This window comes from Pseudomonas sp. QC2, from assembly GCF_002859085.1.
GTDB lineage: Bacteria > Pseudomonadota > Gammaproteobacteria > Pseudomonadales > Pseudomonadaceae > Aquipseudomonas > Aquipseudomonas petroselini.
In genome coordinates, this window is the sequence record NZ_PKKS01000021.1 from 57,672 (window position 1) to 114,431 (window position 56,760).

At 59.6% G+C, this 56,760-nt stretch carries 53 protein-coding genes, 1 tRNA gene and 1 pseudogene; 11 read left to right on the forward strand and 44 right to left on the reverse strand.

Annotated elements, in window-relative coordinates; translation table 11 throughout:
• Positions 1-172: 172 nt before the first annotated feature.
• The 3 genes from QCBJ_RS19375 to QCBJ_RS19390 all read right to left on the reverse strand — a co-directional run bounded on the left by QCBJ_RS19375 (position 173) and on the right by QCBJ_RS19390 (position 1,952).
• Positions 173-415, reverse strand: coding sequence for a hypothetical protein (locus tag QCBJ_RS19375; protein ID WP_102061364.1), 243 nt, complete (start codon positions 413-415; stop codon positions 173-175).
• A gap of 117 nt (positions 416-532) precedes the next feature.
• Positions 533-979 carry a GNAT family N-acetyltransferase gene (locus tag QCBJ_RS19380; protein WP_102061365.1) on the reverse strand — a complete coding sequence of 149 codons (447 nt, stop codon included), beginning with the start codon at positions 977-979 and terminating at the stop codon, positions 533-535.
• A gap of 388 nt (positions 980-1,367) precedes the next feature.
• Entirely contained in the window at positions 1,368-1,952 is a 585-nt protein-coding gene (locus tag QCBJ_RS19390; protein WP_256581528.1) for a hypothetical protein, read from the reverse strand.
• Between the two features lie 50 nt (positions 1,953-2,002).
• On the opposite strand from QCBJ_RS19390, the gene QCBJ_RS19395 reads away from it, so the two are divergent.
• Entirely contained in the window at positions 2,003-2,470 is a 468-nt protein-coding gene (locus QCBJ_RS19395; protein WP_093547030.1) for a DUF1203 domain-containing protein, read from the forward strand.
• A gap of 327 nt (positions 2,471-2,797) precedes the next feature.
• Here the strand turns inward: QCBJ_RS19395 and QCBJ_RS19400 are convergent, their stop codons facing one another.
• The 7 genes from QCBJ_RS19400 to QCBJ_RS19430 form a co-directional block, all read right to left on the reverse strand.
• On the reverse strand, positions 2,798-3,073 hold the full coding sequence (locus tag QCBJ_RS19400; RefSeq protein WP_102061367.1) for a hypothetical protein: 276 nt from the start codon (positions 3,071-3,073) through the stop codon (positions 2,798-2,800).
• Between the two features lie 305 nt (positions 3,074-3,378).
• Entirely contained in the window at positions 3,379-3,804 is a 426-nt protein-coding gene (locus QCBJ_RS19405) for a putative quinol monooxygenase (RefSeq protein ID WP_046036167.1), read from the reverse strand.
• The gene (locus QCBJ_RS19410) at positions 3,801-4,865 is read right to left on the reverse strand and encodes a ferritin-like protein (RefSeq protein ID WP_102061368.1); all 1,065 of its coding nucleotides are present in this window, start codon (positions 4,863-4,865) and stop codon (positions 3,801-3,803) included. Before QCBJ_RS19410 ends, QCBJ_RS19405 begins: the two co-directional genes overlap by 4 nt.
• Before the next feature lie 19 nt (positions 4,866-4,884).
• Positions 4,885-6,516, reverse strand: a complete 1,632-nt coding sequence (locus QCBJ_RS19415) for a GMC oxidoreductase (protein ID WP_102061369.1) — start codon at positions 6,514-6,516, stop codon at positions 4,885-4,887.
• Complete coding sequence (locus QCBJ_RS19420; protein WP_012724547.1) at positions 6,513-6,992, reverse strand: hypothetical protein; 480 nt, start codon at positions 6,990-6,992, stop codon at positions 6,513-6,515. The genes QCBJ_RS19415 and QCBJ_RS19420 overlap by 4 nt, the downstream gene beginning before the upstream one ends.
• A gap of 97 nt (positions 6,993-7,089) precedes the next feature.
• The gene (locus tag QCBJ_RS19425) at positions 7,090-7,455 is read right to left on the reverse strand and encodes a hypothetical protein (RefSeq protein ID WP_256581529.1); all 366 of its coding nucleotides are present in this window, start codon (positions 7,453-7,455) and stop codon (positions 7,090-7,092) included.
• A gap of 397 nt (positions 7,456-7,852) precedes the next feature.
• Complete coding sequence (locus QCBJ_RS19430) at positions 7,853-9,505, reverse strand: methyl-accepting chemotaxis protein (protein WP_177410672.1); 1,653 nt, start codon at positions 9,503-9,505, stop codon at positions 7,853-7,855.
• Between the two features lie 313 nt (positions 9,506-9,818).
• On the opposite strand from QCBJ_RS19430, the gene QCBJ_RS19435 reads away from it, so the two are divergent.
• Positions 9,819-10,211, forward strand: coding sequence for a hypothetical protein (locus tag QCBJ_RS19435; protein ID WP_256581530.1), 393 nt, complete (start codon positions 9,819-9,821; stop codon positions 10,209-10,211).
• Between the two features lie 60 nt (positions 10,212-10,271).
• Here QCBJ_RS19435 and QCBJ_RS19440 read toward each other — a convergent pair whose 3' ends face one another.
• The 7 genes from QCBJ_RS19440 to QCBJ_RS19470 all read right to left on the reverse strand — a co-directional run bounded on the left by QCBJ_RS19440 (position 10,272) and on the right by QCBJ_RS19470 (position 15,785).
• Positions 10,272-10,697 carry a hypothetical protein gene (locus QCBJ_RS19440; protein ID WP_043205425.1) on the reverse strand — a complete coding sequence of 142 codons (426 nt, stop codon included), beginning with the start codon at positions 10,695-10,697 and terminating at the stop codon, positions 10,272-10,274.
• 77 nt (positions 10,698-10,774) lie between these two features.
• Entirely contained in the window at positions 10,775-11,062 is a 288-nt protein-coding gene (locus QCBJ_RS19445) for a hypothetical protein (RefSeq protein ID WP_043205424.1), read from the reverse strand.
• A 47-nt stretch (positions 11,063-11,109) separates the two neighbouring features.
• Entirely contained in the window at positions 11,110-11,466 is a 357-nt protein-coding gene (locus QCBJ_RS19450; protein ID WP_046036163.1) for a VOC family protein, read from the reverse strand.
• A gap of 168 nt (positions 11,467-11,634) precedes the next feature.
• Positions 11,635-12,087, reverse strand: a complete 453-nt coding sequence (locus QCBJ_RS19455) for a thiol-disulfide oxidoreductase DCC family protein (RefSeq protein ID WP_093546816.1) — start codon at positions 12,085-12,087, stop codon at positions 11,635-11,637.
• Positions 12,088-12,217: 130 nt separating this feature from the next.
• Entirely contained in the window at positions 12,218-13,555 is a 1,338-nt protein-coding gene (locus tag QCBJ_RS19460; RefSeq protein ID WP_012724540.1) for an MFS transporter, read from the reverse strand.
• A gap of 149 nt (positions 13,556-13,704) precedes the next feature.
• Complete coding sequence (locus QCBJ_RS19465) at positions 13,705-14,640, reverse strand: DMT family transporter (RefSeq protein WP_102061371.1); 936 nt, start codon at positions 14,638-14,640, stop codon at positions 13,705-13,707.
• Positions 14,641-14,909: 269 nt separating this feature from the next.
• Positions 14,910-15,785 carry a LysR family transcriptional regulator gene (locus QCBJ_RS19470; RefSeq protein ID WP_064053463.1) on the reverse strand — a complete coding sequence of 292 codons (876 nt, stop codon included), beginning with the start codon at positions 15,783-15,785 and terminating at the stop codon, positions 14,910-14,912.
• A 260-nt stretch (positions 15,786-16,045) separates the two neighbouring features.
• Here QCBJ_RS19470 and QCBJ_RS19475 point away from each other — a divergent pair, with 260 nt between their 5' ends.
• Entirely contained in the window at positions 16,046-16,915 is an 870-nt protein-coding gene (locus QCBJ_RS19475; protein WP_102061372.1) for an NmrA family NAD(P)-binding protein, read from the forward strand.
• A gap of 13 nt (positions 16,916-16,928) precedes the next feature.
• Here QCBJ_RS19475 and QCBJ_RS30565 read toward each other — a convergent pair whose 3' ends face one another.
• The 3 genes from QCBJ_RS30565 to QCBJ_RS19490 all read right to left on the reverse strand — a co-directional run bounded on the left by QCBJ_RS30565 (position 16,929) and on the right by QCBJ_RS19490 (position 21,431).
• On the reverse strand, positions 16,929-18,425 hold the full coding sequence (locus QCBJ_RS30565; protein ID WP_046036159.1) for a methyl-accepting chemotaxis protein: 1,497 nt from the start codon (positions 18,423-18,425) through the stop codon (positions 16,929-16,931).
• A 179-nt stretch (positions 18,426-18,604) separates the two neighbouring features.
• Positions 18,605-20,767: a TonB-dependent siderophore receptor gene (locus tag QCBJ_RS19485; protein ID WP_102061373.1), complete on the reverse strand. Its 2,163-nt coding sequence runs from the start codon at positions 20,765-20,767 to the stop codon at positions 18,605-18,607.
• A 172-nt stretch (positions 20,768-20,939) separates the two neighbouring features.
• Entirely contained in the window at positions 20,940-21,431 is a 492-nt protein-coding gene (locus tag QCBJ_RS19490) for an Lrp/AsnC family transcriptional regulator (RefSeq protein ID WP_012724534.1), read from the reverse strand.
• Between the two features lie 121 nt (positions 21,432-21,552).
• On the opposite strand from QCBJ_RS19490, the gene QCBJ_RS19495 reads away from it, so the two are divergent.
• Positions 21,553-22,587, forward strand: coding sequence for a histone deacetylase family protein (locus QCBJ_RS19495; protein WP_102061374.1), 1,035 nt, complete (start codon positions 21,553-21,555; stop codon positions 22,585-22,587).
• 58 nt (positions 22,588-22,645) lie between these two features.
• Positions 22,646-24,073, forward strand: coding sequence for an amino acid permease (locus QCBJ_RS19500; RefSeq protein ID WP_046036156.1), 1,428 nt, complete (start codon positions 22,646-22,648; stop codon positions 24,071-24,073).
• A 102-nt stretch (positions 24,074-24,175) separates the two neighbouring features.
• Here QCBJ_RS19500 and QCBJ_RS19505 read toward each other — a convergent pair whose 3' ends face one another.
• The 19 genes and pseudogenes from QCBJ_RS19505 to QCBJ_RS19590 form a co-directional block, all read right to left on the reverse strand.
• Positions 24,176-24,937, reverse strand: a complete 762-nt coding sequence (locus QCBJ_RS19505) for a PIG-L deacetylase family protein (protein WP_046036155.1) — start codon at positions 24,935-24,937, stop codon at positions 24,176-24,178.
• Between the two features lie 177 nt (positions 24,938-25,114).
• On the reverse strand, positions 25,115-25,774 hold the full coding sequence (locus tag QCBJ_RS19510) for a glycosyltransferase family 2 protein (RefSeq protein WP_012724530.1): 660 nt from the start codon (positions 25,772-25,774) through the stop codon (positions 25,115-25,117).
• Positions 25,771-26,370 carry an SAM-dependent methyltransferase gene (locus QCBJ_RS19515; protein ID WP_012724529.1) on the reverse strand — a complete coding sequence of 200 codons (600 nt, stop codon included), beginning with the start codon at positions 26,368-26,370 and terminating at the stop codon, positions 25,771-25,773. The genes QCBJ_RS19510 and QCBJ_RS19515 overlap by 4 nt, the downstream gene beginning before the upstream one ends.
• The gene (locus QCBJ_RS19520) at positions 26,367-27,125 is read right to left on the reverse strand and encodes a PIG-L deacetylase family protein (protein WP_102061375.1); all 759 of its coding nucleotides are present in this window, start codon (positions 27,123-27,125) and stop codon (positions 26,367-26,369) included. Before QCBJ_RS19520 ends, QCBJ_RS19515 begins: the two co-directional genes overlap by 4 nt.
• Complete coding sequence (locus QCBJ_RS19525; protein ID WP_093546836.1) at positions 27,122-28,120, reverse strand: acyl-CoA dehydrogenase family protein; 999 nt, start codon at positions 28,118-28,120, stop codon at positions 27,122-27,124. The genes QCBJ_RS19520 and QCBJ_RS19525 overlap by 4 nt, the downstream gene beginning before the upstream one ends.
• Position 28,121: 1 nt before the next feature.
• The gene (gene glgX, locus QCBJ_RS19530; RefSeq protein WP_012724526.1) at positions 28,122-30,281 is read right to left on the reverse strand and encodes a glycogen debranching protein GlgX; all 2,160 of its coding nucleotides are present in this window, start codon (positions 30,279-30,281) and stop codon (positions 28,122-28,124) included.
• Positions 30,282-30,400: 119 nt separating this feature from the next.
• A complete protein-coding gene (locus QCBJ_RS19535) occupies positions 30,401-30,673 on the reverse strand; it encodes a DUF2934 domain-containing protein (protein WP_102061376.1) in 273 nt (90 codons plus the stop codon).
• Between the two features lie 23 nt (positions 30,674-30,696).
• A complete protein-coding gene (locus tag QCBJ_RS19540) occupies positions 30,697-33,447 on the reverse strand; it encodes a malto-oligosyltrehalose synthase (protein WP_102061377.1) in 2,751 nt (916 codons plus the stop codon).
• The gene (malQ, locus tag QCBJ_RS19545; RefSeq protein WP_102061378.1) at positions 33,444-35,528 is read right to left on the reverse strand and encodes a 4-alpha-glucanotransferase; all 2,085 of its coding nucleotides are present in this window, start codon (positions 35,526-35,528) and stop codon (positions 33,444-33,446) included. The genes QCBJ_RS19540 and malQ overlap by 4 nt, the downstream gene beginning before the upstream one ends.
• Complete coding sequence (treZ, locus tag QCBJ_RS19550; protein ID WP_102061379.1) at positions 35,525-37,270, reverse strand: malto-oligosyltrehalose trehalohydrolase; 1,746 nt, start codon at positions 37,268-37,270, stop codon at positions 35,525-35,527. The genes malQ and treZ overlap by 4 nt, the downstream gene beginning before the upstream one ends.
• Positions 37,271-37,290: 20 nt before the next feature.
• Positions 37,291-38,844: a glycogen synthase GlgA gene (gene glgA / locus QCBJ_RS19555; RefSeq protein ID WP_080567197.1), complete on the reverse strand. Its 1,554-nt coding sequence runs from the start codon at positions 38,842-38,844 to the stop codon at positions 37,291-37,293.
• A 504-nt stretch (positions 38,845-39,348) separates the two neighbouring features.
• Positions 39,349-40,302, reverse strand: a complete 954-nt coding sequence (locus QCBJ_RS19560; RefSeq protein ID WP_012724521.1) for a D-2-hydroxyacid dehydrogenase family protein — start codon at positions 40,300-40,302, stop codon at positions 39,349-39,351.
• A 26-nt stretch (positions 40,303-40,328) separates the two neighbouring features.
• A complete protein-coding gene (locus tag QCBJ_RS19565) occupies positions 40,329-41,330 on the reverse strand; it encodes an alpha/beta fold hydrolase (RefSeq protein ID WP_102061380.1) in 1,002 nt (333 codons plus the stop codon).
• A gap of 44 nt (positions 41,331-41,374) precedes the next feature.
• On the reverse strand, positions 41,375-41,818 hold the full coding sequence (locus QCBJ_RS19570; protein ID WP_102061381.1) for a YqaA family protein: 444 nt from the start codon (positions 41,816-41,818) through the stop codon (positions 41,375-41,377).
• The gene (locus tag QCBJ_RS19575; protein ID WP_102061382.1) at positions 41,815-42,261 is read right to left on the reverse strand and encodes a DUF411 domain-containing protein; all 447 of its coding nucleotides are present in this window, start codon (positions 42,259-42,261) and stop codon (positions 41,815-41,817) included. Before QCBJ_RS19575 ends, QCBJ_RS19570 begins: the two co-directional genes overlap by 4 nt.
• Positions 42,262-42,372: 111 nt before the next feature.
• Positions 42,373-42,831, reverse strand: coding sequence for an SRPBCC family protein (locus QCBJ_RS19580; protein ID WP_012724517.1), 459 nt, complete (start codon positions 42,829-42,831; stop codon positions 42,373-42,375).
• Between the two features lie 90 nt (positions 42,832-42,921).
• On the reverse strand, positions 42,922-43,767 hold the full coding sequence (locus QCBJ_RS30785) for a methyl-accepting chemotaxis protein (protein WP_371914036.1): 846 nt from the start codon (positions 43,765-43,767) through the stop codon (positions 42,922-42,924).
• Between the two features lie 15 nt (positions 43,768-43,782).
• A pseudogene (locus tag QCBJ_RS30790) lies at positions 43,783-44,916 on the reverse strand (cache and HAMP domain-containing protein); the annotation flags it as partial.
• A 300-nt stretch (positions 44,917-45,216) separates the two neighbouring features.
• Positions 45,217-46,212, reverse strand: coding sequence for an aldo/keto reductase (locus QCBJ_RS19590; RefSeq protein ID WP_102061384.1), 996 nt, complete (start codon positions 46,210-46,212; stop codon positions 45,217-45,219).
• A 118-nt stretch (positions 46,213-46,330) separates the two neighbouring features.
• On the opposite strand from QCBJ_RS19590, the gene QCBJ_RS19595 reads away from it, so the two are divergent.
• On the forward strand, positions 46,331-47,257 hold the full coding sequence (locus tag QCBJ_RS19595) for a LysR family transcriptional regulator (protein ID WP_102061385.1): 927 nt from the start codon (positions 46,331-46,333) through the stop codon (positions 47,255-47,257).
• A gap of 122 nt (positions 47,258-47,379) precedes the next feature.
• Positions 47,380-47,568 (forward strand): hypothetical protein, encoded by a 189-nt coding sequence (locus tag QCBJ_RS19600; RefSeq protein ID WP_010210250.1) that lies wholly within the window; start codon positions 47,380-47,382, stop codon positions 47,566-47,568.
• A gap of 15 nt (positions 47,569-47,583) precedes the next feature.
• Here the strand turns inward: QCBJ_RS19600 and QCBJ_RS19605 are convergent, their stop codons facing one another.
• Complete coding sequence (locus QCBJ_RS19605; protein WP_012724513.1) at positions 47,584-47,964, reverse strand: hypothetical protein; 381 nt, start codon at positions 47,962-47,964, stop codon at positions 47,584-47,586.
• Positions 47,965-48,201: 237 nt separating this feature from the next.
• Between QCBJ_RS19605 and QCBJ_RS19610 the strand changes: the two genes are divergently transcribed.
• Together QCBJ_RS19610 and QCBJ_RS19615 are read left to right on the forward strand one after the other, a co-directional pair.
• Positions 48,202-50,487, forward strand: coding sequence for an acylase (locus QCBJ_RS19610; protein ID WP_102061386.1), 2,286 nt, complete (start codon positions 48,202-48,204; stop codon positions 50,485-50,487).
• A 212-nt stretch (positions 50,488-50,699) separates the two neighbouring features.
• Positions 50,700-50,773 (forward strand) — tRNA-Cys (locus QCBJ_RS19615).
• Between the two features lie 163 nt (positions 50,774-50,936).
• Here QCBJ_RS19615 and QCBJ_RS19620 read toward each other — a convergent pair.
• From QCBJ_RS19620 to QCBJ_RS19635, 4 genes are all read right to left on the reverse strand, one after another.
• Positions 50,937-51,749, reverse strand: a complete 813-nt coding sequence (locus QCBJ_RS19620; protein ID WP_043205410.1) for an oxidoreductase — start codon at positions 51,747-51,749, stop codon at positions 50,937-50,939.
• Positions 51,750-51,810: 61 nt separating this feature from the next.
• A complete protein-coding gene (locus tag QCBJ_RS19625; RefSeq protein WP_102061387.1) occupies positions 51,811-52,809 on the reverse strand; it encodes an NADP-dependent oxidoreductase in 999 nt (332 codons plus the stop codon).
• Positions 52,810-53,117: 308 nt separating this feature from the next.
• Positions 53,118-53,906, reverse strand: a complete 789-nt coding sequence (locus QCBJ_RS19630; RefSeq protein ID WP_102061388.1) for an SDR family oxidoreductase — start codon at positions 53,904-53,906, stop codon at positions 53,118-53,120.
• Positions 53,907-53,958: 52 nt separating this feature from the next.
• Positions 53,959-55,059, reverse strand: a complete 1,101-nt coding sequence (locus tag QCBJ_RS19635; protein WP_102061389.1) for an alkene reductase — start codon at positions 55,057-55,059, stop codon at positions 53,959-53,961.
• A gap of 166 nt (positions 55,060-55,225) precedes the next feature.
• Between QCBJ_RS19635 and QCBJ_RS19640 the strand changes: the two genes are divergently transcribed.
• Entirely contained in the window at positions 55,226-55,837 is a 612-nt protein-coding gene (locus tag QCBJ_RS19640; protein WP_093545820.1) for a TetR/AcrR family transcriptional regulator, read from the forward strand.
• 356 nt (positions 55,838-56,193) lie between these two features.
• Positions 56,194-56,652, forward strand: coding sequence for a hypothetical protein (locus QCBJ_RS19645; RefSeq protein WP_102061390.1), 459 nt, complete (start codon positions 56,194-56,196; stop codon positions 56,650-56,652).
• Positions 56,653-56,760: the final 108 nt, after the last annotated feature.

The following is a 56,760-nucleotide window of genomic DNA, read 5'->3' on the forward strand; positions in this document are numbered from 1 at the left end:
CGGTTGACTGCTTCACCAAGGAAACTGTCGGTTGCGAGCGGCGGCCCTTGGGCGATAGCTGCCTGTCACCTCCGACTGCGATCGGCCATGAGCGGCCTTTCACCTGTCCACAGAAAGACACTCAACTTACCCAGCTGTAGAGACAAAATTGAAAAGGACACAGACTTAAAAACTACTTAAACCTATCTGGAATGTACTCTTGCCTTTCAACTAATTTTAGCGCACTCAACATATCTTCCAAGAAGTGAGTTAGCTCCTCTTTAGATTCGCAAACTGTTAGAGAAGCTATTTCCGAATCGCAAAGGCGCTCTTTGATAATGCGCATGCAATCTGCATAAATCATTAGCTCCCCTTCAGATAGGCGCAAATCAAACAACGTTACACTGGCAATACACTCTTTTTTTAGAACATCCATTACTCCCCCTTTAACATAGTCAGAAAAATCTAGATTGAAATGCCTTAAGCTCGTTTGAATCGCCCCTGATTTTCTAGAGGCATCCAGGTGGTTCCTTCTGAGCCGAAAGCTGCCTGATCAGGCATTGACCAACTCCATGATGTGGGTGGCATGGACATCTTCTGTTCGACTGAAGCCGCAGCGCAAATAAAACGCGTCGCCTCCAGAAGTATCGGTGGAAAGACGCACCTTCTGAAAGTGAAGAGCGGCGTGTGCAACCAACGCGTTTACCAGCGCCTGACCGACGTGTTGATGCCTTGCCGCAGGTGCAACGTACACTCGCCGCAGCCTTGCGGTATCGGGCTTGTTATAGGGATCAACTGTTAGCCCTCCGATTCCTATCACTTGCTGGTTCGAATACGCTGCCATGAGACATTCACCGGGTGCGTTGAAGCGATTCGTTCCAGAATGCCACTCCGAAATCAGGCGCGTAAGAAACCGGAAACCTTCTGCAACGGCCTCTTTCTCCAAAGTAAGAACTTCCGCCGGCAGGTGCGTAATCTGTTGAATCTCGGTTAGTTTCATTCATCGTCCCTGATTCGGTGTGAATCCTTTTGGCTGATCGAGGATGCATCGGGCGCATGCTATGAGCGATGCAAGTGGCAGCGCAGCTACCGACCTTTCGCTGACCTTCAAAATCACACGATTTTGGCTTAAAAATCAGTCGCTAAAAGGCTGCGCTCCGGCGCGCTTGTACTGTTCGTTCCACCAGACGACAAGTTCAGCATGTTGTTCATGAGTGATCCAGGCCACGTTCGTTTTGTCTGTTGGATCGCCCTCGCAAACCAACGGCTTCTCGGTAGGCTTTCATCGCAGCCAAGCTTTCATCCTGCGTGAGGACGATGAGGTAATCGTCGTTTTGCCAACCTTCGTTCATAAAATAATGACCCACTTTCAGTCGCTGCTAGGCGTCTTATCTGAGCGTAAAAACCAGAACCGTCAAATTTCCCACTATACCGAGGACCACCCACGCAAACGCTACCAGTGCCTTGAAGACCTTCCGCGAGGGGCTGAAAACAACGCTAAGCAATGCCCCGATGAGGATGCCTGGAAAGCTGAATAAGTAGAAAAGCCACCCCATGGAGTCTGTGACCCAGAGGTGGAAAAGGAACAAGTACAGCCCCATGGCAGTCGCCATTCCTCCAAGCGATTCTCGTGACGCTTTGCACAACAACGCGATGCAAAGCACTGCCACTTGCGGTAACCAGGTGCATGCAAAGTTCTCCAAGAAGAAGGGGCCTTTTCCGGTTGTGTAGACGGCAACGGCAAGGCCCAATCCGACGCCGATGGTTGCCGGCGGAATACGACTGAACTGTGTAGGGTTATTTTCCATCGATCTCATTCCCTGTGACCTTTTTGATGCGGATGGTTCGTGAAAATCCGCAGCCTTTTTACAGTGAAATCCCGCCAAATCAAGCGACATTCGAAATGCCAGCTTTTTACCCAACAACCGGTCGCGGCAGCTTGAATAAAGCAGCAAGAATCGGATAGTAAGCACTGTACGAATTCCAGTCTGATAGCACTCCAAACCAAAATAGGAGTTCGACCATGGCGTTCCGTATAACTGGCCTTTCCCCGGAGCCATTTCAGTCACTGTTTGGGTTGCCCGACCAAGAGCTCGCGTCTCTCGGGATAAAGCGTTACATCGTCGACAGCAACCCAGGCTTTCCTGACCGTATCGAAATGAAGGATGCGGAGCTAGGTCAGAGTGTGCTTTTACTCAACCATGTCTGTCAGCCAGCCAAGACGCCATACCATGCCTCGCACGCGATCTTCATACGGGAGTGGGCCGCGCACGCTTACGACGCAGTCGATCAGGTACCCGAGTCTATGCGGATCCGCCTGTTATCACTTCGCGCTTTCACTGATGATGGGATGATGCTCGACGCCGACGTCGCTGATGGACTAGCAATAGAACCTGTCGTTACCCGGATGTTTGCCAATCCAGAGGTTAGTTACATTCACGTTCACAATGCCAAACAGGGTTGCTACTCCGGGCGAATAGATCGGGCTTAGTTACCGCAGGTGTTTGTGGCTCGTCTTCGATTTTGCTGGTCACCCACTGGGCGGTATTGGCCGATTGCTGTCGCAGGTGACAGGCTGCTATCGGTCAAAAGTGAATCGCCCCTAGTTTCGTAGACACGCCGAGTGACCGCTTTTGGCCGATAGCTGCCTTTCGCGAAGGGCAGCTTTGGGTCTATTCCTGACCTTAGTGAAGGGCCGATGTGGGTCGGAAGCAGTCAGTTGGATGTACCTATGGATACTTGGGGCAATTCACCCTAAAGGGTTCAATGCCGACTCCTTCAATACCGGGCGATGCCTTTGTGGCTTCATTGCGTCGACTCACAGGCCTTCAACGGTTCCCCGGTGCGCAATGCTATAGCCCGCACTCTTCATACATACAAATCGCTGGGCCATCTCTTGGAAGCTGGCCTTGGGATCAACGCCGGAGCCATTCTTTTCACCACACGCCAACATGGACGCAACCACATCCTGGTGACTGGCGCCGGGTTTTTCCCACAAGTCGGCATCGGCCGTGGGCGGCTGAAATGGCTTGCTAAAGCAAGCGGTGAGGAGGGGGCAAATCAACAGCGCAAAAGCTACATTTTTGAGCCACATGATCAATCTCCTTATTTCCTGGTGCAGATGGGCACCAGCGAAGGCTCGCCTTCCGGCCAATAATCTTGCACAGGCTGCGTACCACTCCCATGACAGCGGTGCATGGTCGTGACACCGATGAAGATATTGCACAACTCCTTGAGCAAGCTGCTGCCCTCTGGTATCACGCTGAATCGCCCAAAATTTCGGAGAGACAACTAACCGCTTTTGGCCGTTAGCCGCCACTCTAGTGAGTCCCCTCAAACGAGGCTACGCACAGGGGGTAAGTTGTAGCAAGCGCCCCCCATGCACGCTTGGCAAAATGCTTAAGTCCTGCAAGCGGCGTCGCGGATAACCCCGGAAACGCGAGCCAGCGTCGTATTCAGGGTGGCGGGCCACCCTGGCCGTGCAGGGTCCTGCTTAAAATAGTGGCTGTATTCCTTCAAGAAAGACTGAAACACCGAGCCCTTGACGTGGCGGCTGAAGGCGGATTCATCTTTGTAGATTTCCACGAAGGTCACCTCCGTTTGCTGCGCCAATGGAATGGCTGGTAACGGTGGTTCGATAGGATTGTTGTCAGCGTCCAAGGGGGCGGGGGCTTGCAAGTGAACCATGTACATCCAGGTGTCGGGCTCTTTTTCCCTGACTCTCTCGGCCAAGCCGTCCAGCGCTTGTTTCAGGTCGAGTGGGCATCCATCCAGCAGTTCCCAGCGAGATATCAATGTGATCATCATTGCGTCCTTTTCAGTCATGCCAAAGGTTGAATCCATTCAAAGGAAGGTGCGCCATTTCTTCCCTGGGGATCGTTTGCGATAGGCGTTGCTACCATGGTCAGCGCGGTAGCAGTCATGTCGTGCATGCTGTTCAAAATGGCGGTGTACATTGCGCCCGCGGCGCCATTCAACGCTTCAGCAATTTGATAGAGCATGAGTGAGTAAAGGCGATTGAATTGCTCATTAAGTGCCGACATTGCTGGATCGAGCGCATAATCTGTTGACTTCGGATTGCTCAGGATCGGATAGACCTCGTTGTAGTCCACTTCGAAGGCTTGGCCGGTGGGTGCCTGATGAGGATTGTCGCCAGCCTGGTAGTGGCGACCGAACTGAATTTCCCGAAACCGGAAGAAGTGGGATACCTCATTTGGCTGGCTAAAATACTGTTGGTCATCGTCATATACGTTATGGCGGCTGCCTTCACCTTGAGTGACGATCACTTGAATGGCGCGCCGAGCCGATGCCAAGTCGGTGATGACGATGGGGCTTCCGCCTCCGCCCCAATAGTAGTCGAGTCCCAATTGGTGGTCGACGTTGCCACTAAACACAGCCGTCGGCCCATAGGTCTTGCACAGCGTCTCAAGCTTGTTGGAGAGCGCCTCGTAAAATTCACCGATCGTGTAGCCGGGCACGTCGATCTGCTGGACGGCCGTGAGCTCGGGATGTTCGCCCCAGCCTTCAGGCAGCTCGATCTGGGTAAAGGTTTCGATGTTGGCCGGGCTGAAAGGGCCGAGGTTGGCCTCGAACTCCCTGTCCTTGAAACGCTTGCCGTTGAACGCCAGTGCCAATGGAAATGACGGGACATTGTCAGCCGTGAAACATGCTCTGCCACCGATAGCAGAGAGCAGATTGCCGGCCAGAGACAAATGCAGCATTTCCTCCATCATCACACCGCGCAGGATGTTAGCGGGCACTCGATTTTTTCCGGGCTTGATACTGATCAGGGGGGTCATATAAAGCGGGATGGTGGATAGTTCCAAGGTCATGGCGGTATGCAGCCACTTGCTCAGTTCTTGTTTTTCCTGTTCCAACGTACTCATGTGATGTGCCCTCGCATTGTCATGGGTGTGCCGGAGCTGCCAGGTGTTCGCCCAACCGTAGCGCCAGTGCCGTAAGCGTCAATGTCGGGTTGATTGCGCCAGTGTTTGGGAAGGCTGCGTTGGAGCAGATATAAACGTTGTCGACACCGAAAACCTTGAGGTCTTTATCGATGACACCCTCTTGCTCTGTCCCTGCCATCCGGCAGGTGCAGGCGGAATGATCGGCTCGCCAGGAAATGGAGGGCGGCCCGGCGAGGGTTGCGCCCATCGACTCAAAGATGTTTCCCACATGGGCGCTTATTTGCTGCATCCGTGTGTTGAAGTCCGCGGACTGCGAGTAGTCCACGATGGTTTCCTGCAGGCCCATGCGGTTGCGGATATCCAGATTCGAGACTCTGTTGCTGTATTCACTCGGGATCTCGACCATGCCGTGAATCTGCACTTGGGTTGGACCTTGAACTGCTTTCTCAATGTCCTGGCGCAGCATGCCGTTCTGCATCATTTGGGTGACACTCGACGGCTTGTTGTTGACCAGCGTGGCGAACGAACTCGGCGGGTTTATCAGTATAAATTTACCCGCGGCCTGCTCCTGCGGGCTATCGAAATAACGGCTGCACAATGTTGGGAAGTCCATCTCGGGCTGCAACCGGTTGGGATTGTCTTTGAGAGTGCCGGTGAACACGAAGTAGGGGTGGGTCACGAAATATCGGCCTACCAGGTCATGATCGTTGCCGATACCCAGGGGCCAATATGTCGAGCATGAACGCAGCAGCAGCTTCGGCGACTCGATCGCGCCGCCGGCCACAATTACCGTGTTGGCTTCAACCGTAAGGAACTCGCCGCTCATTTTATTCAGGTAGGTGACACCGCTGGCATGCTGTCGAGACGACATGGTGATTTGCTCCACCACGCAGTTGTCCATGATGCACAGGTTCGGAAAATTGCCCCATGCCGTCATGTCGCCCAAGAAGTTGGGCGCTGCGTAACGCGCACCGAAAGGACAATATTTGCAGGTGCCTGTGGTTTTGCAGGGCGCGTGGCGGGACGTGGTGTTGGTGATGCCATGGCGGGCGATCGGCACATTGGCGCTGCTCATTCCCAAGGCGGTCATGGCCTGGTAGACGGGCTGGTCCTCAAGCGTGTAAGGAAAGGCAGGGAACGGGTAGGGGGCCGAGCGGGGCGGGTCTTGGTCGGTTGAGTCTCCTGAAACGCCAATGTAGCACTCTGCCTGGTTGTAGAAGGGCTCAAGGTCGGTGTAGGTAATCGGCCAGTCGGCACCTTGGCCGGTGTTGCTCTTTAGTCGGAAATCTTCTGCTTTGAGCCGGAAGGACCAGCCTCCCCAATGGATGGTAGAACCTCCATAAGTCATGACCCTGGCGCCCGCCAGTGGGACGACGGTCGCGCCAACACTTAGGTTCTCGCCTGGAGCGTCACGCTGCGGGTAATCCAGGTCATTGTATTTGTAATAGGGCAGCTTCGTGTAAGAGCTGCCCGAAACCATGAAGTCATCCCACAGGGCCTGGTCTTGCATCTTCACCCGGGTGCCAGCTTCAAGGATTAGGATTTCCCGGTTGGGATCGGCTTCCAGCATTCGGTTGGCTATCGCTGCGGCCGCTACGCCAGAGCCTATGATCAAGACGTCGGTATTCATTGTGCGCCCTCCTGCCCGGTCCGGTAGGGGACAGGCTCACCCGGGATGAAGGCGCCGGCAATGTAGCCGGGGTAATTGATAGCCCCTGTGAATGCCTTGAATCCGCCCTGCGAGACTTGGAAAGCAATGAACTCGTTAGATACCTTCTGCCGTACCAGGCTCAACGGCGTCTGTGGCGGCGCTTGGTTGGCTGCTGTGTCGGTGAATAGCATCTTGTAAGCCGCCGCCTCGCCCAAACGTTCGACTAACTCATCCAGCGTCTGGTTGGCTTGAATATAAAAGCTTCTGTACTCGGGGTGCAGTCGGATACGGTTGTCCATGAATACGAACAGCCGTGATTTAAAGTTCTGTGGGTTATCCAGATTGTCCCAGAAATGGCAAATATGTTCGAAGAGGTCGAACATCGCCTCGTATACTTCTGGGGGTAGCGGCTCGGCGCTCAGGTTGGCCGGATGGTTGATCTGTTGCTGGTACATACGTCACTTCCTCCATGGAAAATCGTCGCATAGCCCGCAGCAAGCCATCAGTTGCCTCTCTAACGCCGACGGGCCCCAGTCAGATGGTCGCAGCTTGTCAGGCAGCAGGTTGTGTTACGGTCAGCGTGTAGTTGTAATTATTTTCGCCGACTTGCTGCGGGCTGCTGATTTGGCAAGCCAATCCAGATTCGCGACCTAACGTGATGTACGGCACCCACGAGCCCGGCTCAGAGCCGGAATTGATGACGCAGTTGATCTCGGGATTTTCAGTCAGGTAAAGCGTAAAAAACACGTTGCCGTCGTTGTCCCATAAGCCTGTGCTCACGGGCCCGGCAGTGGCGGGAGTGAATACGGTAATTTGCCCGCCGTAGCTGGCCCCACCGTCATCACTGGCAAAGGACACACCCAACGCAAGGCTGCTGGATAGAGTGAAATTACAGGTGAGGTTTGAGGTGCTGGTCATGATTCGCTCCTTGAATTCAATACGTGGCGTGACCCGATGAAACAGGTGGGTTGGTCCAGTATAGTGGCAATTCGCCAAGCGCCAGTCGAAGTCCAGAATTAATTGGATCCTGTTAAATTACTTGGCTCCGACCCTGTCCGGGTGACGGCGATATCAGTCCCCGCAGGCGGAGCACGCGCGCGCAACGCGCCCTCCGAACCGCAGCGTTCCATTTTGATCAAGTTACGTAGCAGCGTCGCTGAACGCTCTATCTGCTGGGCGTTGTGCTACTTATTACGTGGCCGAGAAGCTATACATGTCGTTCTGATGGATTGGGTTGCGGTGATCTGTAAAAATAATTCTGAGCGTGAATCAATCGAACGCTCCTCACTCCGCAGACGCAATCTTAATAAGCTCGTCAAACCGTAAACTTACCTATTTGCCGCTGTAGCACGGCTCCGAGTTCTGCCAAGTCATTACTTGAACTGGCAGTTCTCTCGCACGACAAAGCTGAATCATCCGCAATATTACGAACTGAAGTAACACTGCGGTTAATTTCTTCTGCCACACAACTTTGTTCCTCACCGGCGGTTGCGATTTGCCTGACCATCTGCTGGATGTTGTCAATCATCCCTACGATGGTTTCAACCGAACTCCCGGTGTTTGAAACTTGTATGACGGTTTCATCAGTCAAACCGCGACAGACTTCCATCATCCCAGCAGCTTCTTCGGCTATTTTTTGCAGATTGGCGGTCAGAGCTCCAATTTCCAGGGTTGCGCCCTGAGTCCGTTTGGCAAGCGTTCTCACCTCATCTGCTACCACCGCAAATCCTCGACCCGCATCACCCGCCCTCGCAGCTTCGATAGCGGCATTCAGCGCCAATAAGTTGGTTTGATCTGCGACTGACGTTATAACTTGCAATACCCCACCTATATTTAGGCTCTCTATTTTGAGTTGTGCCATAGCGGCCGCAGATTTCGATACCTCAGAGGCCAGACGTTTGATTTGGGCTATTGCGTCTTTTGCCATGGTGCCGCCGGTCTGCGCTTGAAGGTTAGCGTTGAGTGCCGCATGGGCTGCTTCTTCGGAGTTGCGCGCAACTTCAAGGGTGGTTGCTACCATTTCGTGGATCGCGGTGGCGACTTGGTCGATTTCAATTCTCTGATTTCCTACGCCGATGCGGGTCTGCTCTGTCGCAGCGGAAAGGTCAACGGCGGCATCAGAAATAACGGCCGATGACGTATTAACTTGACTAATAAGCAGGCTCAGGCGTGACTGCATTTCACCTAAGGAGGACAGCACACTACCGGCCACTGACATTTTCGCTTCAAGAATCGGGCGCAAGTCACCACTGGCAACGCGCTGAGCGATGGTGGACAAGACAGTCGGCTCTGCACCAAGAGCACGTGATAAACCACGAACTATCAGAGTGGTCAGTACGACCCCTATGGTAATTGCCAGTGCGCAGAAGAACATCAGAAAGTTACGAGTGTTTTTATATTCGTTCTGCGAGTCACTGATGCTAGCCTGCGCAAGACTTGAGTTAAAGCTCTTGTAATTAATAACGCTGGTTACAAGTTTCTTTAAAAGTGGCAAGCATTCACTGTTCATCATATCAATAGCCGCTTTATCATTGCCACTCATGGCTAACCGCGTGATCTCTAAAGCGACAGGGCCATAAATTTTCTCAATTTTCTCGATCTCAGCCACTAAACTCCGAGCGTTGTTACCCTCGGCGGATGGAGGTAACACATTGACGCCCGCTACCAGTTCCGACAAAAGTTTTTTAACTTTTTGATGTTCGGTATTTATGGCATCCGCCTCAGCCTGTCGTTCCACTGCAGAGGTGATCAGTACAAGGTTGCGTGCTGAAATAGCACGTTGTTGCGCAGCGAGCAATAAATCGTTCATCAGCCCCATGCGCTTATCCAAACCATCAACATAATTTGAGAAGCGTAGATTTGATTCATTTAAACTAATGACAGAAAATGCAGAGATCATAAACGTAATCACTACCATTAAGCCAAAGCCCAACAGCAATCTTGTCCGCACCGACCATGAATTTAACATGCTGAGTCTCCAAGAGATTTTTAGTATTCTTATGGTGCAGCCAAGAATATGGCGCATTGGGACTATGGGCCGCTGGATGGCAATAGTTCAAGTGTTAAATGGCGTTGTGATACTAAAGTGCTAAATTGCAACTCTAGCAGCCCAATCGAATTGCCTGCACTGTCTGTGCATATCTATTTGAGTGGTTTTTTATTTCTGGCTGGATATTTACTTCAAAGTCATACGCAAAACAAGGAGTGCTCTATACTTAACTCAATTTAATTTTGTCGAGCCCTATAATGAGCTTTATGCTCAAGTTCATGACAGATCGCTTTTGGCCGAAAGCAGTCCATCAGAAAAACTCATATTGATCATCATCGGGCTTGCCCGCCGCTCCTATCACTACGGGCCTGAAACTATCGCGAAGTGCGCACCCGATATCCTCAGGGCCGCCATTCCAAAGGCTGAGTCGTTCTGGAACGCAGCGCGTTCGATCACCGACCTGCGTGGCGCTTTCGAGCTTGTCAGGCAGCATCTGTCGACAGGCGGGCTGGGTTTCTACAACTACACGCAGCATCCGCTTGCCTACGCCTTTGTATTGGCCATGAACGGCAAGCCCGACGCGGCTGAAGAGGAGCTCCGACGCTATCATGCGCGTCTTTCAGAGGCCGCCCAGAGGAAGCTTCGTAAGCTGTTCGTGGAGGCCGGCGGTTATCCTGGTCAGTGATGAGCACGGCCAGGTTCGAGGGTGTCGATGTAAAACAACCGGCCCCGCGCTAGTCGTCGATTAACGCTTCAGGGCCTCACACTGGTTACGTAAGTTGCTGTCTCGAATATTCCCGCAGCTTTGACCGTTGATCGTGGCATTGCAGTAAGCGCGTTGATTGTCGTCACTGATGTTGCCGCAACTTTGCCCGTTCATTTCAGCATTGCAGGTGGCCCGCAGGTTATCGTCGCGGATGTTGCCGCAGCTTTGTCCGTTGATTTTGGCATTGCAATAGGCGCGTTGATTGTCGTCACTAATGTTGCCGCAACTTTGCCCGTTCATTTCAGCATTGCAGGTGGCCCGCAGGTTATCGTCGCGAATGTTGCTGCAGCTTTGTCCGTTGATTTTGGCATTGCAATAGGCGCGTTGATTGTCGTCACTGATGTTGCCGCAACCGGCGTAGGCGTACCCACTCAACATCAATAGCAACGCAAATATGACTCTCATCGTTCTCTCCATAGCGGGCAGGAAATAGCTTGGCCGCTGACTGATCCAAAAAAGATCGTGATGCATCAGTGAGCCGGTCAGGTTTTCAACTGGTTGAATAGCTGTTGCAGAAACACATCACCTGCCGCTGATTCTGAAAGTAAATAGTGCCCAAACCAAATATCCCAGCCAGCGGCGAGGCTAAACTCAGCGCAATGGAAGCTTGGGTGAATTGTCGTGTCAAGGCCGACGACGGGCGATCCCACCTGTCGGAACCCATGGTGTTTGACTAAGGTGTCGACCAGCGAAAGCCAATAAGCGTCAGGCAATTCGTTGAGGCCCAGGGTTAGATGACCATTGGCTGCGGTGTGAAGAGCTGGGTGCATGGCGGACCCTTCAATCGGCTGTCGATATTGATCACGCGTTCCCAAGCCTACTGCTGCACCGTCCAGACCGCCAATTCATACCCATCCAGGTCCGTAAAGTGAAACCGACTTCCACCCGGGAACGTAAACGTCTCGCGGGTGATAACGGCACCCAGGGCTTTGAGTCTCTGTTGCGTATCATCGAGATCATCCGCATACAAAATCACCAGCGGTCCCCCCGGTCTAACGGGCTCCCCGGTGGTGAAGCCTCCGCTCAGGCGGCCGTCGCTGAATTCGGTGTAACTGGGGCCATAGTCGACGAATGTCCAGCCGAATGCGCCGCCGTAGAAGGCTTTGCTACGGGCAATATCGCCCACGTTGAATTCGATGTTGTCGATTTGTCGGTCTTTGCCGCGAATACTCATGCCTGTCTCCTTGGCTGATGTTCGGAGTCGCGAGTGTAACGTAAGCAAACGCCGTCATGAACGTGAGCGTCCGGGTGCGCCCAAAATGCCTATGATGCAGTCGGAAACAGAATCAAGGGAGGAAATACAGTGGCGTTTGATGAGGTGCTTGACCGGCTGCGCAGTGGTTCATAGCCGGCCTTTCAGAAAGCGCTGATCATGATCCGGATGTGGCAACAGGCAGCTGTCGTACTTCCCAAAAAGTCGATAGCGATTGCGCGCCACGCGGTCGTAAGCCCAATCCCGCAGCCCGCGCGGGATAAAACGCAACAGCAGCAATGCACGCCACGTGGCAGGCAGTTGCGCAATGATTTCGAACACCGCGTCTGAACGCACCCAATAGTGACGGTCGCGAATGACCGCCAGGGTGTCGAACTGATCCAGGGGCAAACCCGCCCAGGCCAGCAACGCCTGGCCCTCGGGAGATTGCACTGCCGCCAACCGTACGCGCCGCGGGTGGTCATGGCGAATCAGGAACCTTGCCCAACCGTTGCACAGCTTGCACACGCCGTCGAACAACACCACGGTCTCGCCGGGGTTGAGCAAAGGCGCCGGGGCAGGGCGGGTTTGGCAGACTGGCATCGGCGTGGGTCCAGACGGGTCGGATGGCTGTCGATCATACCTGTGTTCGGGAACTGCTGTGCGGCGGCACTGCTGGCATTTTCTGCGCCTGACCCACCGCTATCGCAGCCTCGCGCCTATAGGTATGAACCTAACGCGACAGCGACAGTGCCGCGCCTTTTTCCTCCGTGCCTACGTCGTGCAGGGAAATCCTCGACGTTTCCGGCAACGCCAAACCCCCCGCCAGTGCGAGCAATGCCACCGCTATCAGATAAAACGCCGGTGACAGGTTGCTGCCCGTGGTGCTGATCAGCCACGTCGCTATCAGCGGCGCGGTACCGCCGAAGATCGTGTACGCCATGTTGTAAGTGATTGCCGAGGCGGTGTACCGCGTGCGTGTCGGGAAGGTCTCCGACAGCAGCGCCGCCGTGACCACGCCGCACAACACGGCGCCCACCGCCAGCAACATGACGCCGACAATGGACGCTGCAAACGAGCCGGAACTGGCCATCAGGAACGATGGGTACACCACCACAATCAACAACACGCACGCGGTCATCACCGTGACCCGACGCCCCACCCGGTCCGAATACAACCCCGCCAGCGGGCAAATCGCCGCAGCGAAGATCAGCGCGATCAGCGACACCAGCAACGCCATCGCCCGACTCAGCCCGCCCGCCACTTGCAGATAGGTCGCGAAGTAGGTGGTGAACATATAAAACGACAGCGCCGTCAGTGACACAAAAGCGCCCAGGCAGCAGATCGCCGCACCATGGTTGCGCAAGGTTTCCTTGAGTGGCGAGTGGGCGACCGCATGCTCCTGCTTCACTGCCTGGAAGGCCGGCGTCTCATCCAGCTTCCAACGCAGGTAAAGCCCCACCAGCCCGAGCGGCGCGGCGATCAGGAACGGCAGGCGCCAGCCCCAGTTGCCCATCGCCTCGGCCGATAACGATGCTTCAAGGGCGTACGCCACCACGGCGGCGGCGGCGAAGGCGGAAAATGTCGACACGGGCACGAAGCTGCCGTACCAGGCGCGCTTGTCACTGGGTGCGTGTTCCATCAGGTACGCACAGGCCCCGGCATATTCGCCCCCGGCGGAGAAGCCTTGGGCGCAACGGATCAGCGACAACAGAATCGGCGCCGCGACACCGATGGCGGCGTAGGTGGGGAGCAGGCCGATCAAGGTGGTGGCGCCGGCCATCAGCAGGATCGTCATGGCCAGGGTACGTTTGCGCCCGATGCGGTCGCCGAGCATGCCGAAGAAAATCCCGCCCAAGGGCCGGAAGGCGAAGGCGACGGCGAACACCGCGAAGGTTTTGAGCAACGCCGCACTGGCGTCGCCGCTGGGGAAGAATTGTTGGGCGATAGTGGTGGCGAGGAAACCGTAGACGGCGAAGTCAAACCACTCGACGAAGTTGCCGATGCCGGCGGCGATGATGACCTTGCGCAGGGTTTGGGGGCTTACCTGTTCGGTGGAGGGGCTCGTCATGGGGAAGGCCTCGGAAGGGGTCGGGGATGCTGGATTATCCGGGGAAGGCGGGTGGGCGGCCGGGCTCAAAAGAGTCGTCCGCATAGCCAGTAGCGACTGGGTGGGAGTGAAGGAGCAGGAATTGGGCCAGGTCAGGCGGGGATTTATCGCTAGCGGGCAGATTTGCGGTAAGTCAGCAGCACAATTCCGGTCACCACGATGACGCCGCCGAGCATCTGCCCGGCGTTGAGCATTTGATCGAGCACGATCCAGCCCATCAACAACGTCGCCAGCGGCTCAATGTTCATGACCGGCGCATTGCGCGGCATGTCCAGGCGTGGGACCGACATGAACAGCACGATAAAACCGGTGCCATACAGCACCACCAACGTCGCGAGCGCCAGCCAGCCGGTACTGCTTGCCGGTGGGTTCAGGCCGCCCGGAAGGGCACCGCTGAGGCCCGCTAGGTTGACGCTGCTGAACACGATGAAGATCGTCAGCAGGCTGCGCACTGAGCCGCGAACCTGGGACAACTTGTGATCGGTGATCCACAGCGCGCAGGCGAACACGAAGGCGGCGCAGAATGCCAGGCTGACGCCGATCAGCCATTGCGGGCCGATCTCGGCACTGCTTGAGAGGCGGCCGGGTACGTCCAGGACAAACACCAGGCCGACCAGAATCAAGCCCATCAGCAAGGCGGTGCGCGCCGTCGGGCGTGGGCCGCCGAATGCCCAGGTGAGCAGGGCGAGCAAGATCGGGAACACGTTGCCCACCAGCAACGCCAGCGCCACCGGCACGCGGGCGACGGCGGAGTAGAGGCACAGGCTTTGGGTGGCGATAAGCAGTCCCAGCAGCACTTGCCAGCGCCATGCCCCGGCCGGCAGGCGCAGGTTTTGGCGTTGCCACAGCACCAGCACGGCCAGCACCAGCAAGGTGCCGCCCGAACGCATCAGAATAGCCAGCAACACACCGGCGCCATCATCGAAGGCTACGCGCGCCGCAATGTGGTTGCCGGCGAAGGCACAGCCCATGCACAGCAGAATCAACACGGCGATGGGGCGGGAGAAGGGGGCGGGTGTGGTTTGCGTGGCGGCAAGGGCAGTCATGAGAGGGCTCGAACAGTGGGCACCATCTTCGAGGATGGCGATTTATTGTTAGGTTGTCGTACAACTAGAGGGTGGGATTTGTAGCGCGTTTGAGGCGAAGGAGCAAGGGCATGCGTTTATATAACGGCTACCACTCTGAGTTTTTGCGGTTCGCCGAGCGTTTTCATTGAAGGGTGATTTTCGGCCCATGGCGAGCATTCACCCCGCTTTCGTCGGTGGTTGTCGTATGTCTACGGGCCAGACCACCCGCCCTCGGCGTTTAATCAGTCCTATCCCCTCAGAACAAGCGACATGTCTGAATAGTGATCACACATGAAGTCGACGAATGCGCGAACCTTCGGCGCCGCAAGCCGCCTGGAGGTGTGTAAGACCCAAAGCGCCGGCTCTACACCCGACACCGTTCCCCACTGAACCAACTCACCGCGGGCAAGCTGATTCCAGGCGATGGACTGTGGGATGAGCGCCGCACCGCCACCGGCGACAGCGGCATCGCGGACCATCAACAGCGAAGAGAACTGCATGGTCGGGACCGGCTCCAAGACCAACTGCCCGCCGTCAAGACGCCAGTGGGTGGGCTGGAAAGTCGACGTCACGATCGCGGGCACGGATCGGATCGCGCCGGGCATCGGCCTGAGCAGTTCAGGCGCCGCCACCACGATCAGCCGGTCCTTGGCGAAGCACCGTCCGACCAGGCTGCTGTCCGGGCTTGGGTTGATTCGAATGGCGACATCAAATTGTTCCTCCACCAGGTCCACCCGTCGATCTTCCGACACCACCTCGATAAACACCTCCGGATAGGCCGCACAGAACTCGGCGCCGATACGCCCCATTGCCAGCTGCGAGAACAGAATCGGGGCCGCGACCCGTAGACGTCCGCGCGGTGTTGAAACGCCTTCGCGTGCGGCGGTCATGGCGTCGGTCACTTCACTCAGCGGGCCTTCAGTTCGAGACATCAGCGCCTCACCGGCTTCGGTGAGTTTCAGGCCACGTGCGCTGCGCTCGATCAGCCTCACGCCCAGTTGTTCTTCAAGGTCGCTGATTCGGCGCGACAAGGTGGCTTTGGAAATACCGCTCGCGCGGCTGGCCTTGCCCAGCCCCGAATGGGTGGCGACGAGGGTGAAATCAATCAGCGCGTTCAGGTTCATGGGTGTTCCATATATGAAACGAGGTGTCTGGATTTTGTGGTCTTCGTTTTGGAAGTGCAACGAATTACTGTCTCGTCATCGGGACACGCCATGAGGCATTTCCAATGAGCAGTCTCCAACGGTGGTGGCGCAGGACGACGTCGTCAGCTTCTCCGACATCCCGATGCACTCGCACGCAATCGCACCGTTTCACGGACGGGCAAGGTTGTTGCGGATTTCACTCGCTGATCCACTCTAAACCCACTGCAGGAGTTACAAACATGAGCATTCTGGTTATTGGCGCCACGGGCACCCTTGGTTCACTGATCACTCAAGGCCTGGCTGGCGCGGGCGCCGAGGTCAAAGCCCTTGTGCGCCAAGCGGGCAAGCGGGAGTTTCCGGCCGGCGTCACTGAAGTTGTCGCAGACCTCACTGATGTCGCGTCGATGCGCATTGCGCTCGCGTCGGTGCGTACCCTGTTCCTGCTCAATGCCGTGACGCCCGACGAGGTCACTCAAGCCCTGATCACGCTGAACCTGGCGCGTGAGGCGGGTATCGAACGCATCGTTTATTTGTCGGTGATTCATGCCGACACATTCACCAATGTTCCGCACTTCACCGGCAAGCATACGGTTGAGCGCATGATCGAGCGCCTCGACATGCCTGTAACGGTCTTGCGTCCGGCTTACTTCATGCAAAACGACCGCCTGGTGCAACAGACCATTCAGGCCTACTCGGTATACCCGATGCCGATCGGCACGGCGGGCGTGTCGATGATTGACGCGCGCGATATCGCTGATGTCGCTGTCGCAGAGCTGTTGCGGCGCGACACAGCGCCCTCGGCGCTGGCTCGTGTAACGCTGGAGTTGGTTGGGCCGCAGGCGCTCACCGGTGCCTCCGTGGCGAAGACCTGGAGTGCGGCGCTAGGCCGCGAGATCGCCTACGGCGGGGATGACTTGGCCGCATTCGAAGCACAGCTGGCTTCGTACGGCCCTAGCTGGCTGGCGTATGACATGCGCCTGATGATGGCGGGTATCCAGACCTTTGGCATGCACGCCGTTGAAGGCACGGTCGAAATGCTTGAGGCCCTCATTGAACACCCGTTGCGCACCTACGAAGACTTCGTGCGCGAGGTCGTTGCCGAGGGTTGAGCCGCGCTAAAAATCATGGATGAAACCGTCGCCCCAGCGCATCCAACCGCACCGCAATCGGCGGCAACCGCTCACTGCTTCTGGCCAGGGTTTCGACATCGTCGGCGGTGTTTTGCGCAATGCTTTGCACCGACTGCAGCCGGCCGACAATCTCCAGGTTTGCCGAGGTTTGCTCGCGTGTGGTGGTCACGATCCGGCCATTCAGGTCGTCGATGTGCGCGATGTCATTGCCCACCGCGCGCAACATTTCGACCGCTACCTGGCTGTCTTCCACGCACCGCTCCACGCCTTGGCGGCTGTCGTGCATGGCTTCGACGGCTTGGCGGCTGCCGTGCTGTAAACCCTCGATGATGGTTTTGATTTCCTGGGTGGACACCGCTGTGCGTTGCGCCAGGCTGCGGACTTCGTCGGCGACCACCGCAAAACCACGGCCTTGCTCGCCGGCACGGGCGGCCTCGATGGCAGCGTTGAGGGCGAGCAGGTTGGTTTGGTTGGCGATGCTGCTGATGACTTCGAGCACAGTGCCGATCTGCTCGGCCTGCACGGCCAGGCCTTGTACCGTCTCATGCGTGCCGTTGAGGCGTGAGGCCAACTGGGTGATTTCCTGCTGGGCACGGCCCACGCTTTCCTGGCCGCGCAGGATCTGTTGGCTGGCCTTGCCGGCGTGATCCACCGCTTGCTCCACGTGCACGGCGATGTGGCCCATGGCGTCTTCCATGCGCTGCATCGAGCCGGTCATCTGGGTGATTTCCGCCAATTGGTGCCGTGCGCCTTTTTCCAGGGTGCCGCTGGCGCTGGCCAGTTCCTGGCCGAGTTGGCCGAGGCCATGGGAGTCACGGGCGACGCCGTCGATCAGGCCGGTAAGCTGCTGCAGGAAGTGGTCGAAACGCTTGGCGAGGGAGACGTGCACCTTGCCCGCGTCACCTTCGGCGGTTTCGACCGTCAGCTGGGAAGTAACCGCCAGCATTTTTTCCAGCATCTCCTGGCTCTCGACCGCTTCGGCCTGGCTGTGCACGGCCAGGTAGAGGAGGGCGACGGTTTCCATCACGACATAGAACGCATGGACAAACACCATGGCCCAGCCGCCGTGATGATCCATCACGAATACCGGGAAGCCTTGATGTTGCAGCGCATGGAACACCACGTGGTGCACGGCGATCGTGGCCGCTGCGACCAGGATCGGCAGCCAGTCGCGATAAAACGTCAGCACGGCCAACAGTGCGAAGATCCCGAAGTGCGCTTCGATCACGCCCTGCGCCTGGTTGATATGCAGCGCCGCCATGACCATCAAGCCCGCGCCGAGGGCGCAACGCATCACACGGGTGCCACCGATGGCGCGGTAGAGCGCGGTCAGCACCACGCTGGTGCCGCCGCCGACGATGGCCGCTTGAATCAAAGTGTCATGCCAGAACGCCAGGCCCAGTGAGAACAGGAACATCAGCCAGATCAGCGCCAGCATGATGCGGTCGGCCTTGCGGTAGTGCTCGAAAAAACGCGTGCGGATGGGCATTCACACTTACTCCATGTGGTCTGGCCGAAACAAAACGAGGGGCAGGGTGGCGCGAATTGGGTGTGCTTGGTTTTTATTGGATTGAGCGATGCCAAACGGTTATCGGCAACAGGAGGAGGGACTTGAGGAGGGAGTTGAGGAGCGGCTACCCGGGTGGGTAGCCGTTTATCGGGTTGCGATCAGAAGCTGTATTTGGCGGTCAGCATCATGTTGCGCGGGTTGCCGTATGCGTCACCGCCATAGCTCACGGAGTTGGCGATGGTCGAGTAGTAACGGCGATCAAAGATATTGTTGGCGTTGACCTGCAGGTCGAGGTGGTCGTTGACCCTGTAGCCGGCCATCAGGTCGGTGACGGCGTAGGCGCCTTGCTTGAGACGGTAGCTGCCGCCATTGGCCAACTCGAGGTCGTTGTACATCCGGCTTTGCCAAGAGAGGTTACCGCCTACGCGGAGTTTTTCCAGGGGACCCTGGAAGCGATAGCTGGTGGTCAGTTTGAACAGGTGCTCGGGGGTGTCGGTGTCGAACTGCTTGTTGACGTTCTGGGGGTTCGCTTCGTCCTTGATGGTGTGTGTACGGGCGTAGGTGTAGCCACCGCCGACCTGCCAATTCTCAGTGAGCGCGCCTTGCAGTTCGAAGTCGATACCCTGGCTGCGGATCTCGCCCGAAGCGTTACTGCAGGAGGCTTGTGGGCAGTTTGCAACGACCACCTCCACGGCACGGTTTTCCTGATCGACGCGGAACAGCGCGACACTCGCATTCAGCGCGCCACCGAGGTATTCGCCCTTGATGCCAACCTCATAGTTCTTGCCGACGATCGGCTTGACCGGGGTACCGGACGTGTCCTTTGCACTCTGCGGCGTGAAGATGTCGCTGTAGCTGACATACACCGAGTGGTGGTCGTCCAGCTCGTAGATCAGGCCTGCGTAGCGGGTGAGGTTGCGGGTGACCTTATAGTCGCCATCGTTGCTGCCATGGGCGTCGTAGTCATACCAATCCAGACGTCCGCCGAGGATCAGCTTCAACGGGTCGGCCAGGCTCAGGCGTGTGGTCAGGTAGACCCCGTCCTGGGTGGTGACGTCGCGGTCGTTGGTGGTATGGACGAAGTCCGGTTTGCCGGCGGTGAGCGGCCAGTTGAGGTTGTACGGGCTGTAGTTGTGGGTGGTCATGTCGTAGATGCGCCGGCTGGCGCCCACCACCAGTTCGTGAGTACGTCCAAACGCTTGGAAGGGGCCGCTGGCAAAGGCGTCGACGCCGGCCTGGTTTTCGTCGTAGGACGCTTGGTAGACCGTGCGAGCCAGGGTGTTGCTGACCCAGCGTGACTGGTAGGAACCCGAGAACAACGCGTTCTGCTCAGCGTAGTTGGCGTTGACCTGCAGGCTCCAGTCGTTGGCCAGGCGTTGACGCAGTTCGGCGAATACCGTGTTGATTTCCTGGTCCTTGTTTTCCCAAGGGGTGCCGGGGTTGTAGGACCGCGAATAGTTCAGGTGATGGCCATCCTGGCCGACCATCGACGCGCCCCAGAAGTAATTGGTTTTGTCTTTCTGATTGGAGAAACCGAGGGTCAGGGTGGTGTCCTCGCTCAGGTCAGCTTCGGTGACGGCATAGAACAGGCCGTGATATTCCTCGGCGTTGTCGATGAAACTGTTGGCGTCCCGGTAAGAGGTGACGACGCGGCCGCGCCATGTGCCGCTGTCATTAAGCGGGCTGGAGGCGTCGAGCTCGCCACGGTAGTCGTCCCAGCTGCCGGCGGCGCCGGTCAGGGTGACTTTCTGCTCGTCCAGCGGGCGCTTGCGGACCAGGTTGATGGCGGCGGAAGGGTTACCCGCGCCGGTCACCAGGCCAGTGGCGCCGCGTACCACTTCGACGCGATCGAACATCGCCAGGTTCGGCTGGGCGCCCACCGAAACGCCGTTATAGCCGGTCGGGATGCCGTCGTACATCAGGTTGTCGACGTCAAAACCGCGTGCAGTGTAGGACTGCCGGCCAGGGCCGTTGGAGAAGTTCAGGAACAACCCCGGCGTGGCCTTGACCACGTCGTTGATGCTGGTCATCGCCTGGTCGTCCATACGCTGGCGCGTAATCACGGTGACGGCCTGCGGGGTTTCACGCATGGTTAATGGCAGTTTGGTCGCGGTTTTCATTGCGCCGGTGGTGTAGGACTGCGTGCCTTCGGTGGTTTGGCCCAGTTGCTCTTCGCCGGAGATTTGCGTTGCACCCAGTTCAAGGGTGGTGGCCGGCGCTTCGGTCTCGGCGGCGAAGGCCGCGTGTGAAGCAGCAAGACAGACCGCCAACGCCATCAAACTGGGTGAAAAACCTTTGCCGCCGTGTTGTTGCACAGACATGGAACTGACTCTCCCCGAATGCCGTCCCTGGCGAATAATAAAGATGTTGATAATTATTCGCATCAGTTTGTCAGATTGAGTCTGTAGGAAAAAGCCTTAGGGGAGAATTAGTTAACGAATTTTTCACATCTGGGTGGCGGCATTTAGCCACACCGCCCCCCCTGTATACCCCTCATTCACGCTTTGAAATGGCCACGCGACTCGTCGCCTTGACCTCCCTCAGCGCCAGGCTCGACTGAATTGACGCAATCCCTAACTGGCGCCGCAACACGCTCTCGACAAACTCGCTGTAGCTGTCCAGATCCTCTGCCAGCACCTGCAACAGGTAATCGGCATCGCCGGTGATCTTATGGCACGACAACACCTGCGGCAGCTCCCTCATCACCGCCTCGAAGGCGTCGGGCGCATGGTCGGTATGGATCGCGAAACGCACATGCACGAAAGCCAGGATATCCAGCCCGAGCATCTTGCGATCCAGGTTGGCCTGGTAGTCCTTGATCACGCCTTCTTCTTCCAGGCGTTTGCGGCGGCGCCAGCAGGGTGTGAGGCTCAGGGATAGCCGCTCACTCAATTGCGCGTTGGAAATACTGGCGTCTGCTTGCAGCAGGGCGAGGATGGCGAGATCGGTGTCATCAAGAACGACCTGTTTGGTTTTATTTTTCATATAGGGCAGTCACAAGGGTAAAAACACCCGATAAAACTACCAGTGGCAGAAGTAAAAGCAAAGAAAGCCCGGCGTCGCCAGAACAAAATAGACCCTGTCTTTTACTGGCGGATGCCCACACATGTTGACTGTATTTAGTGAAGACCACCGTTTGCACCATGGCACCGAACTGAAGGACGGCGTGCTCAAGCCCTCGTTCGAGCAACCAAGCCGTGCCGACACCGTGCGTGACCGCGTCAGGCAGGTTGGCCTGGGCGATATCATCACGCCACGCCGCTTTGACCGGGCCTGTTATGTCGCCGCCCACAGCGAACTCTACGTCACGTTCCTTGAAACCGCCTGGGATGAATGGACCGCCATCGGCCGCAGTCATGACGCATTGCCCCTGGTGTGGCCAGTACGCGACCTGGCCAACCAACGGGTGCCGGACTTCATTGACGGCAAGCTGGGGTTCTTCGCCATGGACGCCGGTTCCCCGATCACCAGCACCACCTGGGAGGCGGTCAAGACCAGCGCGGACATCGCCCTGACCGGCCTGGCGCTGCTCGATGAGGGCCACTACAGCGCCTTCGCCCTGTGTCGCCCACCGGGCCATCACGCGGCCCGCGAATACATGGGCGGTTACTGCTACCTCAACAACGCCGCCATTGCCGCGCAGCACGCCATCACCCAAGGCGCCAAGCGCGTGGCCGTGCTGGATGTGGATTTTCACCATGGCAACGGCACGCAGAATATTTTCTACGACCGTCCGGACGTGATGTTCATCTCCCTGCACGGCGAACCGGCAGTGTCCTACCCGTATTTTTCCGGTGCCCGTGATGAGCGCGGCGCAGGTGCGGGGGAGGGCTTCAACCTGAATTACCCGTTGCCGAAAAACACCACCTGGGCCCACTACCAAACCGCCCTGATCGACGCTTGCGAGCAACTGCGCCGTTTTGCGCCCGAAGTGCTGGTGATCTCCCTTGGCGTCGACACCTTCAAGGACGACCCCATCAGCCATTTCCTTCTCGACAGCCAGGACTTCCTCGGCATGGGCGAAATCATCGCCAGCGTCGGCGTGCCCACGCTGTTCGTGATGGAAGGCGGCTACATGGTCGATGAGATCGGCATCAATGCCGTCAACGTCCTGCACGGTTTCGAAAGCAAATCCCAATAACAACACCCTGTCGTCTTTTCTTCTGCCAAAACTCAAAAACATAACAAGAGGTTTTGTGATGAAAACATCCACGTCCGGGCTTTATGAAAAGCCTGCGTTGCAACGCACCCTGAACAACCGCCATATCCAGTTGATGGCCATGGGCGGTGCGATCGGCACCGGCCTGTTCATGGGCTCCGGCAAGATCATCGCGCTGTCCGGCACCTCGATCATCCTGATCTACATGATCATCGGGCTGTTCGTGTATTTCGTGATGCGCGCCATGGGCGAGCTGCTGCTCTCCAACCTCAACTTCAAGAGCTTCGCCGACTTTGCCGGTGCGTACCTGGGGCCGCGTGCGGCGTTCTTTCTGGGCTGGTCGTACTGGCTGAGCTGGAGCGTGGCCGTGGTGGGGGATGCGGTGGTCGTGGGCGGGTTCTTCCAGTACTGGTTTCCCCATGTGCCGGCCTGGATGCCCGCCGTGGGCATGCTGCTCACGCTGTTCGCGTTGAACGTACTGACGGTCAAGCTGTTTGGCGAAGTGGAGTTCTGGTTCGCGATCATCAAGATCATCGCCGTGGTGACCTTGATCGGCGTCAGTGTGGTGCTGATCGCCAGTTCGTTTGTCTCGCCCACGGGCGTTACCGCATCGCTGACCCATTTGCTGGATAAACAGGCGGCCTTTCCCAATGGCCTGTTCGGCTTTTTTGCCGGGTTCCAGATGGCGATCTTTTCCTTCGCCGGCACCGAGCTGATCGGCACCGCCGCCGCCGAAACCCGTGCACCGGAGCGCACCTTACCGAAGGCGATCAACTCGATCCCGTTGCGTATCATCCTGTTCTACGTGCTGGCCCTGGCGTGCATCATCGCGGTGACTTCATGGCAGCAGGTCTCGCCAAGCAAGAGCCCGTTTGTGGAGTTGTTCCTGGTGGCAGGCTTCCCCGCCGCTGCGGGCATCGTCAATTTCGTGGTACTGACCTCGGCGGCATCCTCGGCCAACAGCGGGGTGTTTTCCGCCAGCCGCATGTTGTTCGGGTTGGCCGACCTGGGCGACGCACCGGGGATCTTCCGGCGCCTGTCGAGCAGCAGCGTGCCGTTTATCAGCCTGGCATTCACCACCTTGCTGATGCTCCTGGGGCTGGTGTTGCTGTTTGTGGTGCCGGAGGTGATGACCGCCTTCACCATCGTGTCGACGGTGTCGGCGATCCTGGTGATCTTTACCTGGTCGACCATCCTCGCGTCCTACATCGCCTACCGCAAAAAACGCCCGGACCTGCACGCCAAATCCCTCTACAAGATGCCCGGTGGTGTACCGATGGCCTGGTTTTCCCTGGCGTTTCTGCTGTTTGTACTCGGCCTGCTGGCGTTGCGGCCGGACACACGCCTGGCGCTGTATGTAATGCCGGCCTGGTTCATCTGGCTGGGAATTGCCTACCAGCTCTCGCGCTATCGGGGCGCCCATTGGATGAAGGCTGCCGACTCGGTCACAGGTGACCCGCGCCAATGATCGCCTTGGCAAGCACCTCGGGCCTTTGCGCGTGGGCCGATACACTCCAGCGTGGGGCAGGGCGCTACTGCCAGGACTGAACGGTGTAGACGAGTGGGGAGCCTACGTAAGCACGATCTCATACGGCTCGCGCATTCTTTCCAGTAACACCTGGGCCAGCATCGGTGGCAGGCCGATCTCCGGATCACCGGCCAATTGGCTGGCGTAGGCATGGGCGGCATGGAGTTTGCGCGCCACGCTCCAGGTGTCCAGGCGCACCTTGCGCGCGCGCTGCCAGGGGATGATCGCCCCTTCGCGGGCAGGCCAGTGCCAGGCCCAGATCGGCAGTTCGTACAGCTGCGCGCCGACCAGGCTGCAGGCCTTGGCGCTGGCACGGCCGACGGCGTCGTGGTCCTCATTGCCGTCATTGCGCCAGGTGCTGAACACCACATCACCCGGTTGCAGGTAGCGCGCAATGAAAGGGCTCAGCTGCGGTTCACGGGCGGCGAGGGCGTTATCGCAAAAGCCGCCGCGGATCCACTTCAGGCTGTGCAGTGGCATGCCCAGGCGGCGCAGGGCCTCGACACTTTCCTGGGGGCGGATCACGCTGAGGCGGCTGGCTGGCCACACGTTGGAACCTGGATGACTGGCGCTGCCGTCGGTGATGGAGATCAGTTGCAGCGGATGTTCCCGCATGCTGAGTAACTGCAGCAGGCCGCCGCAGGCCAATACTTCGTCGCCGGGATGAGGGGCGATAATCACCACGCGTGCGCCGCGCGGCACCAAAGCGGAAGGGGTAATGGGCGGGATTTGCGCCAGCTGTGGGGCGCTGTTCCAGATTTGAGCAGGGCCGCTACGGCCGTCGCTTAAGGAAGCAAGCTTCATGGGTGTCACATCCTTGTCGGTTGATGCTGGGTCGTGCCCCGTTGACGGGACGACGCTCTTTTATTCACCGCAGACTCCGCCGCGGTGATGGCATGGCACTCCACTCCAGGAATGCCAGCAAGGCGTCCTCAGCATAGACAAGGATTGCCGGGTTTCACATTTTGTAACGTCGTTTTTTTAAGTAGCGTGCATCAGGGTCTTCAAATAGTCGCCGAAACCGCCTTGTGCACGGGCGTCCAGGCGCGCACTGGTGATCACTTGCGGGGTGTGGCTCCACGCGATAGAGGCGCCGCACAACTCAAGGTTGCGCACCAATTGGACATCCTCATGGCACGGCAGGGGGTCGAAACCACCGGCGCGAATATAAGCGCCGGCGCTTACCCCCAGGTTGGCACCGTGGATGTGCCGGTGACCGTCCCGCGCCTCATAGCCTTGGTGATAGCGAATCTGCGCCGCCGGGTCGAAATCTTCACTCCAGGCATCCACCGTCACGGTGCCGCACACCGCGTCCACTCCCAGTGCCAGTTGGGCCACCAGCCAATCGGGCGCCACCCGGCTGTCGGCATCGGTGCAGGAGATCCAGCGCGCACCTTGATTGAGCAGATGACGTGCGCCCACACCCCGCACATGGCCCACATTGCGCGCCTGGGCTTCCAGGCACTGCACCGGGTAGGCCTGTGCAATCGCGGCACTGCCATCGCTGCAACTGTCGAGCACGACCAGGATAGTCACCGCTTCGCCCAACAGGCCAGGGTGGGCCGCGGCGATCAGTGCCGCTTTCAGGCAGTCGCCCAGCAACGCCTCTTCGTTATGTACCGGGATCAGAATGCCGATCATCGCAGGCCCTCAAGGGTAGCGACCGAGGTGCCATCGCAGCTCCACAGGTCGAGCAGAAAGTCATGTTCGTGATAGCTGGCCACCTGCGGCATCGCCAATCGTTGCTGCAGCAAGGCATGCACCTCTTCGGCGGTTTGCGGGCAGCCTGCGATAGGTGGACGCCAATGGCAGGCCAGTAACTGGCCGTCGGCGGTCAACGACGCGCGGGCGCGATCGATCAACCGGCAGAGGTCTTCGGCATCCAGGTAGTAGCACAACTCGCTCAGCACGATCAGCTCGAACCGGCCGGTGGGCCACTGCTCGGGCAAACGGCTCTGCTGCACCTCGGCATGGGGGAAGCCGAGCAAGCGACTGCGCGCAAGGGCCACGGCCGCCGAGGCAGTGTCGCAACACAACAGGCGATCACAGCGGGCGGCCAGCTCGAAACTCAGTTCGCCATTGGCGCAACCCGGTTCAAACACCGAGGCATAGCGAGGCCGCGTGAGCATGGCCAAGGTCATCGCGCGTTTGCGTCGTTCGTACCAGCGCTGGCGAAAGGCCCAGGGGTCGTCGTTTTCGGCGAACAGTTGGTCGAAGTAAGGCGTAGCCACACTCATACGAATACCACTTCAAAGGGTTGCAACAGGCGCTCCACCACATAGGGCGCGAGCACGGGCGCCAGGCCGATCTGCGGGTCGCCTTCCAGTTGGCTGGCGAACGCATGGATGGCGTGGCGCTTACGGGCCACGGCTTCGCAGGTCAGCGGGATCTTGCGCGCGCGGTGCCAGGGCACAAGGCTGTTTTCCGGGGTTGCCCAGTGCCAGGTCCACACCGGCAACTCATACAGGGTGGCGCCTACCGCCTGGGCAGCCTTGACGCTGGCACGGCCTACGGCCTCATGGTCGCAATGGCCGTCTTCGCGCCAGGTGGTGAACACCACATCGGTGGGCTTGAGGTAGCGCTGGATAAACGCGGCGAGTTCCGCTTCGCGAGCGGCCACCTGGCTGTCGGCAAACCCTGCGCGCAGCCATTTCAGGCTGTGCAGTGGCAAGCCGAGGCGATGCAGGGCCTGGGCAGACTCTTGAGGGCGCACCACGCTCAGGCGTTCCACCGACCAGCGCTGCGAACCGGGGTGACTGGCGCTGCCATCGGTCACCGAAATCAGCTGGATCGGCCGGCCCAGCGCCGCCAAACCCTGCATCAAACCGCCGCACCCCAGCACTTCATCATCCGGATGGGGCGCGATGATCACGGCACGATGCCCTTCGGGAACCAATTGTTCGACGCTGATGTGGGGCAGCTCGGCCATTTTCGCTGAGGCCTGCCAGTGATGCAGCGGCGTGCCCTGGCCCACAATCGGGTTGGGTTTCATAACTGCCACCTCCCTGTGGAGTCGCCTGCGACCAATGCTCCGAGGCCTGCCAAGTCGCGCTCGGCATGGCTCTGGCGCATGTACACCGGCAGGTCCGCCATCAATTGGGCAAAATGCGGGTCCTTGCAGAAAGGCCCCGCGCCGACCGCGCGGCCGACGTGGTGTGTCACTTGCTCAACAGTGTCTTCGATGCAGGCACGGGCCTGCTGGGCCAGTTCCCTGGCGTCGGCCTTGGGTGCGCGGTCGATCTGTTCGGCGCTGGCGCGCAGTACGCACGCAGCGCTGTTCAATACGCTGTCGACGGCGCCGAGGTGCGCGAGGGCGTGCGGCTCGGGACGCTTGCTGCAGTGTTCGCGCAAGACTTCCGCCAGCCGTTGCGCCGCGCCATACCAACAGGCGGCGATACCGATGCCGCCTTGCCAGAAACCGGGGCGGGCGAGGTAGTCACCCGGTCCACCGACGGCCAGCCCCCAGGCCCCGTCAAACACAATCTCCACACTGCCGGTGGCGGCCATGCCCACCGCGTTCCAGCCCTCGTCAGTGACGGTGATGCCGGGTTGATCCATGTGCACCGCCACCAACTGCTGCCGATCTTCTTCATCCCAGGCGGTCATCAACCCATGGCTCACCACCGCCGCGCCGGAGCACCAGGCTTTACGCCCTTGCACCCTGAGGCGATGACCCTCTTGCAGCACACGCACCTTGGCCGTTGGCGGCTCGGCCGCCCACATGCCCCATGTGCTGCCCAAGGGCGGCAAGGGGCTGTTGAGCTCGGCAATAATCGCCAAGGCATCGGTGTGGCCTTCGAACAGCTTGCACAGGCGCAGGTCATGGCCTGCCACCTGCGCCAAGCGGCTGAACCGCGCCAGTGTCTGGCCGCTGCCCGGCAAGGGCAGTTGGTCCAGGCCTTCCTCCTGAAGCGCCTTCAGGGCCGCGCCCAGGGCTTGCGTGTCCGCATAGCCCCGGTAGCCCTGAAGGAATCCATGCAAAGCCATCTCACACCTCGTCGTCACGCTGCAGTTCGAACAGCAGCAGCGAGCGGCCGGTCACCGCGTACTCGTGATCAAAGTCAAAGCGTTCCTGGCCGCGCACGGCCGGCTCGTTGGTGTCGAGCATGCAGGTCCAGAATTCACCTTGGGGCACCGACGGCAGGCGGAAATTGACCATGTCGTGGTGCGCGTTGACCACCAGCAACAAGGTGGCATCGGCGCCAGGGCGGCGAATGCCGGTCTCTTGGGCGCGGCCATCCATCAGCATGCCCAGGCAGCGACCGTTGCTGTCTTGCCACTGTTCGGTGGTCATCTCGTTGCCATCCGGCGCCAGCCAGGTGACGTCCTTCACGCCGATGTCTTCGTTGTAGTCGCCCACCAGGAAGCGCCCGCGGCGCAGGATCGGGTAGGCCAGGCGCAGCTTGATCAGGCGCTTGACGAACTTGAGCAGCGCCTTGCCGTCTTCGTCCAAGTCCCAGTTTATCCAACCGATCTCGCTGTCCTGGCAGTAGGCGTTGTTATTGCCGTGCTGAGTACGCGCAAATTCGTCACCGGCCACCAGCATCGGCGTGCCTTGGGACAGCAGCAGCGTGGCGAAGAAGTTACGCATCTGCCGCAGGCGCAGCGCGTTGATTTCCGGGTCGTCTGTCGGGCCTTCGACACCGTGGTTCCACGACAGGTTGTTGTTGCTACCGTCCTGGTTGTTCTCGTCGTTGGCTTCGTTGTGCTTGTCGTTGTACGACACCAGGTCGTGCAGGGTGAAACCGTCATGGGCGGTGATGAAGTTCACCGAGCTGTAAGGGCGGCGCCCACGGTGGTTGAACATCTCGCCGGAAGCGGTCATGCGGGCGGCAAAGTCGGCCAACTGGCTGTCGTCGCCTTTCCAGAATGCACGCACGGTGTCGCGGAAACGGTCGTTCCACTCCACCCAGCCCGGCGGGAAGTTGCCCACTTGGTATCCGCCGGGGCCACAGTCCCAGGGCTCGGCGATCATCTTCAACTGGCGCAGTACCGGGTCCTGGCGGCAGGCCACGAGGAAACTGTGGCGCTCGTCAAACCCATCGCGGTAGCGGCCAAGGATGGTCGCCAGGTCGAAGCGGAAACCGTCGACGTGCATCTCGGTCGCCCAGTAACGCAGCGAGTCGGTGACCATTTGCAATACGCACGGGTGGCTCAGGTCCAGGGTGTTACCGGTACCTGAATCATTGATGTAGAAACGCTTGTCATCCGGCATCAGGCGGTAGTACGAAGCGTTGTCGATACCGCGCATCGACAGGGTCGGACCGCGCTCGTTGCCCTCGGCGGTGTGGTTGTAGACCACGTCCAGGATCACTTCGAGCTTGGCTTCGTGCAGGTGCGCGACCATCTCCTTGAACTCAGCAATCTTGCCGCTGGCCAGGTAGCGTGGGTCGGGGGCAAAAAACGCGATGCTGTTGTAACCCCAGTAGTTGGTCATGCCTTTTTCCAGCAGGTGCTGGTCGTTGACAAAGGCGTGCACCGGCAGCAGTTCTACCGACGAAATACCCAGCTGGCGGATGTGCTTGAGCACGTCATCTTCCATCAGCCCGGCGCAGGTGCCGCGCACGGACTCGCCGACGGAAGGGTGACGCATACTGATGCCGCGCAGGTGGGTTTCGTAGATGATCGTACGGTCCCACGGCACCCGTACCGGCTGATCGTTGCCCCAGGTGTGGGCCGGGTCGATCACCTTGCACTTAGGCACGAAGGGCGCGCTGTCGCGTTCGTCGAAGCTCAGGTCGTCATCCGGGTGGCCGATGGTGTAGCCGAACAGCGCCTCGGACCATTTGAGTTCGCCCACCAGCTGTTTGGCATAGGGGTCGATCAGCAATTTGTTGTGGTTGAAACGGTGGCCGTTGGCCGGGTCATACGCACCGTACACGCGGTAGCCGTAAATCAGCCCAGGGTGGGCGTCGGGCAGATAGCCGTGGAAGGTTTCGTCGGTGTATTCCGGTAGTTCGATGCGTTCCAGCTCGACTTCGCCGGAATCATCGAACAGGCACAACTCCACTTTGGTGGCGTTGGCTGAAAACAGTGCAAAGTTGACGCCGAGGCCATCCCAGGTCGCGCCAAGCGGGAAGGGCAAACCTTCACGGATCCGCGACGGCTCGTTGTCCGGCGTCGGTGGGGTTTTGTCGGGTTTGCTCATTGTATTGCTCCTGCAAAGGTCTTTTTTCAGGCCGAGTGCGGCCGTGCTGACGAAATTTCAGCTGACAATATGGAAAATGAAATCACCCCTTGCCGACGGCACCGGCAAGAGGCGCGGGTTCAAGGCTTAGGCTTTTTCGGCGCCGCGGGTTTCTTCGCCGCCGGTGGTGCTGGTTTACTGGCGGCCGGTGCGGCCGGCTTGGCTTTTGGCGGGGGCTTGGGTGCGCTTGCCTTGGGCTTGGCAGTGGGCTTGAGCTTGCTCGGCGTCAGCGCTTCGGCTTCCGCCAGTTTGCGCGCCATCTCCCAGTGTCGCGCGTCCTCGCCGTGAGGTTTGCCCTCAGACTCCCAGATCTGATGTGCCAGTTCGCGTATGCGTTTGTCTTCAGTACTCATCACAATGCTCCTCGCAGAAAATTTCAGCTTTCTTGATCATCAGGATTGATAAAGACATTGACCGGGAAATCCCCCAGGGCAGTGCTGATCAACAGCTCCTTGTCTGGTGTGACTGCGCCTGTATGAAAAAGTCCCTTCCAGTTTTGAGTTGTCGCGGCGAACGGTAATTTCACCCGTGTATCGCCCCAAACCCGCGCATTGACCTGAGGGTGCACACCGTTTTCAAGCAGCGCGTGCGACCAGCGTGGCACCACCACCAGCACGTATTTGCCCTGATACTCGCGGGCGAAAGCGACCACCCGTTCGGCGTGCGTGCCGACCACTTCCAGCGGTGTATATGCGCCGCTGCGGAACAGTTCGGGATGGGCTTTACGCAAGCCCAGCACCTGAGCAATCAACGCCTGTTTGATGCGCCCGTCGCGCCAGTTGAACAACAGTTCACCGAGGTCCGGCGGAGTATCCAGCGCCTGTTGCCGTGCGTTGAAATCCACCGGGCGGCGGTTGTCCGGGTCCACGAGGCTGAAGTCCCAGAACTCGTCGCCCTGGTACAGGTCCGGCACACCCGGTACGGTGAGGCGAAGCAAGGATTGCGCCAGGCCATTGAGCGCACCGGCCGGGGCGATCACCTGGGCGGCGTTGCCAATGGCGGTGCGCAGTTCGCGCCCCTCATCAGTGAGCAGCAGCCGCGAGAGGAAGGCTTCGACGCCTTGCTCATACGCTTCGTTGGGCGCGCTCCAGCTGCTTTGCAACTTGGCTTCGCGCAGGGCTTTTTGCTGCCATTGCCACAGGCGTTGCTGGTAACCCTCGAAGTCGGCGTCCTGGTCCAGCGGCCAACTGCCCAGCAGTGCCTGATAGAGGATCAATTCATCGCCGGCCGACGGCGTATTCGCGTCAACCCGCAGCGGCGCGGCGAGGCTACGCCAATGCTCGACCTGTTCGACGTACCACGGCGCGCACTCACTCAGCACGGCCAGGCGCGCGCGGGTATCTTCGCCGCGCTTGTGGTCGTGGGTGGCGGTGGCCAGCAGGTTGTCGGGGAAGGTCTGCAAACGGTGCTGGTTGACCGCATGGAAGTCGGCCAAGGGCGCACTGAACTGTTCGGTGCTGAAGCCCACGTCGTTGCGCGACAGCACCACCGCCGAACGATAGAACGCGGTGTCTTCCACCGCTTTAGCGGCGGCGGGCGAGGTCAGTTGCTGGAAGCGCACGCAGGCATGCTTGAGGATCTTGCGCTCACGGCCCACCGGGCGATTGCGCCAGGGCTGGCCGCCGAGCCAATTTTCCAGGTGCTCAAGTACCGGCCAGTCGCCTTCGCCCAAGGTCGTGCGCGCGCCGTCCATGGCCTGCTGGAACACCTTGTCGTCGGCGGCGCTACGGCCACGGGCGCTGATGTAGGTGCGGTACACCGGGAAGTGCACGATCAGTTCCTGCAAGGCCCGGCGGATGGCCCCGAGGGTCAGGTCGCGGGTCATCACGTCGTCGCGGGCCACTTGCAGCAGGGCCTGGGCCACGCTTTCAAAGTCACCGCCGAGGGAGCCATTGAGGATCTGCTGGCGTGCCAGCCGCGCTTCCTCGATAAACGCCGCAGGCCGTTCGCTATGGCGTGTCCACAGCTCGGCCAACGGTTCGAAGCCGTCCGGTTGATGTTGCAGCAGCGACAACTGGTTCATGAATTCGTAGCCGGTGGTGCCGTCCACTTGCCAGTCTTCACGCAGGGTTTCGCCCTCGCCGAGGATCTTCTCGACGAAGATCGGCAAGTGCCGTTCCGGCACCAGCGAATCCACGCGACGGCGCAGCTTGCGGCAATACCCGCGCGGGTCGGCCAGGCCGTCGATATGGTCGATGCGCAGGCCATCCACCAAGCCTTCGCTGATCAGTTCGAAGATCTTGCCATGGGTGGCTTCGAACACCGCGGTACGCTCTACGCGCAGGCCGCCGAGTTCGTTGACATCGAAGAAGCGCCGCCAGTTGATGTCATCCGCCGCCGTGCGCCAGCTGGCCAGGCGGTAGGCCTGTTGTTCCAGCAGTTGATGCAGGCGCTTGAAGCCTTCGGGCTGGCGCCCGTCGAAGGTGGTCAGCTGCTGCTCGATGGCCGGCAGCACCTCGGTGGCGCGTTCGGCCAGGGCCTGTTTGAGCCACGCCGCCTCGTGGTAGGCGTCTTCCTGATGGGCGAGGGCGGTGAAGCGCTCGGCCAGGGGCTTGAGCGGCGCCTCAGTGCCCAGGATCGCCGCGTAGTCCTTTGGACAGATCGGGAAGCGGTGTTCGTAATGCTCAACGTAGAACGCGCCGTGGGGGGCGTCGAACTGCAACGTCAGGGTGCCGGCCTGCAGGGCTTCGCCGTAGTCGCTGCCGAGGAACGGCATCAGCAATTGGCCCTTGAGCAGGGGGTCGGGCGAGTGCCATTGAATATCGAAGAACTCGCTGTAGGGGCTCAGTCGCCCCCATTCCAGCAGGTCCAGCCACCAAGGGTTGTCGGCGCCGCCCACGGCCATGTGGTTGGAAACGATATCGAGGATCAGGCCCATCTTGTGTTCACGCAGCGCCGCGACCAGGCGGCGCAGGGCCGGTTCTCCGCCCAGCTCCGGGTTGACGCTGGTGGGGTCGACCACATCGTAGCCGTGCATGGACCCTGCACGGGCGCTGAGCAGCGGCGAGGCATACAGGTGACTGATGCCCAACTGGGCGAAATACGGCACCAGGGGCACCGCATCATCGAGGGTAAAGCCTTTATGGAATTGCAGGCGCTGGGTCGCGCGCAGGGGCAGTGCGTTCATCGGTCACGCTCATAGGCTTGGTTGCGCGCGACGGCCAACAGCTCGAGGCGGCGGGCGGCACCGGCATTGTCGAGCAGGCTGGACGCCTCGCCCGGCAGGCGGCGACGCCAATTGGGATGGGTGTCGGTGGTGCCGGGCAGGTTGGCTTGTTCCTCCACCCCGAGGGCGTCCTCCAACGGCAACAGCACCAGGGGCGCGCGGGTGTGGCCGAGGTAGCGCGCACTGGCGTCGATCATATGGTCGGTTTCATTGCGGATTTCTTCGACGAAGTTCTGCGGGTCCTGGCTCAAGGCCTGGCGCAGTGCCTGGCGTTCGCGCAGGCGGTGTTCACTCCATTGTTCCACCGTAGGCGCGTCGATCAGGCCAAGCCGGATGTTCCAGTCGATATCGCGGCTGTGCCACCAACCGTTCAGGGTCGGCAAATCATGGGTGCTGGTGGTGGCCAGGGCGTTGTCCGGCCAGTCGAGGATCGGCGTGAACCGGCCCTCGTGGTTTTGCTCGAACAGCAACACACGCATGCCCAGGATCGAGCGCGCGATGAGTTTTTCACGCAGGCCATCCGGCACCGTGCCCAAGTCTTCACCGAGCACAATGGCCTGGTGACGGTGGGACTCCAGCGCCAACAGCCGCAACAGGTCATCCACCGGGTAATACAGGTAGGCGCCTTCGCGCGGCGAGGCGTCCATGGGGATCACCCACAGGCGTTGCAGGCCCATCACATGGTCGATGCGCAAGCCGCCGGCATGGGCAAAGTTGGCGCGCAGCATTTCGATAAAGGCGCGAAAGCCATTGCGCTTGAGACCTTCGGGCGAGAAGGCGGAAATCCCCCAGCCCTGGCCGGCACGGTTGAGAATGTCGGGCGGCGCACCGACGGTCAGGTCTGCCAGCAATTCATCCTGGCGGCTCCAGGCCTGGCTGCCACCGCCGTCGGCGCCCACCGCGAGGTCGGCGATCAAGCCCACGCCCATGCCGCTACCGCGCGCAGCTTGTTGCGCGCGCTCAAGGCAACGGGCGATCAGCCATTGGCTGAACGCGAAGTAGCCGATCTCATCGCGATTGTCTTCGGCGAACTGCGCCAGTGCCGGGCTCTGCGGGCTGCGCCAGTCTTCGGGCCAGTGGCGCCAGTCGAGTGCTTCACCTGCCGCTGCGCGAGCCGCTTGCACGGCTTCGAAGCGGCAATGGTTTTCCAGCGCCTCGCCACCGGCCTGGCGGAAACTGAGGAAGTCGGCGTGTTGTGGGTGGTGGCCATGACGGAAGTCTTCATAAAGTGCACGCAACAGGCGTTGCTTGGCCTTGGCGGCGGCGGGCCAGTCGATCAGGGTGTGTTGCTCCAGCGCGTGCAGCTCATCCGCCAGGCCGAGGGACTCGATCGCGTTGCGCACTTCGCGCTCACCCAGGATGCAGCCCGGGGAGGCGTACAAACTGTTGAGGAACAACCGGCTCGACGGCGAATACGGGCTGTAGCGCCCGGTGTCGGCGCTGAACATGGCATGCATCGGGCTGATGGCCAGTGCATCGGCGCCGCGCTCGGCCGCCGAGCGGGCCAGATGCTCCAAGGCCAGGGTATCGCCAAAACCGCCGTCGCCCAGACGGCGCAGGCCATACAGTTGCGCGCTGAGGCCCCAGGCGCGGGCCGGTTGGGTATCGACCGCTTCGGCGACGCTGTAGCAATGCGTGGGGGCGACGGCCAGGGTGAAGACCTGATCGGCGATATGCACTTGGTGATAACCCAGGGCAATGACGCCTGGCAGGACGGCGTTGCCATCGAGCCGCAGTTCCAGGGTGTCGCCGTCTTCCAGGCTGACCCGGCACAGGGTGTCCGGTTCGAAGTAGCGCGCCAGGTCGAGGCCGTCACCACTGTCGATGGTCAGTAAGGGCGGCAGGTGTTTGTCTTGTTGTACCCGCTCCAGTTCAAGCAGGCTGGCGTCGATCTCTGCGTCACTGTCGGCCGGGTGGCCCAGGCCTTTGAGAACGGCGCGCAGGGCGTCGGGTGTTACACGTTGCGGGCGGCCGTTTGCGTCGATCCAATCGACGGCCAGGCCCGCTCGGCTGGCGAGGATTTCCAGGTTCGCTTCACTCAAGGGTGCTCTCCAACAGGGGATAGGGTGACGCGTGCGCTGTACGGCGGCAGGGTTGCGCCGGCGTTGGCAGGCGTTTGAAAAAGGACCGGCTCCGTGGCGGGGTGATCCAGCGGCACGGCGCTCAAGTTGAGGTCGATCCGCAACACACTGCCGTTACCCAGGCGCCAACGGGCGCTGACGGCGTGATCGGCCAGGACCTGAGCGCCCAGCGCGACACTGCCGGGCAGGTGCGGCACGAGATGCCGGTGGCGCAGGCTCAGCAGTTGGCGATAGAGCTGGGTGTGTTCGTTCTCGTCGAAGCTGGGCGTGGTTTTCAAAAAGGTCGGCAGGGCATTGGGATCGGGAATGCGTTCGCGCCGCTCCGGGTCCTGGAACGCGGCGAAATCCTTGAATTCATTGCGTCGACCTTCACGCACCGCCTCGGCCAGCTCGCCATGGTGATCGGTGAAAAACAGGAAAGGCTCGCTGGCGTTGGCCTCATCACCCATGAACATCAGCGGGATCATCGGCGACAGCAGCAGCAGCGCGGTCGCCGCCTTCAAGGCCTGCGGCGAGCAGAGCTGATGCAGGCGCTCGCCCAGGGCACGGTTGCCGATCTGGTCATGGTTTTGCAGGAACGCCACGAACGCGCTCGGTGGCAGGTGCCCACTGGGTTCGCCACGCACATGGCCATGCCGGGTTGTATGGCCTTGGTAGATAAAGCCTTCGCCCAGGCAGCGGGCCAATTTAGCGGTCGGGTCTTGGGCGAAGTCGCTGTAATACGCATCGGTTTCGCCGGTCAACAGCACGTGCAACACATTATGGAAATCATCATTCCACTGCGCGTTGAAATCGTGCTGCAGGAGCCCGGCCTGGTTGAGCTCGTTTTCGAGCATCAGCCAGACATGGCGGCCCGTGTCCACCTGCTCGCGCACGCGGTGGGCCAGCTCCTTGAGAAACTCCGGGTTATCGATGGCGTGTACCGCGTCCAGGCGCAGGCCGTCGAAGCGGTATTCGAGCAACCACATCAATGCGTTATCGAGGAAGAAGTCCCGCACTTCACGCCGGTTGAAATCGATGCCGGCGCCCCATGGCGTGTGCACGTCTTCCTGGAAGAACCCCTTGGCGTATTGGCCCAGGTAATTGCCGTCGGGCCCGAAGTGGTTGTAGACCACGTCGAGAATCACCGCAAGGCCATGTTCGTGGGCGCTGTCGATCAGGTGCTTGAGCTGTTCAGGGGTGCCGTAGGAGGCTTGGGGTGCATAGGGCAGGACCCCGTCGTAGCCCCAGTTGCGATCGCCGGGGAATTGCGCCAACGGCATCAATTCAATCGCGGTAACGCCCAATTCGGCCAGGCGTGGCAGGTGTTTCTCAATGCCGGCATAACCCCCCATGGCACCGACGTGCAGTTCATAGATGACTGCCTCGTGCCAGGGGCGGCCTTGCCAATTGCTGTGACGCCATTGATAGGCGAGGGAGTCGACCACTACGCTCCAACCGTGCACATCCGAGGCCTGGGCCCTGGAGGCGGGATCGGGTACGTCCATCTCCCCATCGATATTGAAGCGGTAGCGCGTGCCCGCCGGGCACGCTATTTCGGTTTCAAACCAGCCTTCTGCCTGGGGCAGCATGGCGACGGACTTGCCGTTTTCCAATTCAACGCTGACATAAAACGCGTCTGGCGCCCACAAGGCGAAACGCGTGTGTTGCGCGTCCAGCATGATTGCGCCGTGGGGCCAGGTTTCCAGAGTCCGTAACGGCATCTATAAAAACCTCCCTTTGATTATTTAGCGGATTTCCCCAGTGCTTTAGCCACCAGTTGCTCATACAGTTCGGCGTAGGGTTCCACGGCCTGGCTCCAGTTGAACGGTTGGGTCATCGCCCGGCAGCGCATGGCGTTGAGCAAGCCAGGGAAGGCAAACACCTTGAACGCGCGGCTCAAGGCTTCTTTGTAGCTGTCGACCGTGGATTCATTGAACAGGAAGCCGGTGACACCGTTTTCAATGGTGTCAGCCAAGCCACCGGTGTTACGTGCGACGGGCAGCGAACCGAAGCGCTGGGCGTACATCTGGCTCAGGCCGCAGGGCTCGTAACGCGACGGCATCAGCAGGAAATCGCTGCCGGCGAACATGCGCCGGGCGTCGGTCTCGTTGAAGCCGATGCGCACGCCGATCTGGCCTGGGAAGCGCAGCGCCAGTTCACGCATGGCGTTTTCTTCTTCAGGCTCACCCCGGCCGATAATCGCGATCTGGCCGCCTTGTTCGACGATAAAGCTGGCAACGGCTTCGGTAAGGTCCAGGCCTTTCTGGAAGACCAGGCGCGAGACCACGGCGAACAGCGGACCCGTCGAGTCGTGGAGGCCGAACAGGTTGCGCACCTGCGCGGCGTTCACCGCCTTGCCTTCCCAATCGCCAATATTGAAGTTGTGCGTCAGGTGGGGGTCGGTGGAGGTTTCCCAGCTGTCTTCGATGCCGTTGGGAATGCCGCTGAGCAAGCCTTGCTGGGTCTTGCTGGCCAAAAAGCCATCCAGGCCGCAGCCGAATTCAGGCGTAGTGATTTCCTGGGCGTAGGTGGCGCTCACGGTGGTGATATGGCTGGAATACGCCATGCCGGCCTTGAGGAACGACATCTTGCCGTAGAACTCCATGCCTTCCTGTTGCAAGGCGTGGGGTGGAATGCCCAGTTCCGGCGTGGAGGCCAGGCTGACGACGCCCTGATACGCCAGGTTATGGATGGTGAACAGGGTCGGGGTGCGTGACCCACGCCAGTGCATATAGGCCGGTGCCAGGCCAGCGGGCCAGTCGTGGGCGTGCACCAGGTCCGGGCACCAGTGGATCTGCGCCAGGTTGGCGGCCATGTCAGCGGCGGCCAGGCCCAGGCGGGCGAAACGGATATGGTTGTCCGGCCAGTCGCGGCCGTTGTTGGCGCCGTAGGGTGTACCTTCACGCTCGTAGAGCTCGGGGCAGATCAGTACATAGATGACCAGGCCGTCCTTGAGGTCCATCCGCCCGATCTTGCACGGCGGCAGCGCAGCGTGGCCGCCCAGCTCACCGATGATATGGATCGGGTTGTCGCTCTCCATTACCTGCGGATAGCCAGGGATCAGCACCCGCACATCGTGCAGGTGGGCCATGGCGCGGGGCAGGGCAGCGGACACATCGCCCAGGCCGCCGGTTTTCACCAGATCGGCGAATTCGGAGGTGACAAACAGGACTTTCTTGCGATTGGGATTGTGACTCGGGACCGGCCGCACCGTGTTGAGGTCAACCAAAGAGGTCGACCCGCCAACTGGCTGACTAACACGCTCTCCCTGAATACTTGCAGCGGCACTGATCATAGTTCTCTCCACGTGTTGGTCGGCTAATGGCCCGCTGCCACTAGCTCCGATGACCGCATCCTGCGGCCAGGCGCAAGCGCATAACGCCCTTTGAATAGTTGGGGCAAGGCGTATGCCAGTTGCACGGTTAGCTCAAAAAGAATGGATAGACGGCATCTGGTATGAACCGCATGTGCGCGCCTTACCCTAAACCTGACCTATGGCAGAGTTGTAAAGTTTCGATTTTTTCGCGGGGCTTTTGTTTTGAAACGGACCCATCGGTCATCAGTCTAGGACATATCCTAGAGCCTGTAGGGTTTTCGAGAAGATTTTGTAGGACAAAATACTTTTAACGTTATGCCGCTGTAGTGGGGAAGGGGTCTGTAGTGAGCGGGCTTGTCCCGCGTCGGAGTGCGAAGCGCTCCTCATAAGGCGTACTCGGTGCAATGAGTGCCACCGAGGTGTTTGGTTTTGGGGCCGCTTCGCGCCCCAGCGTGGGGCAAGCCCACTCACTACATTGGTGCGTTAGCCGAGGGTGCGAATGGGCGCGCCGTTCGCCCAGGCTTGAATGTCTTCGATCATTTGCGCGTAGAACTGCCGGTAATTCTGCTCGCTCACGTAGCCCACGTGCGGGGTGGCCAGTACCGTTGGCAAGCGGCGGAAGGGATGATCCGCGGGCAGCGGCTCTTGGGCATACACGTCCAGCGCCGCACCGGCCAGGCGGCCGCTTTCGAGGGCCTGCACCAGCGCCTGCTCATCCACTATCGGCCCCCGCGCGGTGTTGACCAGGCGCGCGCTGGGCTTCATCCAGCCCAGCGCTTGCGCGTCCACCAAGCCACGGGTGCGGTCACTGAGCACCAGGTGCACGGTGAGAATGTCCGCCTGTTCGAACAAGGCTTGCTTGCTGACCCACGTCACGCCTGACTCGGCGGCCCGTTCCGGGGTGAGGTTTTCACTCCAGGCAATGACACGCATGCCGAACACCTGGGCAAACTGCGCGACTTTCTGGCCGATACTGCCCAGCCCGAGAATCCCCAGGGTCTTGCCATACAGATCGCCGCCCAGGCCGATCTGCCAGTGGCCGGCGCGCAGCGAATGGGCTTCAGCCACCAGGTCACGCGTGGAAGCCATGATCAACGCCCAGGTCAATTCCGGCGCCGCGTGTTTATAGCTGTCGGTGCCACAGACCTGGATACCCAAGGCCTTGGCCGCGGGAATGTCGATCGCGGCGTTGCGCATGCCGCCGGTCACCAGCAATTTAAGCGCGGGCAGGCCTTGCAGCAGGGCTTTGTCGAAGGTAGAACGCTCACGCATCACACAAATGACCTCGAAGCCCTGCAAGCGCTCGATCATGGTGGCGGTATCCGCCGGGTAATCGTGCAGGAAATGCACCTGGCCCACGGCCGCAAGGACCGACCAATCCACCACGCCACTGGCCACATTCTGCCAATCATCAATGACTGCGATCTGTACCGACATTCACGAGTGCCTCGAAAAAGGTTGGACTAAAGGGCGTTAAGGCCCTGCAACAGTGCCTTGTGAAACTGGGCGGGTTCTTCCATTTGCGGCGCGTGCCCAAGGCCCGGGAATTCCACCAGGGTTGCATGGGGGATCAGCTTGGCCACCTGCTTGCCCAGCACGGCATAATCGCCAAGCGTGGCCTTGACCGCCGGCGGCGCGATGTCTTTGCCGATGGCAGTGTTGTCCGATGTGCCGATCAGCAGCAGCGTGGGCATCTGCAGGTCCTTGAACTCGTAGTACACCGGCTGGGTGAAGATCATGTCGTAAATCAACGCCGAGTTCCATGCCACCTGCGTATGCCCGGGGCCGTTGCTCAGGCCGGCGTACATGTCCACCCACCGCTCGTACTCCGGCTTCCAGCGCCCGACATAATAGGTGTTGAGTTGGTAGTTGCGAATACCTTCGGCGCTGACCTTCAGCTCCCGCTCATACCACTGGTCAACGCTGAGCGAGGGCACGCCCAACGCTTTCCAGTCTTCCAGGCCGATCGGGTTGACCATCGCCAGCTGTTCGGTTTGCTCGGGGTACATGAGTGCGTAGCGCGTGGCGAGCATGCCGCCGGTGGAATGGCCGAGGAGGGTGGCCTTTTGAACGCCGAGCTTTTCCAGCAGTTGGTGGGTGTTAAGCGCCAGTTGCTGGAAGCTGTACTGGTAATGATCGGGCTTGCTGGAACTGCAGAATCCGATCTGGTCCGGCGCGATCACCCGGTAGCCGGCGTCGCTCAAGGCCTTGATCGAACCTTCCCAGGTGGCGCCGCAGAAGTTCTTGCCGTGCATCAGCACCACGCTGCGACCGTTGGCCTGACCTTTGGCGGGGACGTCCATATAGCCCATTTGCAAGGACTTGCCCTGGGATTGAAACGCGAAATGCTTGAGCGGATAGGGGTATTCGAAGCCTTGCAGTTCGGGACCGTAGGTCGCGGCGAACGCCGGGGCGGCAGTGGCTGTGAGCAGGCCGGCGATACAAAAAGCGCGGATCAGAGGCATTGGCTGGGCTCCGAGAAGGGTATTCGGATGCTGTTGCGAGACGATTAAGTGGGGATTAACACCCACTGCAAGGTGATCGCCGCGAGCACGCCATAACGCAGGCCTTTGGCCAGGGTCACCAGTAGCAGGAATCGCCACAGTGGCTCGCGCATCACCCCGGCCACCAGTGTCAGCGGGTCGCCAATGAGCGGCAGCCAACTGAGCAGCAACGTCCAATGCCCCCAGCGCTCGTAATGGTTGCGGGCTTTTTCCAGTTGCTTGTCGTTGATGGGAAACCAGCGCCGTTGCTTGAAGTGCTCCACCCAGCGGCCCAGCCACCAGTTCACCACTGAGCCCAGCACATTGCCCAACGTGGCAATGCCCAGCAACAGCCACAGGCTGTAATGGCTGCTGAGGAGCAGGCCGACCAGTACCGCTTCCGATTGCAGGGGTAATAATGTCGCGGCGCCAAACGCCGCGAAAAACAACCCCAGGTAGCCCGCGATCATTGTGCCGGGTATTGCGCCACCACCACATCTTTGCCTTCACGGGTCAGGCCGATGACTTGATAGGCCTCGCTTCGGCCCTCCACCTCCATGCCGGGCGAGCCCATGGGCATGCCCGGCGCGGCGACGCCCAGCAGGTCGTTGCGTTTGCGCAAGGCCAGCACCTGTTCGGCAGGCACATGGCCTTCGACGAATTTGCCGTCGATCACGGCGGTATGGCAGGAGCCCAGGCGCGGCGCCACGCCCAGGCGTTGTTTGACCGCACTCATGTCGGTTTCGACGTGGTCGTTGACCTTGAAACCGTTGCTTTCCAGGTGGCTGATCCATTTTTTGCAGCAACCGCAGTTGGCGTCGCGGTGCACGTCAATGGGGATCAGGTCGGTAGCCTGGGCCAGGGTGGCGGTGAAGAGGGTTGAAAACAGGGCCAATCGCAATCGGGTTTTCATGGTGGGGCTCGTCGGTCGGTGAACGTCGTCAGGATGCAGGCGATCATGACGACGTCAGCGCAGGCAAGCCAGTCTCCACCGAGGGGGGTGTGTGGCGGTAATGTTTCCAAATTATACGAGAGGTGGGTTTTCCAGGCGATGCTTGAGCTGGCCGAGGGCGACCGCCGACAGTTCAATCATGCGTTCATGCAAGGTGGCCAATTGCAATTCGGTTTCATAGGTCAACACACGCTTGAACAGCGTGCCGCCTTGATGGGGCAACAGGAAGTAGTGAATCGAGCCGTCGACGGCCAGGGAAGTGAACACGGTCTTGAATTCGCCGGGGCGCCGCGCGATCTGCACGCGGTAACTCATGGGCACACGCACACCCAGCAAATCGATGAACTCGGTGAAACGTGCGCCGGGCGGGAGAGAACCGGTGGTGCCCGTATCGGCGCTGAGGGAGGTGGGGTGCCATTCGTGCCAGCGATCCGGTTGGGTCACGTAGTCATAAACGGCGTCGATGGGGGCCTGGATAAAGCGTTCCTGACTGATCCGCTCCAAGCGGACCGACTGCTCGGCTGCGCGCATGGCACACCTCCTGTGTGGCAGTAGTAATCACCTTGAACTGTCAGAATAGTCCCACTCCCGCACATTGCACGGGAGTGTTTCAGCCGTTTATCACTGCACCTTGAATCGACCCATCAACGCAATTACCCGACCATTCGCGTCCAGCAGGCTTTGAGTATTGGTTTCAGTGGCATGGCCGCTCTGCACCAACTCTTCGACCATTTGTCGGATCTGCACCATGCTGCGGTTGATCTCCTCGGTCACCGCGCTCTGCTGCTCGGCGGCCGTGGCGATCTGGGTGCTGAGGTTATTGATGTGGCTGACCGAGCCGGCCATTTCATCCAACCCGGTGTTCACCCGCGCCGTGGCATCCGCGGCCGACTGGCAGCTGGCCTGGGTGTTTTCCATCGCGGCGACCGAGGAACTCACGCCCGCCGTCAGGCGGGTGAGCATTTCGTTGATCTGTGACGTGCTGGCCTGCGTGCGTGCGGCCAGCGCGCGGACTTCATCGGCCACCACCGCAAAACCACGGCCTTGCTCACCGGCACGCGCCGCTTCAATCGCGGCGTTGAGGGCAAGCAGGTTGGTCTGGCCGGCGATTGCGCCGATCACGCCGAGGGTTTCGGTGATACGCGCGGCATCCTGGCGCATGTTTTCCACGCTGTGGGTCGCACTGGACACTTCGCCGATCAACGCGCTGACACTGTTGGAGGCTTCACCGACGACCACGCGGGAACGGTCGGCGTGTTCGTTGGCGCGCTGGGTGAACGCTGCGGTTTCGGCGGCGTTTTGCGCAACGGTGTCGGCGGTGGAGCTCATTTCGGTGATGGCGGTGACGGTCTGGTCGGTTTCCGAGGCATGCCGTACCAGGATCTGGTTGGTGTGCGCCGACGTCCGCTGCAGTTGCTCAAGGCTTGACGACATGGCGCCGGTGGCTTGGGTGACTTCGCCGATCATGTTCTGCAGGTAGACAATAAAGCGATTCACCGAGTGGCCGATGGCGCCCAATTCGTCTTCGGCACGGATGGTGATGCGGCGTGTCAGGTCGGCATCGCCGGCGGACAGTGCGTCGATATTTGTTTTCAACGACTTCATGCGCTGCACCAGTTGGCGGATCGCATACGCGGCGAGCAGCACCAGCAGCAGGACCATAGGGATTTGCAGCAAGGCCAAGGTGCCCAGTACGTCATCACGCTGGGCGGTAATCAGTGAGGTGGGCAGGGCGGTGGCGAGGAACCATGGCGTGCCACCGATAGGGCGCATGTAAAAAGTGCTGGCCACGCCCTGGTTGTCGAACTCGTTGCGTTGCAGCGCCTGGTCGCGGTGGGCCAGGGCTTTGCTGACCTGGGCCGCAAATGCCGAAGTGCCGGTGAGTTCGCTGATGTTCTTCAGCACCACCGGACCGCTGATTTGGGTGCTGTTGCTGATGATCTTGCCGTCACCTTCGACGATCAGCATTTGCCCGCCGATGTCTTTCTCTTTGCTGGCCACCAGGTCATTGAAGAAGCCCAGGGTCACGTCGATGGTCGCGACACCATAAGGCACGCCGTCGCGCTGGATGGCCATGGCGCAGTTGGTGCGCGGCTCCTGGCTGGCGTCGTCCTTGTAGGCGGCCGCCCAGGCACATTGACCGCGCGGCGAGGCCAAGCCGCCTTTGTACCAGCTCTGGTCGTAATAGTTGGGCGCGGGGTCGCTGTTCCAGAACGTATTCACCGCCAGCTTGCCCGAGGCATCTCGGTGCCAGAACGTGCTGTGTTTGTTACGCCCCGGTGTGCGCTGGTTGGGCAACGGCCAGATCCCGCCCCCGAAGACTTTCAGCTCGCCATACTGGTCGACCAGGCCGGGCAGGACTTTGTCGATGGCATCGCTGTCGAGCAATGGGATGGTCTGGGTGATGGTGCGTTGTTGGGACTGAACCTTGTTCAGTTCGCCCTGGATCTGCTCGGCGACCTCGGCGATGCGGTTGAGCACCACCTGTTCTTCTGTCTGTCGCAGCGTGGGCGCGACCAACTGGCCGATGCCCACCACGGTCAACACAAATAACACTAGGACGAACAGCACCAGGAACAGGGTATAGCGGGCTTGGATAGAGCGCAGTGGGGGCATGAGGTCGTCCTTACGAAGCGTTTATTGTCGACGCGGCTTTGTTAGAGCTTCGTAGGGCTATCGGCTTGGGAGGGCGGAGCTTTAGGTACGGTCGTGCAAGAAAAAAGAGCGCCGGGTAATGCCAGTCAGTTAAGAAGCAGCAAGAGCGAAAAGTCACCCGTGGCGAGGGAGCTTGCTCCCGCTGGACTGCGTAGCAGTCCCAGTCTTTTGAAACAAAGAGCTGGGGCCGCTTCGCGACCAGCGGGAGCAAGCTCCCTCGCCAAAGGTACGGTGCTCACCCTTAACTGACTGGCATTTTATTCAGATATCCAGCATGGCCATTACCGCCTCGGGGTAGCGCAAGCCGGCGGTTGCCTCGATGGGGAAGATCGCCTCCAGTGCCGCGAGCTCTGCCTGGCTGAGGCTGATCGACACCGCCGCCGCGTTTTCTTCCAGATACTTGCGCTGCTTGGTGCCGGGGATCGGAATGATGAAGTCACCCTGCGCCAACACCCAGGCCAGCGCGAGTTGTCCGGCGCTCACGCCTTTGTCGGCTGCCAGCGTTTGTACCTGCTTCACCAGTTCGAGGTTTTTGCCAAAGTTCTCACCCTGGAAGCGCGGGCTGAACCGACGGTAGTCATCGGCACCGAAGTCATCCGGGCTTTTCAGCGCACCGGTTAGAAAACCACGGCCCAGCGGGCTGTAGGGCACGAACGCGATGCCCAGGCGCCGGCAGGCGGCGAGGCAGCCGTTGTGTTCCTGGTCGCGGCTCCACAGCGAGTACTCGCTTTGCAACGCGCTGATCGGGTGCACCTTATGCGCGCGTTCAAGTGTCGCGGCAGAGGCTTCGCTCAAGCCCAGGTAGCGCACTTTGCCCTGCTGGACCAACTCGGCCATGGCACCGACGGTTTCTTCGATGGCGACGTCCGGGTCGATGCGGTGCTGGTAATACAGATCGAGGGTCTCCACGCCCAGGCGTCGCAGCGTGCCGTTGATAGCCTCGCGGATGTAGTCGGGGCGGCCGTTCACGCCACGCTGCGCCGGGTGTGCCGGATCGCGCACAATCCCGAACTTGCTGGCCAGGAACACCTGGTCACGTTTGCCGGCGATGGCTTGGCCAATCAGTTGTTCATTGGTGTGCGGGCCGTAGATGTCGGCGGTGTCGAGAAAATTGATGCCCAACTCCAGGGCACGGTGCAGGGTCGCGGTGGCTTCGCGGGTGTCGCTGCCGGGTGTGTAGAAATCGCTCATGCCCATGCAGCCGAGGCCGATGGCGGAGACGAGCGGGCCGTTTGTTCCGAGTTGACGTATGTGCATGGTTTCAGCGCCTTGGGTGGGAAGGCCTGCATTGTCACGCTCGACAAAATCGGGATAAACCGGCTAAAAGCACTATCACTATTCGCATTATCTGAATAATCAGTTCGAGGAGCTTCCTTTGGACCGTTTCAACGCAATGCGCGTGTTCACACGCATCGTCGAACTGCGTGGCTTCGCCAAGGCCGCCGACAGCCTGCAACTGCCGCGCGCGTCGGTGACCGTGCTGATCAAGCAGCTGGAAGCGCACTTGGGCGTGCAATTGTTGCAACGCACCACGCGGCAAGTCAGCCCGACGCTGGACGGTGCGGCGTATTACCAACGTTGCGTGCAACTGCTGACCGACCTGGAAGAAACCGAGGCGGTCTTTTCCACCCGGCGACAGAACCCACGCGGCACGTTGAGCGTGGACATGCCCTCGGGAATCGGAAGGTTGATCGTGATCCCTGCGTTGCCCGCGTTCACCGCGCGCTACCCGCAGATCGAACTGGAGGTCGGCCTTAACGACCGCCCGGTGAACCTGATCCGTGAGGGTGTGGATTGCGTACTGCGTGGCGGCCTTGCGCTGGACGAGTCGCTGGTGGCGCGGCCGTTGGCGATGATGGATCAACTGACCCTGGCGAGTCCGGAGTATCTGGCGCGCAGGGGAGTGCCCGCGTCGCTTGATGACCTGGCCAACCATCAGATGGTCGAATACGTCTCCAGCGCCAGTGGCAAACGGTTTGGCCTGGAGTTCCAGGTCGACGGCCACTTGCACACGGTGAACCTGTCGAAGGGCTTGGCGGTGAACAGTTCCGACGGCTATTTCGCAGCGTGTGAGGCCGGGTTCGGCTTGATCCAGGCGCCGCATTATCACGCGATGCGTCAATTGGCCGAGGGATCGTTGGTGGAAGTATTGCCCCAGGTGAAGGTGCCAACCATGGCACTGTCGGCGCTGTACCCGCCGCATCGCCAATTATCCCAGCGGGTGCGGGTATTTGTGGATTGGCTGGTAGCGCTTTGCGCCCAGCCCGGTAACGGGTTACGGCGTGAGGTGGATGCGGGCTGATTGGTCGAGCCAAAGTTTTTCATCGCCTGTAACATAAGCGCCTGCCTGACGTGCTGGCGCTTATCTGCCGCGCAGGTCCGGCGATTCACACCGGCTCTATTCTTCAAGTTCAGGAACCCGTCATGACACAAAAGCAGCGTTTGAAGTACTCGATTCTGATTGCCCTGGCCGTACTGGCGACGATGTTTGGCCTGTCCTATTTGCAGAACACCGGGGTTATCAGCGAGAAGACATTCCAGACCATCGCCATTGCCGTCGCAGTGGTCGTGGTGGTGATCAACGGCATCATGCGCCGCAAGGTCAAGCTCTAAGCGACAGGGCGCCCATCAGGCGCGACCTTCGAGTACCTTGGCAGCCTCTTCATGGAGGCTGTAGCTTTTATCCGCATTGAGGGTGATCACGCCCTCGCTGCACAGGCGCTTGAGCACCTCGCGCACGCTGAGAAACGACAGCGGGATACCCAGCTCTAATAAATGGCTGTGTACGCCGCGCACACCAAGGGTGCGCTGGTTGTCGGCGGCGGTGAGCAGGGCGTCGATGACCTTCAGCCGGATCAGGCTGGTGCGCAAGCCAAAACACTTGAGCAAATGGCGGATACGCTGGTTGCCTTGCTGTTCGGGCACTTTGCCGAATGCCTGTGTACCGCTGCCGAAACTGGCCTCGGCAGCCGATGAATGTCCATCCGTGGGCACTTGCGGGTTGTACATGCAAAAACTCCTTTTCAGAGCCTGATCAGGAAAAAATGAGCGCTCTTAGTTAATAAGACGAACGAGCGAGCGAAATCATGAAGTGAAGGATGTAGAAATTTCGTCGGTATCCGTTTTGTCACATCCGCGCGGCCCCAACTAACTCTCCCTCCACGCTAAATTATTCCCGGTGGTTTGCGTTCTTACGGTGGGGTTATTGCCCCATGTGAGGCGGTTAAATCTGACGGTGGAGTCTGCGTGATTATTTCCAATGGGTTGTCCAGGGTGTGTGTGGCCGGGGTATTGCTGGGGTTGAGCCTGGCTGCCACAGCGCGGGAGCAGGTGACGCAAGCGTCGGCGGATATCCGTCGTACCAGTTACGGCGTGCCGCATATCCGCGCCAGTGATGAGCGTGGCTTGGGCTTCGGCATTGGCTACGCCTACGCCCAGGACAACCTGTGCCTGCTGGCCAATGAAGTCGTCACGGTGAATGGGCAGCGTGCCCGGTTCTTCGGCCCCGAACAGGCGACCCTGGAAGAGCGCAACAACCTGGCCAGCGATGTGTTCTTCAACTGGCTCAACCCGCCGGATGCGGTCGCCGCGTTCTGGAAAGCGCAGAGCCCGCAGATCCAGCAGCGTATCGAAGGCTATGTGGCTGGCTACAACCGTTACCTGAAAGAGCAGGGCGCTCCGGCACAGTGCCAGGCGGCCTGGGTGCGGCCATTGGTGGCTGAGGACTTGGTCAAATTGACCCGTAGGTTGCTGGTAGAGGGTGGCGTCGGGCAATTCGCCGAAGCCCTGGTCGGCGCGACGCCGCCTCAAGCGACAGCCTCTGTGACGCGCAACGCCAAGGCCTTTGAGCTCGCGGCTGCCAACCAGCAGCGCTTCGCCTTCGATCGCGGCAGTAACGCGGTGGCGGTGGGGCGTGACCGCTCGTTCAACGGGCGCGGCATGCTATTGGCGAACCCGCATTTCCCGTGGGTAGGCGGCATGCGTTTTTATCAGATGCACCTGACCATCCCCGGTCAGCTGGATGTGATGGGCGCTGCGTTGCCGGGCCTGCCGGTAATCAATATCGGCTTTAACCAGCATGTGGCGTGGACCCATACGGTGGATACGTCCAAGCACTTCACGCTGTACCGCCTGACCCTGGATCCCAAGGACGCCACGCGCTATATGCTTGATGGTAAATCGGTGCCGCTGGATAAAACCACGGTGAACGTACAGGTCAAGCAAGCGGATGGCAGCCTCAAGGACCAGTCGCACACCGTCTACAGCTCGCCATTCGGCCCGGTGGTGCAATGGCCGGGCAAGCTCGACTGGGACAGCCACTACGCCTTCAGCCTGCGCGACGCCAACCTGGGCAATGACCGCGTGCTGCAACAGTGGTACGCGATGAACCGCGCCGCCAGCCTCAATGAACTGAAAACCTCGGTGCACACCCTGCAAGGCATCCCGTGGGTCAACACCCTGGCCGCGGATGACCAGGGCCAGAGCCTGTACATGAACCAGTCGGTGGTGCCCAACGTCAGCGCGGCCAAACTGGCGCAGTGCAGCGACCCGCGTGCCGGCCTGCAACTGATCCTGCTCGACGGTGCACACAGCGCCTGCGCCTGGGACATCGACCCGCGCGCGGCCCAGCCTGGGATCTTCGCGGCCGACCAACTGCCGCAACTGCAACGCACCGACTACGTCCAGCATTCCAACGACTCGGCGTGGCTGGCCAACCCGAAGGCGCCGCTCACGGGCTTCTCCCCGGTAATCAGCCAGGACCACATCGGCCTTGGCCCGCGCGCGCGTTTCGCCCTGCAGCGCCTGCAATCCCTGCAAAAACCGATCAGCGTCACCGACCTGAAAAACATGGTGATGGACAACGAGGTGTACCTGGCCGGCCAAGTCATGCCCGACCTGCTCGATTTCTGCGCCAAGCACCTCGGCGCCGACGCCACCGCCCTGCAACCCCTGTGCTCCAGCCTGAAAAACTGGGACCAACGCGCCAACCTCGACAGCGGCATAGGCCTCGTGCACTTCATCAACCTGGTACAACAGCTGCAGCAAATCCCCGACGCCTGGCGCGTCGCCTTCGACCCGGCCCAGCCGCTCACCACCCCACGCGGCCTGGCGATCGACCGCGCACCCGTGGCGAAAGCGCTGCGCGAAGCCATGCTGGCCTCTACTGCCGACGTCGAAAAACTGGGCCTGACTGCCGACAGCACATGGGGCGATATCCAAGTCTCCGGCCAAACCCCAATCCACGGTGGCCCGCAGGAACTGGGAATCTACAACGCCATGCAAACCGTGCCCCGCGCCGACGGCAAGCGCGAAGTGGTCAGCGGCAGCAGCTACCTGCAAATCGTCACCTTCGACGACCAGGGCCCGCATGCCCAAGGCGTACTTGCGTTCTCCGAGTCCACGAACCCGGCCTCCGCGCATTCCAACGACCAGACCCAAGCGTTCTCCCAGAAAAAACTCAGCCCGCTGCCGTTCACCGAAGCCCAAATCAAGGCCGACCCGCAGTACCAGCAACTGCGCATCAAGGAGTAGGGCAGACGCGCAACCCCTTGATGGCATTACGAAATATTTTTGAAATCAAGGGGTTGCACGCGTTGGTAAATACGTACATAATGGCGCCCATCGAACGCAACGAAGCATTAAAAACTTCAATGTATTCAATGAGTTAGAGTAGAGGCAGGGTTATACAGCCCACTCAAGTTTTTATACGGTGAGTGCCAGCAGTTGGGGCGTTGACCGTTTGAGGCCGAGTAGCAAAATGGTTATGCAGCGGATTGCAAATCCGCCTACGCCGGTTCGATTCCGACCTCGGCCTCCACTCTTAGAAACCCCGTAGATTAACGTCTACGGGGTTTTTTATTGTCTGGGATTTGAGAAACACTTCCTCAACCCCGCCCCGTGGCGGAGGGCGAAATGTACCAGGACGAAAGTCGGCTGCCTCGACTACACAGGTTTCGCAGGCGCGTCATGAGACCCAGGATTCAAACCGGCAACCGGAATTGCTTGCGCAAGCTCTTATCAAACACCCCGGCGGGAGCGAAGCGGCGCAGCAGGCTGATTTGTTTCGCTGCCTTCCCGGCCGTGTAGCGAAGCTTGGGGTGAATATCGCTCGCCGCTTCTACGACTACCGTCGCTACGACTTCTGGACGATCGGCGTTGGGCATGACATCGGCCAGCAGCGCCTTGAACCCGGCGCGCGCCTGGTCGTACTCCTTCAGCGGTGAGTCCGGTTCAATGCCGTTCTGATCGAAGACGGTTCTTACGAATGCCGGCTCGATAATCGAGACTCGGATATTGAAGGCGCGCACCTCGTGATCAAGGGATTCCGAATAGCCCTCGAGCGCGTGTTTGACCGCTGAGTAATGAGCGGAGTAGGGCGCGGGCACTAACCCCAGGATCGATCCGATATTGATGATGCGTCCTTGGCCATTTGCCCGCATCGACGGTAATACCGCATGGGTCATGCGGATCACGCCGAACAGGTTGACGTCGAACAGTGCCTGCACCTGCGAGATCGAGAACTCTTCCGCGCCACCCAGCAGGCCAACGCCAGCATTATTGACCAGAAGGTCGATCCGCCCAGTCCGCGCAAGTACAGTGGAAACGAGGGCGCTGACAGCGTCGTCATCGGTCACATCACAGACGAGCATGGTCACCTGGGTTGGCGTGTCGGTGGCCTTGCGGCTCGTGCCGAACACGGTGTATCCCGCCCGTACCAGCGCCTCAGCGGTCGCGCGACCAATGCCCGATGAGGCGCCGGTCACAATCGCGGTTCTTTCGGAAGATGTACTCATTTGCTGCTCCAAGTGTGCGGCTCACTCACAACGTCTTTTGCGGACGAATAGGAGGGGATAGTTATTTGACTTTAATGATGACTTTGCCCTTGGATCTTCCTTGTTCGACATAGCTCAAGGCGTCGGCGGTCGAGTCGAAGGTAAATGTGCGGTCGATCACCGGTTTGATACTGCCGGACTCAACCAGCGCCGTTATCTTGTCCAGTTGCGCGCCACTGGCACGCATAAATACGAACGCATAACTGACTTTCTTGTTTCGCGCTTTCCTGCGGATACCGCTGCTCAACAGACGCATCACCAGGCCCACTACCCAGGGTAACTTTTGCGCTTGGGCAAACGCCGGCGTCGGTGGCCCGGAGATGGATATCAGTTGGCCTCCCGGCTTCAGAATGGTCAGCGACTTTTCCAGTTCATCCGCGCCCAGGCTGTTTAATACGACGTCGTAATCCTGAAGAACCTGTTCAAACTTTTGCGTCTTGTAGTCAATCACGACGTCTGCCCCGAGTGCCTTGACCCACTCCACGTTAGCCGTGCTGGTGGTCGTCGCGACAAAGGCACCCAGGTGCTTGGCGAGCTGGATGGCGACGCTGCCAACGCCGCCGGAGCCCGCCTGGATAAAGACCTTCTGGCCCTGTTTCAGCCTGGCGCTGTCAACCAGCACTTGCCACGCCGTCAACGCAACCAGCGGGAGGGCGGCGGCCTCTTCCATGCTGAGGTTTTCAGGTTTCAATGCCAGTGCGTTTTCATCTACCGCAATCAGTTCCGCGAAGGTGCCTATGCGCGCCTGAGGAGGCCGTGCGTACACCTCATCACCCGGCTTGAAGCGCCGCACGGAGGCCCCGACGCGGACCACCACCCCCGCCAGGTCATTACCCAATATCAGCGGGAATGAGTACGGCAGGATCAGTTTGAATTCGCCCGTCCTGATCTTCGCGTCGAGCAGGTTGACGCTTGTGGCATGCACCTGAACAAGCACGTCATGGGCACCCACTTCAGGGGTGGGCACTTCGCTGATGCGTCCATTCTTTTTGCCGTAACGGTCGATCGAGAATGCCTTCATTTTGATTCAGCTCTCATGGCGTTCAATGGAACTTGACCGCCTCAGTTATTCAGGGATCCGCGTCAAGATCTGGTGTGAAAAAGGGGCATGGCAGCCTAATGCCAGTCAGTTAAGAAGCAGCAAGAGCGAAAAGTAACCCGTGGCGAGGGAGCTTGCTCCCGCTGGACTGCGCAGCAGTCCCAGTCTTTTGAAACAAAGAGCTGGGGCCGCTTCGCGACCCAGCGGGAGCAAGCTCCCTCGCCACAGGTACGGTGCTCACCCTTAAATGACTGGCATTAGGCATGGCAGCCCCTTGATATGGGTCGTGTTTATGCAGTGGTGGTGTATCGCTCGGCGACATCGGATTGTCGAATCTGCGCCAGTAAACCCTGACGTGCAGCCTGCAAGGCATCCCAGCGTGCGGCATCCTGCAAGGGAGGAATCGTCACGGTCTCGCGACGATCAAAACCCACCAGCGCCGCATCGACCAGATCGCCGACCTCCATCACGTCAGTCAGGGTATTGATGTCGATGCCTGCACGTTCCCAGATCTCGGTACGCGTGGCAGCAGGCAAGACGGCTTGCACGTAGACGCCTTTGGGCGTCAATTCCAGGCTCATGCCTTGTGATAGAAACAGTACAAAGGCCTTGGTCGCGCCGTAGACCGTCATGCCGAACTCCGGCGCCAGGCCCACCACTGAACCTATGTTGATAATCGCGCCGTTCCCGGCCTGGGCCAGGCGAGGGGCGATGGCGCTGGCCAGTCGCACCAGCGCGGTCGTGTTGAGCGTCACCAGTTGAGCAACGCTGTCGGTGGACTGTTCGATAAAGCTGCCGGATTGCGCGGCACCCGCATTGTTTACCAGGATGCCAATGCTGGCGTCCTCGCGCAGGCGCGTTTCGACAGCCGCCAGGTCGCTGCTGTGGGTCAAGTCAGCCTGAAGTACCTCGATGGCGACCTTGTGTTTATCGCGCAGTTGCGCTGCCAGCGCCTCCAGTCGATTTTTGTCGCGTGCGACCAGGATGAGGTCGTGGCCGCGTTGCGCGAAGCGCTCGGCATAGGTGGCGCCGATGCCCGTGGAGGCGCCGGTGATGAGGACGGTGTTAGGGAGGCTCATGGCTTGATTCTCTGTTGTGGATGTAGGGCGGGAACGTTCGCAAAGGTGACGTTCAGGGATGGCGTTGGCCGCTTTCAGTCAGTGGCGGGTAGTCGATGTAGCCCGCTGCGCCGCCGCCATACAGGGTGGCCGGGTCAAAAGCGGATAAAGCCGTATCGGTCTGGAGTCGCTCTACCAAATCAGGGTTGCCAATGAACGGACGGCCGAAGGCAATGAGGTCGGCTTTGTCTTCAATCAGTGTCGAGGTGGCCAGGTTCAGGTCGTAGCCATTGTTGGCGATGTAGGTGTTATTGAAGCGTTGGCGCAAGGAGCCGAAGTCGAAGGGCGCCACGTCGCGAGGCCCGCCAGTGGCGCCTTCGACCACATGCAGGTAAGCCAGGCCGAGGGTGTTGAGTTGATCGACGAGGTAATCGAATTGGGCTTGCGGGTCGGTGCAGGACACCCCATTGGCCGGCGACACTGGCGATAGGCGGATGCCCGTGCGCTCAGCACCGACTTCGCTCACTACCGCCGCCGCAACCTCCAGCAACAAGCGCGCACGATTTTCAACCGAGCCACCGTAGGCATCCGTACGCACATTCGCGCCGTCCTTGAGGAACTGGTCAAGTAAATAGCCGTTCGCACCATGGATTTCTACACCATCAAAACCAGCCGCAATTGCGTTTAACGCGGCGCGACGAAAGTCGCCCACGATGCCGGGCAGTTCGCTGATGTCGAGCGCCCGAGGTTCAGAAACATCCACGAAACGATGGTTGACGAACACCTTCGTCGCTGCACGGAGCGCAGAGGGCGCCACCGGTGCTGTGCCATTTTCCTGAAGGTCGGTATGGGACACGCGCCCCACATGCCACAGTTGCAGGAAAATATGTCCGCCCTTCGCGTGAACGGCTTCTGTGACAGAACGCCATCCGTCTATCTGTGCCTGCGTATAAATCCCGGGGGTGTCTTGATAACCCTGGCCCTGCTGTGAGATCTGCGTGGCCTCGGAAATCAACAGGCCTGCAGAGGCTCTCTGGCTGTAATAGGTCGCAGCGTGCTCGCTCGGAACAAAGCCCGCGCCCGCACGGTTCCGTGTCAGCGGTGCCATTACGATTCTGTTGGAAAGCGTCAGTGAGCCGAGCGTGTAGGGTTCAAACAAGGTCTTGTCGTTCATATCGATTCCATACTCGTTGATCAATGACGGCGACCTGCGCCGTAGTGGCAGAGGCTTGCAGTACGGAATTTATGATGTCGATCATAATCAAAGATGTCAACGTTTTTGATTATGACTGACATCAGAGTATAGTCAGGCCATTGTTCAGGAGGCACAGGAGCGCAAAATGAAGATCACCAAAACGCAATCCATCGCCAACCGGGCTCATATTGTGGAGACGGCGTCAGCGCTGTTTCGTGAGCGTGGCTACGATGGCGTCGGGGTGGCAGAGCTGATGGCGACTGCCGGTTTTACCCAGGGCGGGTTCTACAAACACTTCGGTTCCAAAGCAGACTTGATGGCCGAGGCCGCTGAAAACAGCCTTTCGCAATCCCTGGCCAATACCTGCCACCTCGACGTTACGGGGTTCGTCAACATGTATGTGTCGCGCGAGCACAGAGACGGCAGGAGCGGCGGGTGCACCATGGCGGCGCTGTGTGGCGATGCTGCCCGCCAGTCAGATGAGTTAAAGGCGACCTTCGCCAGCGGCGTAGAGAGCACCCTCGCAGCACTCGAGGAAAATTACCCGGCGGGTCCGGATACGACGAAGCAAGACGTCCGCGCAAAAATGATCGACCTGCTGGCGCATGCAATCGGCGCAGTGATGTTGTCGCGGGCGTGCCCGGATGACTCTGCTCTGGCGGATGAAATACTCGAAACGTGCCGTGCTGAGATCGTGGCGTCGTTGCCGTTGGGTGAGGAAAAGCAGCCAAGGAACAGCCAAGAGGACACTGATTGATTTGTAGATTTAAAACGTTGAGTTGCATGTCTGCCTGTGGCGGTTCGATTTCTACCTTGGCCGCCACTTGCGGAAAAGCCCTGGATTAGCGTGTACGGGGTTTTTAATTGTCTGGGCGTTTTTGTACTTTTAACGTACTTATTCATCGCGAAACTGTCTAGCGTACTGTGAACGTTGACAGTATCGGACGAGAAAAGGGTTGATCACTATTTCTCTGCAGTGTGCCGCGTTTGCAACCGGCATAGGCAAGGACTGACGTAGGCGACGAGGAATGGACGAGGGCTGTAAGTCAAACGCTCTTTAATTCTTCTCCCGTACGTCATCGAAATACTGACTCTTCCTGAAAGGACTTCAACATGTCGACCGGATTGCAATCGCCAGAGGGAACAGGAAAACCCGAAGCAAAGCCGCAAGCAGGTGAACGCTCCAATAAGGCGGCGGTGCCGCCGTCTCAGTTGGCTCGCCTGAAAGATTTTTCGACCGTGCCCAACACGTATCTTAAGATGGTCGAAGGTTATGTAAAAACCACGGAGGACATTACACAAGCGTCTCTGTTTCTGGTGGTGAATTATGGAGAGGGTAATTGGTATATTGTCACCGTGGGCACCGCTGAGTATCTTTCCTATACAAATTCAAGCTATCTCTATGCGTATGGAAGTTGGACCAATGCGGCGTATCTGACGGTGAAGCCGGTGAGTTTTATCAAGTACCCTGGGTTGTATTTATATAACGGGTGGGTGTGTTGCAATGGTGTTAAAAAGTCGCCTGGAAACCTGATGAATGTCCATCCGGAGTGGATCAACTCGGCTGTATGAATCGATAAGCAGCACCTACTGGCGAGTGCTAAGTGTGCTGCTTTATCAGGCCATGCTGGCAGATTTCAGTTATCGCCTTCAGCGCTGTGCTCCACGCACTTGAGCAGG

Coding starts and splice junctions, on each gene's coding strand:
- QCBJ_RS19375 (WP_102061364.1), bottom strand. CDS start 415: ATGGATGTTCTAAAAAAAGAGTGTATTGCCAGTGTAACGTTGTTTGAT.
- QCBJ_RS19380 (WP_102061365.1), bottom strand. CDS start 979: ATGAAACTAACCGAGATTCAACAGATTACGCACCTGCCGGCGGAAGTT.
- QCBJ_RS19395 (WP_093547030.1), top strand. CDS start 2,003: ATGGCGTTCCGTATAACTGGCCTTTCCCCGGAGCCATTTCAGTCACTG.
- QCBJ_RS19400 (WP_102061367.1), bottom strand. CDS start 3,073: ATGTGGCTCAAAAATGTAGCTTTTGCGCTGTTGATTTGCCCCCTCCTC.
- QCBJ_RS19405 (WP_046036167.1), bottom strand. CDS start 3,804: ATGACTGAAAAGGACGCAATGATGATCACATTGATATCTCGCTGGGAA.
- QCBJ_RS19410 (WP_102061368.1), bottom strand. CDS start 4,865: ATGAGTACGTTGGAACAGGAAAAACAAGAACTGAGCAAGTGGCTGCAT.
- QCBJ_RS19415 (WP_102061369.1), bottom strand. CDS start 6,516: ATGAATACCGACGTCTTGATCATAGGCTCTGGCGTAGCGGCCGCAGCG.
- QCBJ_RS19420 (WP_012724547.1), bottom strand. CDS start 6,992: ATGTACCAGCAACAGATCAACCATCCGGCCAACCTGAGCGCCGAGCCG.
- QCBJ_RS19425 (WP_256581529.1), bottom strand. CDS start 7,455: ATGACCAGCACCTCAAACCTCACCTGTAATTTCACTCTATCCAGCAGC.
- QCBJ_RS19430 (WP_177410672.1), bottom strand. CDS start 9,505: ATGTTAAATTCATGGTCGGTGCGGACAAGATTGCTGTTGGGCTTTGGC.
- QCBJ_RS19440 (WP_043205425.1), bottom strand. CDS start 10,697: ATGAGAGTCATATTTGCGTTGCTATTGATGTTGAGTGGGTACGCCTAC.
- QCBJ_RS19445 (WP_043205424.1), bottom strand. CDS start 11,062: ATGCACCCAGCTCTTCACACCGCAGCCAATGGTCATCTAACCCTGGGC.
- QCBJ_RS19450 (WP_046036163.1), bottom strand. CDS start 11,466: ATGAGTATTCGCGGCAAAGACCGACAAATCGACAACATCGAATTCAAC.
- QCBJ_RS19455 (WP_093546816.1), bottom strand. CDS start 12,087: ATGCCAGTCTGCCAAACCCGCCCTGCCCCGGCGCCTTTGCTCAACCCC.
- QCBJ_RS19460 (WP_012724540.1), bottom strand. CDS start 13,555: ATGACGAGCCCCTCCACCGAACAGGTAAGCCCCCAAACCCTGCGCAAG.
- QCBJ_RS19465 (WP_102061371.1), bottom strand. CDS start 14,640: ATGACTGCCCTTGCCGCCACGCAAACCACACCCGCCCCCTTCTCCCGC.
- QCBJ_RS19470 (WP_064053463.1), bottom strand. CDS start 15,785: ATGAACCTGAACGCGCTGATTGATTTCACCCTCGTCGCCACCCATTCG.
- QCBJ_RS19475 (WP_102061372.1), top strand. CDS start 16,046: ATGAGCATTCTGGTTATTGGCGCCACGGGCACCCTTGGTTCACTGATC.
- QCBJ_RS30565 (WP_046036159.1), bottom strand. CDS start 18,425: ATGCCCATCCGCACGCGTTTTTTCGAGCACTACCGCAAGGCCGACCGC.
- QCBJ_RS19485 (WP_102061373.1), bottom strand. CDS start 20,767: ATGTCTGTGCAACAACACGGCGGCAAAGGTTTTTCACCCAGTTTGATG.
- QCBJ_RS19490 (WP_012724534.1), bottom strand. CDS start 21,431: ATGAAAAATAAAACCAAACAGGTCGTTCTTGATGACACCGATCTCGCC.
- QCBJ_RS19495 (WP_102061374.1), top strand. CDS start 21,553: ATGTTGACTGTATTTAGTGAAGACCACCGTTTGCACCATGGCACCGAA.
- QCBJ_RS19500 (WP_046036156.1), top strand. CDS start 22,646: ATGAAAACATCCACGTCCGGGCTTTATGAAAAGCCTGCGTTGCAACGC.
- QCBJ_RS19505 (WP_046036155.1), bottom strand. CDS start 24,937: ATGAAGCTTGCTTCCTTAAGCGACGGCCGTAGCGGCCCTGCTCAAATC.
- QCBJ_RS19510 (WP_012724530.1), bottom strand. CDS start 25,774: ATGATCGGCATTCTGATCCCGGTACATAACGAAGAGGCGTTGCTGGGC.
- QCBJ_RS19515 (WP_012724529.1), bottom strand. CDS start 26,370: ATGAGTGTGGCTACGCCTTACTTCGACCAACTGTTCGCCGAAAACGAC.
- QCBJ_RS19520 (WP_102061375.1), bottom strand. CDS start 27,125: ATGAAACCCAACCCGATTGTGGGCCAGGGCACGCCGCTGCATCACTGG.
- QCBJ_RS19525 (WP_093546836.1), bottom strand. CDS start 28,120: ATGGCTTTGCATGGATTCCTTCAGGGCTACCGGGGCTATGCGGACACG.
- glgX (WP_012724526.1), bottom strand. CDS start 30,281: ATGAGCAAACCCGACAAAACCCCACCGACGCCGGACAACGAGCCGTCG.
- QCBJ_RS19535 (WP_102061376.1), bottom strand. CDS start 30,673: ATGAGTACTGAAGACAAACGCATACGCGAACTGGCACATCAGATCTGG.
- QCBJ_RS19540 (WP_102061377.1), bottom strand. CDS start 33,447: ATGAACGCACTGCCCCTGCGCGCGACCCAGCGCCTGCAATTCCATAAA.
- treZ (WP_102061379.1), bottom strand. CDS start 37,270: ATGCCGTTACGGACTCTGGAAACCTGGCCCCACGGCGCAATCATGCTG.
- glgA (WP_080567197.1), bottom strand. CDS start 38,844: ATGATCAGTGCCGCTGCAAGTATTCAGGGAGAGCGTGTTAGTCAGCCA.
- QCBJ_RS19560 (WP_012724521.1), bottom strand. CDS start 40,302: ATGTCGGTACAGATCGCAGTCATTGATGATTGGCAGAATGTGGCCAGT.
- QCBJ_RS19565 (WP_102061380.1), bottom strand. CDS start 41,330: ATGCCTCTGATCCGCGCTTTTTGTATCGCCGGCCTGCTCACAGCCACT.
- QCBJ_RS19570 (WP_102061381.1), bottom strand. CDS start 41,818: ATGATCGCGGGCTACCTGGGGTTGTTTTTCGCGGCGTTTGGCGCCGCG.
- QCBJ_RS19575 (WP_102061382.1), bottom strand. CDS start 42,261: ATGAAAACCCGATTGCGATTGGCCCTGTTTTCAACCCTCTTCACCGCC.
- QCBJ_RS19580 (WP_012724517.1), bottom strand. CDS start 42,831: ATGCGCGCAGCCGAGCAGTCGGTCCGCTTGGAGCGGATCAGTCAGGAA.
- QCBJ_RS30785 (WP_371914036.1), bottom strand. CDS start 43,767: ATGATCGGCGAAGTCACCCAAGCCACCGGCGCCATGTCGTCAAGCCTT.
- QCBJ_RS19590 (WP_102061384.1), bottom strand. CDS start 46,212: ATGCACATACGTCAACTCGGAACAAACGGCCCGCTCGTCTCCGCCATC.
- QCBJ_RS19600 (WP_010210250.1), top strand. CDS start 47,380: ATGACACAAAAGCAGCGTTTGAAGTACTCGATTCTGATTGCCCTGGCC.
- QCBJ_RS19605 (WP_012724513.1), bottom strand. CDS start 47,964: ATGTACAACCCGCAAGTGCCCACGGATGGACATTCATCGGCTGCCGAG.
- QCBJ_RS19620 (WP_043205410.1), bottom strand. CDS start 51,749: ATGAGTACATCTTCCGAAAGAACCGCGATTGTGACCGGCGCCTCATCG.
- QCBJ_RS19625 (WP_102061387.1), bottom strand. CDS start 52,809: ATGAAGGCATTCTCGATCGACCGTTACGGCAAAAAGAATGGACGCATC.
- QCBJ_RS19630 (WP_102061388.1), bottom strand. CDS start 53,906: ATGAGCCTCCCTAACACCGTCCTCATCACCGGCGCCTCCACGGGCATC.
- QCBJ_RS19635 (WP_102061389.1), bottom strand. CDS start 55,059: ATGAACGACAAGACCTTGTTTGAACCCTACACGCTCGGCTCACTGACG.
- QCBJ_RS19640 (WP_093545820.1), top strand. CDS start 55,226: ATGAAGATCACCAAAACGCAATCCATCGCCAACCGGGCTCATATTGTG.
- QCBJ_RS19645 (WP_102061390.1), top strand. CDS start 56,194: ATGTCGACCGGATTGCAATCGCCAGAGGGAACAGGAAAACCCGAAGCA.